This window comes from Microcoleus sp. Pol7_B2, assembly GCF_036701035.1.
In the GTDB taxonomy this organism is placed as follows: Bacteria; Cyanobacteriota; Cyanobacteriia; order Cyanobacteriales; family Microcoleaceae; genus Microcoleus.
The window spans coordinates 1-57,671 of the sequence record NZ_JAUBQB010000018.1 but is presented as its reverse complement, the minus strand read 5'-3'; the positions used below and the strand labels follow the sequence as shown (position 1 = coordinate 57,671).

Annotated in this window: 52 protein-coding genes, 1 tRNA gene and 1 pseudogene (1 of these 54 running past the window's edge); 25 read left to right on the top strand and 29 right to left on the bottom strand. The window is 45.9% G+C overall.

Going from position 1 to position 57,671, the window contains the following annotated elements:
- Positions 1 to 443, top strand: partial view of a choice-of-anchor L family PEP-CTERM protein gene (locus QUA57_RS09965; RefSeq protein ID WP_333041524.1) — the 3' portion only. 439 nt of this gene lie to the left of the window's left edge; 443 of the gene's 882 nt are visible here — the last part of the coding sequence; its start codon lies beyond the left edge, outside the window; its stop codon occupies positions 441 to 443.
- A 562-nt stretch (positions 444 to 1,005) separates the two neighbouring features.
- Here the strand turns inward: QUA57_RS09965 and QUA57_RS09960 are convergent.
- The 4 genes from QUA57_RS09960 to QUA57_RS09945 form a co-directional block, all read right to left on the bottom strand.
- Positions 1,006 to 2,223, bottom strand: coding sequence for a pentapeptide repeat-containing protein (locus tag QUA57_RS09960; RefSeq protein WP_333060573.1), 1,218 nt, complete (start codon positions 2,221 to 2,223; stop codon positions 1,006 to 1,008).
- A 108-nt stretch (positions 2,224 to 2,331) separates the two neighbouring features.
- Entirely contained in the window at positions 2,332 to 3,180 is an 849-nt protein-coding gene (locus tag QUA57_RS09955) for an alpha/beta hydrolase (protein WP_333060574.1), read from the bottom strand.
- Between the two features lie 194 nt (positions 3,181 to 3,374).
- The gene (locus QUA57_RS09950) at positions 3,375 to 4,100 is read right to left on the bottom strand and encodes a DUF3120 domain-containing protein (RefSeq protein ID WP_190662774.1); all 726 of its coding nucleotides are present in this window, start codon (positions 4,098 to 4,100) and stop codon (positions 3,375 to 3,377) included.
- A complete protein-coding gene (locus QUA57_RS09945) occupies positions 4,093 to 4,677 on the bottom strand; it encodes a hypothetical protein (RefSeq protein ID WP_333060575.1) in 585 nt (194 codons plus the stop codon). The genes QUA57_RS09950 and QUA57_RS09945 overlap by 8 nt, the downstream gene beginning before the upstream one ends.
- Positions 4,678 to 5,256: 579 nt before the next feature.
- Between QUA57_RS09945 and QUA57_RS09940 the strand changes: the two genes are divergently transcribed.
- From QUA57_RS09940 to QUA57_RS09925, 4 genes are all read left to right on the top strand, one after another.
- Positions 5,257 to 6,501 carry a ferrochelatase gene (locus tag QUA57_RS09940; RefSeq protein ID WP_333060576.1) on the top strand — a complete coding sequence of 415 codons (1,245 nt, stop codon included), beginning with the start codon at positions 5,257 to 5,259 and terminating at the stop codon, positions 6,499 to 6,501.
- A gap of 116 nt (positions 6,502 to 6,617) precedes the next feature.
- Positions 6,618 to 8,000: an AAA family ATPase gene (locus tag QUA57_RS09935; RefSeq protein ID WP_333060577.1), complete on the top strand. Its 1,383-nt coding sequence runs from the start codon at positions 6,618 to 6,620 to the stop codon at positions 7,998 to 8,000.
- A 9-nt stretch (positions 8,001 to 8,009) separates the two neighbouring features.
- A complete protein-coding gene (locus QUA57_RS09930; protein WP_333060578.1) occupies positions 8,010 to 8,570 on the top strand; it encodes a hypothetical protein in 561 nt (186 codons plus the stop codon).
- A 12-nt stretch (positions 8,571 to 8,582) separates the two neighbouring features.
- Positions 8,583 to 8,786: a hypothetical protein gene (locus QUA57_RS09925; RefSeq protein ID WP_333060579.1), complete on the top strand. Its 204-nt coding sequence runs from the start codon at positions 8,583 to 8,585 to the stop codon at positions 8,784 to 8,786.
- Here QUA57_RS09925 and QUA57_RS09920 read toward each other — a convergent pair.
- Positions 8,734 to 10,008, bottom strand: coding sequence for an aminotransferase class V-fold PLP-dependent enzyme (locus QUA57_RS09920; RefSeq protein WP_333060580.1), 1,275 nt, complete (start codon positions 10,006 to 10,008; stop codon positions 8,734 to 8,736). The genes QUA57_RS09925 and QUA57_RS09920 overlap by 53 nt on opposite strands.
- 95 nt (positions 10,009 to 10,103) lie before the next feature.
- On the opposite strand from QUA57_RS09920, the gene QUA57_RS09915 reads away from it, so the two are divergent.
- From QUA57_RS09915 to QUA57_RS09900, 4 genes are all read left to right on the top strand, one after another.
- Positions 10,104 to 11,864 carry a TM0106 family RecB-like putative nuclease gene (locus QUA57_RS09915; RefSeq protein WP_333060581.1) on the top strand — a complete coding sequence of 587 codons (1,761 nt, stop codon included), beginning with the start codon at positions 10,104 to 10,106 and terminating at the stop codon, positions 11,862 to 11,864.
- Between the two features lie 130 nt (positions 11,865 to 11,994).
- Positions 11,995 to 13,077 (top strand): esterase-like activity of phytase family protein, encoded by a 1,083-nt coding sequence (locus QUA57_RS09910; RefSeq protein ID WP_333060582.1) that lies wholly within the window; start codon positions 11,995 to 11,997, stop codon positions 13,075 to 13,077.
- 56 nt (positions 13,078 to 13,133) lie between these two features.
- Positions 13,134 to 13,207: transfer RNA gene (locus QUA57_RS09905), tRNA-Asp, on the top strand.
- 78 nt (positions 13,208 to 13,285) lie between these two features.
- Complete coding sequence (locus tag QUA57_RS09900; protein ID WP_333060583.1) at positions 13,286 to 13,948, top strand: Uma2 family endonuclease; 663 nt, start codon at positions 13,286 to 13,288, stop codon at positions 13,946 to 13,948.
- A gap of 58 nt (positions 13,949 to 14,006) precedes the next feature.
- On the opposite strand, the gene QUA57_RS09895 is transcribed toward QUA57_RS09900, so the two are convergent.
- The 3 genes from QUA57_RS09895 to QUA57_RS09885 form a co-directional block, all read right to left on the bottom strand.
- Positions 14,007 to 14,216, bottom strand: a complete 210-nt coding sequence (locus QUA57_RS09895; RefSeq protein ID WP_333060584.1) for a hypothetical protein — start codon at positions 14,214 to 14,216, stop codon at positions 14,007 to 14,009.
- Positions 14,217 to 14,313: 97 nt separating this feature from the next.
- Positions 14,314 to 14,811: a DUF393 domain-containing protein gene (locus tag QUA57_RS09890; protein WP_333060585.1), complete on the bottom strand. Its 498-nt coding sequence runs from the start codon at positions 14,809 to 14,811 to the stop codon at positions 14,314 to 14,316.
- A gap of 13 nt (positions 14,812 to 14,824) precedes the next feature.
- Positions 14,825 to 15,109, bottom strand: coding sequence for a hypothetical protein (locus QUA57_RS09885; protein ID WP_333060586.1), 285 nt, complete (start codon positions 15,107 to 15,109; stop codon positions 14,825 to 14,827).
- Between the two features lie 50 nt (positions 15,110 to 15,159).
- On the opposite strand from QUA57_RS09885, the pseudogene gltX reads away from it, so the two are divergent.
- A pseudogene (gltX, locus tag QUA57_RS09880) lies at positions 15,160 to 16,602 on the top strand (glutamate--tRNA ligase); the annotation flags it as partial.
- A 402-nt stretch (positions 16,603 to 17,004) separates the two neighbouring features.
- Positions 17,005 to 17,439 carry a CAAD domain-containing protein gene (locus tag QUA57_RS09875; RefSeq protein WP_333038016.1) on the top strand — a complete coding sequence of 145 codons (435 nt, stop codon included), beginning with the start codon at positions 17,005 to 17,007 and terminating at the stop codon, positions 17,437 to 17,439.
- A 99-nt stretch (positions 17,440 to 17,538) separates the two neighbouring features.
- Here the strand turns inward: QUA57_RS09875 and QUA57_RS09870 are convergent, their stop codons facing one another.
- The 3 genes from QUA57_RS09870 to QUA57_RS09860 all read right to left on the bottom strand — a co-directional run bounded on the left by QUA57_RS09870 (position 17,539) and on the right by QUA57_RS09860 (position 24,303).
- Complete coding sequence (locus QUA57_RS09870; protein ID WP_333060587.1) at positions 17,539 to 21,195, bottom strand: CHAT domain-containing protein; 3,657 nt, start codon at positions 21,193 to 21,195, stop codon at positions 17,539 to 17,541.
- Positions 21,196 to 21,235: 40 nt separating this feature from the next.
- Complete coding sequence (locus QUA57_RS09865) at positions 21,236 to 22,459, bottom strand: transposase (protein ID WP_333060588.1); 1,224 nt, start codon at positions 22,457 to 22,459, stop codon at positions 21,236 to 21,238.
- A gap of 572 nt (positions 22,460 to 23,031) precedes the next feature.
- Positions 23,032 to 24,303 (bottom strand): aspartate aminotransferase family protein, encoded by a 1,272-nt coding sequence (locus QUA57_RS09860; protein WP_333060589.1) that lies wholly within the window; start codon positions 24,301 to 24,303, stop codon positions 23,032 to 23,034.
- A 128-nt stretch (positions 24,304 to 24,431) separates the two neighbouring features.
- Here QUA57_RS09860 and QUA57_RS09855 point away from each other — a divergent pair, with 128 nt between their 5' ends.
- Positions 24,432 to 25,709 (top strand): ribulose bisphosphate carboxylase small subunit, encoded by a 1,278-nt coding sequence (locus QUA57_RS09855; RefSeq protein ID WP_333060590.1) that lies wholly within the window; start codon positions 24,432 to 24,434, stop codon positions 25,707 to 25,709.
- Between the two features lie 277 nt (positions 25,710 to 25,986).
- Here the strand turns inward: QUA57_RS09855 and rbsK are convergent, their stop codons facing one another.
- A complete protein-coding gene (gene rbsK, locus QUA57_RS09850; protein WP_333060591.1) occupies positions 25,987 to 26,907 on the bottom strand; it encodes a ribokinase in 921 nt (306 codons plus the stop codon).
- 243 nt (positions 26,908 to 27,150) lie between these two features.
- Here rbsK and nblR point away from each other — a divergent pair, with 243 nt between their 5' ends.
- The 4 genes from nblR to QUA57_RS09830 all read left to right on the top strand — a co-directional run bounded on the left by nblR (position 27,151) and on the right by QUA57_RS09830 (position 29,510).
- The gene (gene nblR / locus QUA57_RS09845) at positions 27,151 to 27,846 is read left to right on the top strand and encodes a response regulator transcription factor NblR (protein WP_333037968.1); all 696 of its coding nucleotides are present in this window, start codon (positions 27,151 to 27,153) and stop codon (positions 27,844 to 27,846) included.
- A gap of 112 nt (positions 27,847 to 27,958) precedes the next feature.
- Positions 27,959 to 28,474, top strand: a complete 516-nt coding sequence (locus tag QUA57_RS09840; RefSeq protein WP_333060592.1) for a DUF192 domain-containing protein — start codon at positions 27,959 to 27,961, stop codon at positions 28,472 to 28,474.
- 493 nt (positions 28,475 to 28,967) lie between these two features.
- Entirely contained in the window at positions 28,968 to 29,099 is a 132-nt protein-coding gene (locus QUA57_RS09835; RefSeq protein ID WP_333060593.1) for a hypothetical protein, read from the top strand.
- A gap of 195 nt (positions 29,100 to 29,294) precedes the next feature.
- Positions 29,295 to 29,510 (top strand): DUF2949 domain-containing protein, encoded by a 216-nt coding sequence (locus QUA57_RS09830; RefSeq protein ID WP_190737853.1) that lies wholly within the window; start codon positions 29,295 to 29,297, stop codon positions 29,508 to 29,510.
- 59 nt (positions 29,511 to 29,569) lie between these two features.
- Here QUA57_RS09830 and QUA57_RS09825 read toward each other — a convergent pair whose 3' ends face one another.
- From QUA57_RS09825 to QUA57_RS09800, 6 genes are all read right to left on the bottom strand, one after another.
- A complete protein-coding gene (locus QUA57_RS09825) occupies positions 29,570 to 30,727 on the bottom strand; it encodes a pyridoxal-phosphate-dependent aminotransferase family protein (RefSeq protein WP_190737851.1) in 1,158 nt (385 codons plus the stop codon).
- Between the two features lie 78 nt (positions 30,728 to 30,805).
- Positions 30,806 to 31,051: a DUF5340 domain-containing protein gene (locus QUA57_RS09820; RefSeq protein WP_041623669.1), complete on the bottom strand. Its 246-nt coding sequence runs from the start codon at positions 31,049 to 31,051 to the stop codon at positions 30,806 to 30,808.
- A gap of 350 nt (positions 31,052 to 31,401) precedes the next feature.
- The gene (trpC, locus tag QUA57_RS09815) at positions 31,402 to 32,301 is read right to left on the bottom strand and encodes an indole-3-glycerol phosphate synthase TrpC (protein ID WP_333060628.1); all 900 of its coding nucleotides are present in this window, start codon (positions 32,299 to 32,301) and stop codon (positions 31,402 to 31,404) included.
- Between the two features lie 58 nt (positions 32,302 to 32,359).
- Positions 32,360 to 32,764 (bottom strand): transcriptional regulator, encoded by a 405-nt coding sequence (locus QUA57_RS09810; protein WP_333060594.1) that lies wholly within the window; start codon positions 32,762 to 32,764, stop codon positions 32,360 to 32,362.
- A complete protein-coding gene (locus QUA57_RS09805; protein WP_333060595.1) occupies positions 32,748 to 33,047 on the bottom strand; it encodes a type II toxin-antitoxin system HigB family toxin in 300 nt (99 codons plus the stop codon). Before QUA57_RS09805 ends, QUA57_RS09810 begins: the two co-directional genes overlap by 17 nt.
- A 76-nt stretch (positions 33,048 to 33,123) precedes the next feature.
- Positions 33,124 to 34,560, bottom strand: coding sequence for an NB-ARC domain-containing protein (locus tag QUA57_RS09800; RefSeq protein WP_333060596.1), 1,437 nt, complete (start codon positions 34,558 to 34,560; stop codon positions 33,124 to 33,126).
- 152 nt (positions 34,561 to 34,712) lie between these two features.
- On the opposite strand from QUA57_RS09800, the gene QUA57_RS09795 reads away from it, so the two are divergent.
- Together QUA57_RS09795 and QUA57_RS09790 are read left to right on the top strand one after the other, a co-directional pair.
- Entirely contained in the window at positions 34,713 to 35,117 is a 405-nt protein-coding gene (locus tag QUA57_RS09795) for a hypothetical protein (protein ID WP_333060597.1), read from the top strand.
- A 353-nt stretch (positions 35,118 to 35,470) separates the two neighbouring features.
- Positions 35,471 to 35,923, top strand: coding sequence for a nucleotidyltransferase domain-containing protein (locus QUA57_RS09790; RefSeq protein WP_333060598.1), 453 nt, complete (start codon positions 35,471 to 35,473; stop codon positions 35,921 to 35,923).
- 91 nt (positions 35,924 to 36,014) lie between these two features.
- Here the strand turns inward: QUA57_RS09790 and lpdA are convergent, their stop codons facing one another.
- The gene (lpdA, locus tag QUA57_RS09785) at positions 36,015 to 37,451 is read right to left on the bottom strand and encodes a dihydrolipoyl dehydrogenase (RefSeq protein ID WP_333060599.1); all 1,437 of its coding nucleotides are present in this window, start codon (positions 37,449 to 37,451) and stop codon (positions 36,015 to 36,017) included.
- Between the two features lie 264 nt (positions 37,452 to 37,715).
- Here lpdA and QUA57_RS09780 point away from each other — a divergent pair, with 264 nt between their 5' ends.
- Positions 37,716 to 37,901 (top strand): hypothetical protein, encoded by a 186-nt coding sequence (locus tag QUA57_RS09780; protein ID WP_333251070.1) that lies wholly within the window; start codon positions 37,716 to 37,718, stop codon positions 37,899 to 37,901.
- Entirely contained in the window at positions 37,891 to 38,166 is a 276-nt protein-coding gene (locus QUA57_RS09775; protein WP_333060603.1) for a hypothetical protein, read from the top strand. The genes QUA57_RS09780 and QUA57_RS09775 overlap by 11 nt, the downstream gene beginning before the upstream one ends.
- A 249-nt stretch (positions 38,167 to 38,415) precedes the next feature.
- On the opposite strand, the gene QUA57_RS09770 is transcribed toward QUA57_RS09775, so the two are convergent.
- The 5 genes from QUA57_RS09770 to QUA57_RS09750 all read right to left on the bottom strand — a co-directional run bounded on the left by QUA57_RS09770 (position 38,416) and on the right by QUA57_RS09750 (position 45,467).
- The gene (locus QUA57_RS09770; protein WP_333060604.1) at positions 38,416 to 40,692 is read right to left on the bottom strand and encodes a lipopolysaccharide biosynthesis; all 2,277 of its coding nucleotides are present in this window, start codon (positions 40,690 to 40,692) and stop codon (positions 38,416 to 38,418) included.
- A 184-nt stretch (positions 40,693 to 40,876) separates the two neighbouring features.
- Positions 40,877 to 42,454 carry a polysaccharide biosynthesis/export family protein gene (locus QUA57_RS09765; RefSeq protein WP_333060605.1) on the bottom strand — a complete coding sequence of 526 codons (1,578 nt, stop codon included), beginning with the start codon at positions 42,452 to 42,454 and terminating at the stop codon, positions 40,877 to 40,879.
- A 129-nt stretch (positions 42,455 to 42,583) separates the two neighbouring features.
- The gene (locus QUA57_RS09760; protein ID WP_333060606.1) at positions 42,584 to 43,303 is read right to left on the bottom strand and encodes a cyanoexosortase B system-associated protein; all 720 of its coding nucleotides are present in this window, start codon (positions 43,301 to 43,303) and stop codon (positions 42,584 to 42,586) included.
- Complete coding sequence (crtB, locus tag QUA57_RS09755) at positions 43,303 to 44,178, bottom strand: cyanoexosortase B (RefSeq protein ID WP_333060629.1); 876 nt, start codon at positions 44,176 to 44,178, stop codon at positions 43,303 to 43,305. Before crtB ends, QUA57_RS09760 begins: the two co-directional genes overlap by 1 nt.
- Positions 44,179 to 44,327: 149 nt before the next feature.
- Positions 44,328 to 45,467 (bottom strand): DegT/DnrJ/EryC1/StrS family aminotransferase, encoded by a 1,140-nt coding sequence (locus QUA57_RS09750; RefSeq protein ID WP_333060607.1) that lies wholly within the window; start codon positions 45,465 to 45,467, stop codon positions 44,328 to 44,330.
- A gap of 205 nt (positions 45,468 to 45,672) precedes the next feature.
- Here QUA57_RS09750 and QUA57_RS09745 point away from each other — a divergent pair, with 205 nt between their 5' ends.
- The 3 genes from QUA57_RS09745 to QUA57_RS09735 all read left to right on the top strand — a co-directional run bounded on the left by QUA57_RS09745 (position 45,673) and on the right by QUA57_RS09735 (position 48,344).
- Positions 45,673 to 46,710: an NADP(H)-dependent aldo-keto reductase gene (locus QUA57_RS09745; protein ID WP_333060609.1), complete on the top strand. Its 1,038-nt coding sequence runs from the start codon at positions 45,673 to 45,675 to the stop codon at positions 46,708 to 46,710.
- Positions 46,711 to 46,881: 171 nt separating this feature from the next.
- Positions 46,882 to 47,409, top strand: coding sequence for a hypothetical protein (locus tag QUA57_RS09740; protein WP_333060611.1), 528 nt, complete (start codon positions 46,882 to 46,884; stop codon positions 47,407 to 47,409).
- A 587-nt stretch (positions 47,410 to 47,996) separates the two neighbouring features.
- The gene (locus tag QUA57_RS09735) at positions 47,997 to 48,344 is read left to right on the top strand and encodes a hypothetical protein (protein WP_333060613.1); all 348 of its coding nucleotides are present in this window, start codon (positions 47,997 to 47,999) and stop codon (positions 48,342 to 48,344) included.
- A 70-nt stretch (positions 48,345 to 48,414) separates the two neighbouring features.
- On the opposite strand, the gene QUA57_RS09730 is transcribed toward QUA57_RS09735, so the two are convergent.
- Together QUA57_RS09730 and uvrB are read right to left on the bottom strand one after the other, a co-directional pair.
- The gene (locus QUA57_RS09730) at positions 48,415 to 48,813 is read right to left on the bottom strand and encodes a DUF2281 domain-containing protein (protein ID WP_333060615.1); all 399 of its coding nucleotides are present in this window, start codon (positions 48,811 to 48,813) and stop codon (positions 48,415 to 48,417) included.
- A 68-nt stretch (positions 48,814 to 48,881) separates the two neighbouring features.
- Positions 48,882 to 50,894, bottom strand: coding sequence for an excinuclease ABC subunit UvrB (gene uvrB, locus QUA57_RS09725; RefSeq protein WP_333060617.1), 2,013 nt, complete (start codon positions 50,892 to 50,894; stop codon positions 48,882 to 48,884).
- Between the two features lie 184 nt (positions 50,895 to 51,078).
- On the opposite strand from uvrB, the gene QUA57_RS09720 reads away from it, so the two are divergent.
- Positions 51,079 to 51,561, top strand: a complete 483-nt coding sequence (locus QUA57_RS09720) for a hypothetical protein (protein WP_333060619.1) — start codon at positions 51,079 to 51,081, stop codon at positions 51,559 to 51,561.
- 260 nt (positions 51,562 to 51,821) lie between these two features.
- Positions 51,822 to 52,550: a histidine phosphatase family protein gene (locus QUA57_RS09715; protein ID WP_333060621.1), complete on the top strand. Its 729-nt coding sequence runs from the start codon at positions 51,822 to 51,824 to the stop codon at positions 52,548 to 52,550.
- Positions 52,551 to 53,231: 681 nt separating this feature from the next.
- Here the strand turns inward: QUA57_RS09715 and urtA are convergent.
- From urtA to QUA57_RS09700, 3 genes are all read right to left on the bottom strand, one after another.
- Positions 53,232 to 56,162, bottom strand: a complete 2,931-nt coding sequence (urtA, locus tag QUA57_RS09710; protein WP_333060623.1) for an urea ABC transporter substrate-binding protein — start codon at positions 56,160 to 56,162, stop codon at positions 53,232 to 53,234.
- A gap of 628 nt (positions 56,163 to 56,790) precedes the next feature.
- Entirely contained in the window at positions 56,791 to 57,009 is a 219-nt protein-coding gene (locus tag QUA57_RS09705; RefSeq protein WP_333060624.1) for a hypothetical protein, read from the bottom strand.
- A gap of 219 nt (positions 57,010 to 57,228) precedes the next feature.
- Positions 57,229 to 57,417 (bottom strand): winged helix-turn-helix domain-containing protein, encoded by a 189-nt coding sequence (locus tag QUA57_RS09700; protein ID WP_333060625.1) that lies wholly within the window; start codon positions 57,415 to 57,417, stop codon positions 57,229 to 57,231.
- Between the last annotated feature and the right edge of the window lie 254 nt (positions 57,418 to 57,671).

Sequence of the window (57,671 nt, the reverse complement as noted above, 5' to 3'; positions counted from 1 at the left end):
CTGAGTTCGGCAATTCTGCATTTAATGACGATTTTGAACTGCTGCTGAACGGCACTAATTTGGCAAAATTGAGCGACGGAAAAACAGTTACTATTAATAATCTTGTTCCCGATCCATATAATCGCTCTACATATCACTCAGACTATATTGACAACCCAAGTTTGACAGGTATTGCTGCTAACATCGTTAAGCTCGACGGTTTTACTAAAATTTTAGGTTTTGAAGGTTTGCTCAAGCAAAATCAGACGAATGTTCTCAGCATTCGCATTAAAGATGTGGGCGATGGCAAGTTAGATTCTGCTGTATTTATTAAAGGCGGTTCTGTGGAGGCGGTTCAAGCTGAGCCGGTTCCCGAACCGATGACTGTGGGGGGTTTGATGGCGGGAGGCGCTATGCTGGCTGCTGGACGAAAGTTACGCAATCGCCGTGGCGGAAGTAATTAATAACGGAAGGAAGTTCGGCAACGGATTATGTAACGGATGTAACGGATAAAAGGAAGAAGGAAGAAGGAAGAAGGAAGAAGGGAAGAAGGAAGAAGGAAGAAGAAAGTTCGGCAACGGATTATGTAACGGATAAAAGGAAGAAGGAAGAAGGAAGAAGGGAAGAAGGGAGAAGGAAGAAGGAAAAAACAGAACAGGAACCATTTTGGCGGTTGCTGTAATATGAATCTCGATTAGCCGTGTTGGAGACAGAAACGGGGTTTGATGAACGAAAAGACCTTGTTGCAGTTCTTGAACCGGGTAAAAAAACTCGGTTTGTGCGATCGCGTAATATCATGTCAAGTAATTTAACCATTATGGGTACGCAGCGAGGAATGCAAGTCCTCATACAATTCTGACGACGAACGCCCTCACTACGAACCAATTTTATTGCGGTTGTTCTAGCGGACAGAATATAAGTTTTTATCCCAAATTCGCAAAGGGCGGATTTTTTTTGTATTTGGAGTTGCAGCAAATATTGCGGGTAAAACCCGCGTCTACAACCACACACTAAAAACTAAATAATTTAGCTATGAACAGTACCGTCCGGTAAAATTGTACCTGTTAATGTAGTCCGCGTAAGTTTGACCATAACTCGATCGCCGTAACCGATTTTCGCTCCTGTTAAATCAGCACCGCTCAAGTCAGCACCGCTCAAATCGGCTCCGATTAAGTTGCTTTCTCTCAAGTTGGCATTGATCAAACAAGCTCCTAACAAATTAGCCCTGAACAAGTTTGCTTGGTGCAAATTCGCGCCTGTGAGATTGACGTTGTGTAGAAAAGCATCACTTAAGTCGGCTTCACTCAGGTTTGCATTGCTCAAGTTTCTTCCTGAAAAATCCTTTTCTTTTAAGGAAGCTCCTTTGAAGTTGGAACCGCTTAAATCGGGAGCTTGTGGCCCAGCTTGGCGGTAAGACTGAGATGGCGGCGGCTGCGATTGGTAGCGGGACGCCTCGGAATACGGCCCTGCAGGGTTTCCCCCATAGCTTCCCGGATAATTTCCAGGATATTTTCCTGAAGAGGGTTCAGAAGAGTAGCGGGGTTCTTTAGGGTTGACCGGTGGTGGCTGGGTGTTTTGGTGCTGGGTGTTTGGATACTGAGTATTTCTGTACTGAGTGTTTTGGTACTGATTGTTTTGGTACTGAGTATTGGGTTGCTGATTGTTTTGGTACTGAGTATTGGGTTGCTGATTGTTTTGGTACTGAGTATTGGGTTGCTGGGTAGTTTGTTGCTGGGTAGTTTGTTGCTGGGTATTTTGTTGCTGAGTGTTTCTGTACTGAGTATTTTGTTGCTGGGTAGTTTGTTGCTGGGTATTTTGTTGCTGAGTGTTTTTGTACTGAGTATTTTGTTGCTGGGTATTTTGTTGCTGAGTGTTTCTGTACTGAGCGTTTTGTTGCTGGGTAGTTTGTTGCTGAGTGTTTCTGTACTGAGCGTTTTGTTGCTGGGTGTTTTGGTGCTGGGTGTATTTGTGCTGGGTGTTTTGGTACTGGGTGTGTTTGTGCTGAGTATGTTTTTGCTGAACGTTCTGATTCTGACCTCTTGGTTGAATCGATCGCAATTTTTCGCGAGCTTGATTAATTTCCTTAATCTTTTCTTCAGCTTTCTGTAGTAGTCTGGGATTGTCTTTGGGGATGCGATCGGGGTGCCAAATGAACGCTAAATCCTTGTAGGCTTGGCTAATTTCTTCTCTGGAAGCTCCCGGCAACAGTCCCAGCACTTTATAGTATTGGTCGAGGTCGTTCATTGTACCACCTTTCGCTTTAAGAAATTAGGAATTAAAAATTAAGATCGGAGCAAAAGCCGTTCTCAAAGCTTGCGTGTCCGATCGTACATTAGATGAACAATAACTCAGCTAAGCCGCTGCTGGCAAAAATTCTCGAATTCGCTGCAAGTATGTTGCGGCATCCTCCAGCATCGGAAAGTGAGCCGTATTCGGAATTATAACAAATTCTACTTTTTTGCTGAGAGAGGCTGCTTGCTCTCCCATGACGGCGGGGATAATTTGGTCGAATTCTCCGGCCACAAGCAGTGTGGGAACACTCAGCCGCGCAAATTCTTGGGGCATTTCCTCGGCGGCTCTTTTGCTGACGGCCGTCACCATTGTACCTATAGCAGCTTGCTCGTCTGCCATTAAAAAATCCTTGAGAAACGCCAGACTGACCTCTGTGGGCAGGGAACGGCGCAAAAACCGGGCCATAAATAGCCGATCGGCAAACGGGATGGATGCCAGCCAAGAGGGTCTAAATTTTACCACATAGCCACCGAATTTGTGAAAAGTTGTAAAAGATTTTTCGTCGTATTCAAAAATACCGCTGCAAGTGAGAATTGCTTTTTCTACTTTTTCGGGGTAAAGGTTGAGAAATAAAGTAGCAATTGAAGCCCCTGTGGAGTGAGCATTGAGAAAGACGCGGCTTAAATTCAAAGCTTCTAATAATTCAGCTAAGTCCCGGGCGTAGGTTTCGAGTTCGTAGCTGGACTCAGGAGGCTCTTTTGGCAAGGGCGATCGACCAAAACCTCTCATATCGTAGAGCAAACAATCAAAATCATCAGCAATAGCCCGGGCCGTGCTTTCCCAGTAGCGCGCTGAACCCGCCCAGCCGTGCAGAAATACCATCACTGGTTTCCCGCTAGGTTGAACCGTGTTATCTGCCGTTATCCACTCGTAATAATGTTCTACACCGCGAATTGAAATGAAAGACATGATATTGACTTGGGATTCTGAGATTTTAGATTTTAGATTTTAACTCATAATTGTTCACTAAATACCAAAATTCCCGACTTCTTAAAGAAGTCAGGAATCTCAAGACTACATCTATCAAAAAATTTGAGTTAATCTGCGTCAATCCGCCAACATCGGCGGTAAAAAATTACCAACATAGGAACCAATCATAAATCTTAAGCAGCAGAAGCAGCCAGCCAAAATAAACCATCTACCAAAAGCGTGCTTAACACAGCGCCGCTGAAAGCGCGCCAGTGCAGTTCTCGATCGCGCAAACTCAGCAAACCGACTGTTAGCAGCACAGCGATTAAAACTAGAGCACAGCCTATGCCCCAAGGAGTTTCAATTTGACCGATCGCACTTTGAAAAATCGGCATTGCTAATTCCGGTTCCGCGTGCATCACTTGGCGCCAGTAGGGCATCAAACCAGTTAAATAAAAATATAAATCAGTAATCGCAGTGCCCAAGAGCGAACCTAAATAAAAATAGCCGCCCACTTTTCCCCAAGATTTGCCCAAGCACCAAATAGCAAAAGGCAAGCCAATTGATTCTATAGGTAGATGTAAAATTGGTTCCCATCTAAACCAGCCCCAATAGATAGAACCTGCGAGCCAACATCCGGCAAATCCTAATAATAAATCTCCCCAAAGTTGGGTTTTGGGGCGAAAAATTAGAATTAAACTCAGAACGAACCAGGGGATAGTTGACAGCAAACTGATAGTTGGATATAAGCGCACTAAGGGTGCTTGCACGAAGACTGGAATTGAGACTAAAAATGCTGAGGCACTAAATATCAACCACTGTTTGATGGTGTTGGTTGTGCCTGAAGTGACAGAATTGTCGAGGCGGGCGATGGTGGCAATAGGTGCGATCGCAGAGGATACTAAATTAAGATTAAACAACTGATTGGACTCCGTATTGTTTCAATAGGTGGACTAAAAATTTTGCTGCGGTTGTGGGTGCGACAGTCTCGATGCCGGCGGCGGTTTGGCTGACGTGCCAGCCTTTTGCCGTTTGAGGAGCTCGCCATAAATCCAAATGTTCGATCGGCGGATCTGCATAAAAGCTTTCTCCACCGCCACCGAGAATTGCCGAACTCCAGTGCGTAAAGCGATCGTGGCTGATTCGGTGGATGGGAAAATTGCCCCCCAGGGGTACTCCCCAACCGTCTAAGGCAAAAAAAGCCCCGACTTTGCCGCCGAGTTGCTGCCACATCCAAGCCGCCCCGATCGCCCCGGCTACTCCTGCCGAAAAGCTGACAAATACTAGGCTTTCTCCTCCTAACTCTTCACTGCACAAAAAGTGGAATATGTCAAGAGCTGAAAAAGGCGGATATTTATGAGCGGGAAAAATCTTGACACGATCGACTATTTGCTGGTTTTGGCGATCGGCTGCCAGTCCCCAAAGCCCCGAAATTCCCGCCAGGAAACAGTCGGTTAGCTTTGGTTCGTGGACTCCGGGGCAAATTACCAGTCTCATAGTTCGTCAAGAAAGTTAATATACTTCGCAACATAACTTTATCATATGCCTACTATATCATATACTACCCCTGGGGATAGGGTGTTAAACTTATAATAGAGTCAAGTTTGAAGAGTATCCCCCCAAATTCAAAGCTGGGAACGCTCCAAACAGCTTTAATCTGAGGCAAGGTGAGGCAGTCTTAAGAAAACATAAAACTTATCCCCCCCTGCCCCATTCTCTGTCAAGCTTAGCAAAGCCTGATTCTAGTTTTAAGCAGTTCTGTATTTAGATTTAACCTTTTTGGCGGCGTCGAAGCCGACCCCACAAAAGCTTAAAGAAACAGCATTGTGAAAATTAGAGGCCTGCCAGCTTAGCTGCCCTACAAATTTCGGGTCAGGGTCAAAAAACCGACTTAGGACTGATGCTCATCAATCCGGTTTCTAGGATAAATAAGAGGTTTGACCGGGAAGTATGGGCCAAGAAACCGGGAATCAGCCCCGCGCACGTCAGTCGTGCGATCGCAAACAATGAAAAATCTCCGATTCACCCTTCATCCTGCCCGGATCTCTTAGAATAAATAAAATTGAGGAATACAAAGTGGTTGCTTCTCCAGAAAAAATTGAGTCCAAAACATCTGCAGCACCCGCAAGTAACGATCGGGTTGCTGTATTGCTGATGGGTTACGGCGAAGTCGAAAGCTACGACGATTTTGCCAACTACAACGAACAAGCTTTAAATTTGCTTACGGCAAAGTTTGCGCCAGTACCGCTTTGGATTTATCCGCCGCTGGCGAAGATTTTAGCAATCTTTGACTTGCACGAGTGGAGTCACCAACACGGTCAATTTGTTTCGCCGCACAATGCAATTTTTGAACAGCAGCGCGCCGGGATAGAAAAGAATTTACAGGAGAAATGGGGCGATAAAGTAAAAGTGTTCAAAGCTTTTAACTTTTGCGCGCCGTTTTTGCCGGAACAAGTAATCCCTCAAATTAAAGAAGAAGGATTTGACAAAATTCTGATTTATCCGCTGTTGGTTGTTGATTCTGTTTTCACCAGCGGCATTGCAGTCGAACAGGTGAATAAAGCTTTAGCACAAACCTTTGATGGTAAGGAACATTGGGTAAAAGGACAGCGCTACATTCCTTCTTTTTACGATGAACCTGCTTACATCGATTTGATGGCGCGTTTGGTTGAAGAGGAAATTAAGAACGATTTAGCTGTAGCGCATTTGCCTTCTCAGATTGGGATTGTGCTGATGAATCACGGTTGTCCGCACAAGGCGAAGGGCTTTACTTCGGGAATTGTGGAAAGTCAAGCTTTGTACGATCGCGTGCGGGAACGTTTGATGTATCGCTATCCTTTGATTTCGGTGGGCTGGCTGAATCACGACACGCCGCTGATTGAATGGACACAGCCGGATGCGACGTTGGCTGCGAAGAATTTGATTGATTTGGGTGCAACTGCGATCGTCTTTATGCCGATCGGATTTGCGACAGAAAATCACGAAACATTGTTAGATGTTGACCACATTATTGAGTCTTTGCAGAAACAGCGTCAAGGAGTTACTTACCGCAAATTACCTTGCGTAAATGACCATCCAGAGTTTCTGAAAATGGCGGCAGAGTGGGCAAATCCCCAGATTGAAGCGTTGTTGAGTGAGACTGCGGTTGCTGTTAATCCGAGTTTGGCTTCCACACACCGCGAGCACGCGCATTCTCACGGGGAACACGGCCATTCTCATGGCGATCACGGTCATTCTCACGGGCACGGGCATTCTCATGGGGAACACGGTCATTCTCATGGCGGGCACGGCCATTCTCACGGGCACGGGCACAGTCATTAATTAGTTGAGTTAAACAGTCGATCGCCCTTGGCTCTTTTAGAGAAGGGGCGATTTTTTTGCTTATTTATGGTACTGTAAAACTTAACAATGATAGCCACAATCTTGTTGGGGTAAAAATGGGAACCAGTATCAGTAAGTTAATAGAGCGCTGGAAATCTCTACCAAGTAACTACTCAGAAGCCGATCTGAAAGCACACTTAATTCCTCTGATATGGGAGGTTATAGGTCTTAAGTTCGAGCAGATAGCGACTGGAAGTTTAGGTTCTGGAACAGGATTAAAACCCGATTACTTAATATATGACGAATTAGACAAGCCACCTAGAATAGTTGTTGAGATTAAAAAGCGTAGTAGCTTATTTTATGACGCTCAAGAGCAAGGGTTTTCCGATTTTTGCCAGCAGCAAAAGTTGTATAAAGATGCGGTAGGCTATAATAGTACAGGTAACAATGGAATTAAGCAGTACCTCGACAATACAAAAGTACCGCTTGACTATCTAGCTGCTTACGGATGGGTATTTAATGGTGACTTCTTTCAAGTTTGGCGGCGAGTTGAAGGGCTGGTTTTCCCTTTAACTCCCGTGCTAAAAGTGACAGCAGCAATTTTTCCTAAGCTTTTGCGTCAATTAGAGTATTGCTTGACTCCTCAGCGGGCTTTGGTAACAGCCATTTGGAATCAGAAAGGAGGCGTAGCAAAGACAACTAATACCATCAATCTAGGCGCAGCACTCGCGACAGAAGGCAAGAAGGTTTTGCTGATTGACTTAGACCCGCAAACTGATTTAACCAGAGGGCTGAAAGCCAAAATTCTAGTTAAGAACTACTTGAAGGATTGCAGTGAGAAAATTCAATTTAAAGAGGACAAAATCGCCAAAGATATTTTGAGCAGTGCCATCCAACTCCGCAAATTCCCTACCACTGACAGCAAGCCTTTTTCCTTGTCAGTTTTGCCGGGAGAGACGGACGAGTTAAAAGATTTTCGAGATAGCACCAACTTTCCCGACTCGCTCAAAAGGTCATTCGTCAAGACAATTATTAACCTGCTGAGTGATGACTACGACTACATATTCATTGACGCTTCCCCTACAGCAGATATCTTGACATTGGCGATGCTAGCTTCTTGCGACACTGTTTTAATCCCTGTGGATTTTGACAAAAAATCACTGCATCATGCAGCAGTAGTTGACAAGGCCATTCCTAGATGGAGAAATGCTAGGGTTCAGAAGGGGGAATTGCCTGTTGCTCCCTGGAACCTTGGTTTAGTGTTCAGCAATTGTCCTGCTGAAAAGGGCAGCATCCTCCAGAATCACATCAACGATACAATCACACAACTAAACTTCACTGGAAAGCCATACAAAACTGAGTTAAAAAGTTACGCTCAGACTAAAGTTGCAGAATTTCAACAACGACCAGTAATTTGCTGGCACAAATCCCCCATTACCAAACTATACAAAAACCTCGCCCAAGAAGTATTTCTTAAGCACAATTTTATCGATAACTAGCAGGTAATTATGGCACCTTTTCAAGAAGAAGAGTTCTCGGCTGACATTCCACTAGGACAAGTTTTGCAATTACCATGTAAGTTTATTCAGGGTAAGTCAAATGTAGCTGCTAAACAGATCGAAGCCATAGCAGAGCAGTTGAGTAAAGCTGAAAAAAACATTTTGCCCATTATAGTTAAGCCCTTAGATGAAGACAACTACCAATCTGTTTTTAATACTCAGATATTAGATGGAGCCCGTTTAGCTAAAAAGGATTTCGTCTGGTGCATCATTGTTGATGAGTTAATGCTGGCACAGGTACAAATAGAAGCTGGGCTGGTGATTGCTCAGCCAACAGCAGCAACTAATATCCTTGTCGCTTCCGAGCAAGAAATCCAGGAAGCACTAGAGCGCATCAAAGCTCAACAGCCTAGTTTTGATAAGAAGATTGATTCCTTGAAAACTGCCAAGGCGATCGTTGAATACAGGAAGACAAAGAAACCTAAAAACTTAACTTTTTTGACTACTTTAAAATGTGGAATCGGCAAAGCAAAAATTCCCCTGGTATCCGATTTTTTAACCGTTAATTAATACGAATTTTCCATGAAACAGAATGACGATCGTGCTTTCCCTGAAATCACCTATGTGGGCGGCGCTAGCGGCGAACTCGTACCCGTTTTGCGCGCCACTCGGTTGCGGGTGCAAACAGTAGTAGTTGCAGCCCAGAAATGGGGTTTTTCGCACGCGCCGCACCCTACGCTATGGCGATCGCCTCAACCAACTTATCAATCTCCGCCTCAGTTGTAAAATAGTGAACACAAGCCCGCACACAATCAGGATTAAGAATAGTCCTTACCATAATTCCCTGTTTTTCCAACAAATCGACAAGCTTTTTGTGCGGCATCCCATTAGTTAATCGAAACGAAACCAAACCAGCTTCCGGCGCCGATTTCCGCAAACATTCCACATCGGGAAGTTCCGACAAACGCTCCCAGAGATACTTACTCAAACGGCAAATTTCCGCATACCTTTCCTCGATCGTACCCCATTCATGTTGCAGGGCGATCGCACTCCGCAAACCCCCATACAAAGGATAAGCCGAAGTCGCAATTTCATAGCGCTGCGATCCAGACTTCCACCCAAGGACTTTAGCATTAGCATCCGTCACAATTCCCCGCCAACCGATAAACACCGGATGCAAATCTGCCAAAGCTTCAGCACTCACATAAAGCCCCCCCAAACCTTCCGGGCCGCACCACCATTTGTGACCAGTAAAAGCATAAAAATCAACCCCAGATTCAATCAAATTTAAAGGCAAAACCCCCACAGATTGAGCGGCATCAACTAACACTCTAACTTTGTGATTTTTGGCAGCCAATTCCTCTTGTCCCCCCCCTTGAATCAGGGAAAAATTTTCTGATACATCCCCTTGAATCAGGGAAAACTCCTCTTGTCCCCCCCCTTGCCAAGGGGGGATTAGGGGGGGTTCATGACACACTTTCACAATCTCAGCCAGAGGCAAAACTTGGCCAGTATTCCACAAAATGTGACTGATAACCAACAAGCGAGTATTTGGCCGCAAACTATCAGCAATCACCGCCACCGGATCGCCTTCATTCAAAGTTGCCGCCAACGGACAAACCGAAACCTCAATGTTGAAACGGCGCTGAAGTTCCATTACACTAGCTACAATGCCGGGGTGTTCGCAATCAGAAAGCAGCAAATGGTCGCCTGCTTTCCAGTCAATGCCCCACAGCGCAATATTGCAGCCGACGGTGACATCTTCAGTCAGGGCGATCGTTTCAGGAGGGACAGCCAACTCAGATGCGATCGCACGTCGCGTCAGCATCGCCTCCTGAACCACCCAAGCCCCCACCTCCCCCGAAAACGGCCCTCCAAGCTGCACCCGTTTGTAAGCCTCATAAATCGCCTCTAAAGCAGGCTCAGGCAGCGGCCCTTGTCCGCCGTAGTTAAAATAAGCTTTATTGGCCAAAGCTGGGAATTGTTGCCGGTGATTGTCCTTTGTCATTTTTTTTGGGGAATTATTGATAGCGTTAATATTGAATAACTAATGCTGTGAATTTTATACCTTTGGCCTGATACTCTATGCCTTGCGAATACTAAATGTTAATAACTGACAAACTGCTACTTTCCTATCAGCGATGCCATCTCCGAGCATTTTTAGACACCTGCGGAGACTGGAAACAACTAGATCCCCCCAGCGACTTTTTGCTGAAACTGATGCGCGACAGCGCGGCATACCAGCAGCAAGCTTTGGAACACGAGACTTACCAACAACCATATTATCCTAGAGGGGATTGGGAAGCCGGCGCGGCCGCTACATTGAGTTTAATGCAGCAAGGGGTCGATCGCATTTACCGAGGAGTTCTGATCCAGGGCGAATTCGGCAAAACCAACGCCGCAACAACTTCTCTGGTAGGAATTGACGGTCAATATTTCCCAGAATTTGGCGAAATCCCCGAAACTCCCGTTGATCTTTCATCCTCCAATCTTCTCTCTTCAAACATTACCCTGATCGGCCGCCCCCATTTATTAATCAAACAGCCGGGACAATCAAAATTTGGCGATTGGAGTTATATTACTGCGGATATTTGGCTTAGCAAGCGACCAAAACAAGAGTATCAAATTATCGCAGCTTTTCACGCCCAAGTTTTAGCTTCCGTACAGGAAACAATGCCCGATACTGCGTGGCTGATGCTGCGAAAAAAAGGGCTGTGGGCGGTGAATCTCGACCAGCGAACTCCTCAGATGTTCGAGATTTTAGACAACTGCATTCAGATGATAGAAAATCGGGATAAACCAGAGGTGTTCATTTCCCGGCAAAAGTGCAATCTTTGCGGTTGGTATACTCTCTGTCACGCCGAAGCCGAATCTATTAAACATCTTTCGTTATTGCCGGGAGTTACTGCCAGCCGCTATGCTAGACTAAAAACTCTCGAAATTACTGATGTAGAAGCTCTCGCTAATGCTAGTTCCGAACTGCTTGCTGAGTATCCAGAATTCCCCGACAGAGTTGCCTTTGATGTAGTGCAGCAAGCTAAATCGCACTTGCTAAATCAACCGCTGTTGCGGGAAGAAGGAAGAGGGAAGAAGGAAGAAGGAAGAAGGGAAGACGAAGAGGAAGGAAGAGGGGAAGAGGCAGAAGTTAATCAATTTATAATAATACCAGAAATTGCCGAAAATACTTTAGCAACAGTTAATCTTGTTCTGGTAAACACTACAGAAAATAAACCTGCCATATCTTCTATACCTGCACCAATTCTCCGCAAGAAACCAATTCCCTATTCCCAATCTGTCTTTTTGCCGATCGCCCCAATCGAACTCTACTTTGATGTTGAAGCGGAACCCGAGTTAAACTTAGATTACCTCCACGGAGTCTTAGTTGTTGACCGATGCAACAATACGGAAAAATTCCACGGTTTTTTAGCAGAATCAGCAGCAGAGGAAGGTGCAATCTGGGAGCAATTTTTAGAATTAATGTGGACTTATCCCATTGCTCCGATTTTCCACTTTTGCGACTATGAAGTCAAGACTTTTAAGCGACTGGCTAAACTTTACAATACTCCAGCTTATTTGTGGAAACCCGTGCTGAAACGGTTTGTAGATATTCACAAACAAGTGACGCAGAAAGCAATTATGCCGGTGGAAAGTTACGCACTCAAACCAATTGCCCGCTGGCTGGGTTTTGACTGGCGAGATGCTAAGGCTAATGGTGCTCAGTGCGTCTGCTGGTACGACGATTGGCTTAAAACCGGCGATCGATCGCTCTTGGAGGCGATCGTCCGCTACAATGAGGACGACTGTCGTGCTACTTATGTGGTTAAAGATTGGTTGACCAATTTTTTGCTAAATCATGAGCCGTGATTTTCTGATTTAATGAACCGCTTTCGTCGCGGCGCGAAGGAAGAAAGGGAAGAGGAAGATAGGTAAGAATGTATTTATTGGTAAAATGCGAAGGCTAGCAAAAGCAACTATATTTATTGTCTGTTTTTTGATGGCAGCAACTGTTGCTATTTGGGTAAACCAATCAGCTCAATCTTTCGCTGTTACGAAAATAGATTTTATCGGCAGAGCAATATTTCCTACAGGTTCTCCGTTTCAGGGGACGGAAATTGGCGGAATTTCGGGCATTACTTATGATGCCGAGAAACAAGTTTATTATGCCATTTCTGATGACCGCAGCAGCAAAGCTCCGGCGCGCTTCTATACTCTCAACATTAACTTGCAATCTGGGAAACTGGAAAAAGAGCAAATTACTTTTACTGGTGTCACTACTTTATTAGATGAAAACGGCAAAGGTTTTCCTGAATTAAGTTTAGATCCGGAAGGGATAGCTTTTACTGGCAATAGCGTGTTTGTTTCTTCTGAGGGAGATGTCGATCGCCAAATAAATCCTTTTATCAAAGAGTTCTCCCTCGATGGTAAACTCCTGAAAACGCTGGCACTTCCTGACCTATTTTTGCCCGACGACAAAGGCACTAAAGGTATCCGCAACAATCTATCATTTGAAAGTTTAACTTTAACGCCCGATCGCAAATACCTATTCACCGCCACCGAAAATGCCTTGGTTCAAGATGGCGCCGTAGCTTCCCTGGAAACCGGGAGTCCGTGCCGGATTTTGCGCTACGATGCGGTGAGCGGCAATCCAGAAGCATCGTTTCTCTACATCACCGAACCGCTACCGGCTGGTGCGAATCCTGTGGGAAAATTAACTAGCAACGGTTTAGTGGATTTGTTGGCGATCGACGATAACCGCTTGCTGAGTTTAGAGCGTGCTTTCTCCCTGGAAACTGGCACAACTATCAAAATTTTTGAGATTTCTCTGGAAAAGGGCGATCGTATTGAAGGACTCGAAAGCCTCAAAAGCCGTCTCAGCGAGGTTTCTCCCGCTCAAAAACGCCTGCTGATGGATTTGGAAACGCTGAAAATTCCCCTAGACAACATTGAGGGGTTGACATTTGGCCCCGCTCTGGCGGATGCTAGCAGAGGTCTGATTTTGGTGAGCGACAACAACTTCAGTCCCCTGCAAGAGACTCAAATTTTGGGCTTCCAAATAAAAGTTCAAAAAACCTCTTGACAAAAGGTCAAGTGATAAGCATAATAGAAATTGTGCCTGAAAAAACGGCAAAACGAGGGACAGTAGTTCAATTGGTTAGAGCACCGCCCTGTCACGGCGGAAGTTGCGGGTTCGAGCCCCGTCTGTCCCGTTCTCTCGTAAATAGAAAGTTTAAAATACAAAGTTTAAGCTTTTGGTATTTTATTAATTGAGTAAGGAGGAGCGAAATATGACCGTTACGCTCATTAACCCCTCCCCAGAAAAAACTACACAGCGGGTGGTATTATCTAATATCAGTTGGCAGACTTACCAAACCTTATTAGCAGAAGCGGGAGACAAGAGATCCTCGCGTTTTTCGTATTCTCAAGAAGTATTAGAAATTATCATGCCATCAGATTTGCATGAAACTGTTAATTGTTTGTTGAAACAGTTTGTGACTACTTTAAGTGACGAATTAAAATTGAAACGCAAGGGATTTGGTTCGACGACTCTCAACCGTGAAGATTTAAAACAAGGTGCAGAACCAGATTCATGTTTTTATATCCAAAATGTCGATAGCATTCGTGGCCGAAAAATTCACCTGTCAATCGACCCGCCACCTGATTTAATCATCGAAGTCGATCTCACCAGTCCATCTACTAATCGCTTTACTATCTACAAAAACTTAGGAGTTCCTGAAATTTGGAGATATGTGGGAGAGACTGTACAATTTTTTCAACTTCAGAACGGAGAATATGCAAGCTGTGAATACAGTGGCGCTTTTCCGATTGTTTCTTCAGGAATAATCAATCAATTTTTGCAGATGGCCGAGACGGAGGATGATACTACTATAATTGAGGCTTTGCGAGTATGGGTGAGGCACCAGTTGCGATCGCCCGAAAATGAGCAATAATACTAAACTTAATTTAACTAATTCCTTTCTCCCACGGACGATCGACTCCCAGCAGCGCTCAAAGGTGTGGAATAATAAACGGTCGGGCTATCTGATAGGTCAGAACTAGAACGATGGGGACGAGAATAGGAATAGCAACTAGCAATCCCCATTTGCCAAACCTAAGTTTTTGACCGTCCGATTTTAACAGGAAAATCACAGCAGCAATTCCCATGAGTATCCAGAAACCACCGAAGCCCATGAAGACTGTATAGCCTGCATCTTGCATTTTTTTTGACCTTTAATAGTAGTCCATCTTTAAGCTTAGTTGCAGTCTGTTTCTGTTGACATCTTCTGATAGGCCGATCGCACTTACTAAATATGACTCATTTCGAGTTTGGCCGGCAGCGGCCCTGACTTTCGCACTCGATCCACTGAGTTCGATCGCTCATAATTGTTGCTAAATCCGGCCTTCCCGTCAGCTTCAGCCGCCAGTCAGCCCAAATTCCGTACAGCCAATTGGCGATCGCCCCGATCGCTGGTAACTTAGTCACAGCATAAACCCAGCCCATACCTAAAATCTCGTAGGTGCGGCGAAAAACCTCTACATTTTTAACCGTCGTACCGTCGGGTAACACCGCGTGAATCCGCCCCATCGCCGTTTCGTAGTCGATTCCGCCGTGGGCATCCGGGTTGTAGCCATCATCCGCGATATCCACAAACGACACTAAACCTCGCCCCGCGTCCTGTTTTTTCAAGAAATTAACCTCCCGCAGGCACAGAGGACATTCACCGTCGTACAGTAACTCAATTTGCCAAGCAGGCGCAACAGAGTCGGGTGAGGGCGCAACAGATTCGGAAAACTCAGTTTTAGCAGCAGACATAGGGAAATATATTTTAATGTCGTCGATCGCACACAAACATTTTACAAGGATAAATAGTTATCAGGTGCGCCTTGGGTACTCCTAAAGCAGTTATTTGTGGTGTGAAAAATAGTCCCAAAGGTGAATCCAGTCTTGACCACCCGCAAGCTATTATCATCAAGATGCCCTCTCCTGCCATGCCGGAGAGTTTCACCCGATCGCCCGATAGTCGAATATCAAGCAATTCGAGGCAAAGCACCTGCCAAGCACAACTGTTAATTCGGCAACAAAATATAATAAAATTTGAAGTCTTAAACATCAGCTATTCCCCCAACCCGTAAATCGCCCAATCTAAAAGCAAAAATCTACATGAATGTCAGAGTCCGTCTAGCGCCCAGTCCCACCGGAAACCTACACATCGGTACCGCCAGAACCGCCGTATTTAACTGGCTGTTTGCCCGCAACCAAGGCGGAAAATTCATCCTGCGGGTAGAAGACACAGACGTAGAACGTTCTAAAAGCGAATACACCGATAACATCCTCGAAGGACTCACCTGGCTGGGTATGGAGTGGGACGAAGGCCCGAGTTTTCAGTCACAGCGTCTGGAAATATACCGCCGAGCAGTCCAAACCCTTCTAGATAATGGACTCGCCTACCGCTGCTACACCACGTCGGAAGAACTCGACGAAATGCGGGAAGCACAAAAAGCCAACAAACAAGCCCCCCGCTACGACAACCGACACCGCAACTTGACAAGCAAAGAGCGCGCAGCTTTTGAAGGCGAAGGGCGACAAGCTGTGATTCGGTTTATCATCGACGACGATCGCACAATTTCTTGGAACGACATGGTGCGCGACACCGTAACCTGGAAAGGTAGCGACCTCGGCGGCGATATGGTAATTGCCCGTGCATCCAGCGGCGGCGTTATCGGCCAACCCCTCTACAACCTCGCAGTAGTTGTCGATGACATCGACATGGGCATCACCCACGTCATCCGCGGCGAAGATCACATCGGCAATACTCCCAAACAAATATTGCTCTACGAAGCTTTGGGCGCGACAATCCCAGAATTTGGCCACACGCCGCTGATTTTAAACTCCCAAGGGCAAAAGCTTTCTAAACGCGACGGCGTAACCTCGATTTCTGACTTCAAAGATATGGGCTACCTGCCCGAAGCTTTAGTCAATTACATGACTTTGCTCGGTTGGACTCCGCCGGATTCAACGCAGGAAATATTTACACTGTCTGAAGCAGCAGAATTATTTACATTCTATCGAGTCAACAAAGCCGGTGCAAAATTTGACTGGGATAAACTCAATTGGCTAAACAGTCAATACCTGCACAAAATGCCAGTGCCGCAATTGACAGATTTGCTGATACCTTATTGGTGGCAGAAAGGCGGTTATGAGTTTGACTTGGAGGCAGACCGTCCCTGGCTCGAACAAATAGCTGCTTTAATCGGCCCGAGTCTCGTTCGCTTAACCGATGCTGTGGATATGTGTAAGGTATTCTTCTCCACCACGGTGGAATACGAAGAAGAAGCACTCGCACAATTGCAGCAAACAGGGGCTGCACAGGCTTTACAAGCAGTTGTAGAAGCTATGGAAAGTCATTCGTCCCTGACATCAGCGGAAGCTCAGAAAATCACTAAAAAGCTCAGTAAAGAGAAAAATCTTAACAAAGGGCTAATTATGCGATCGCTCAGAGCCGCTCTGACAGGTGCAATGCACGGCCCCGACCTGATAGAATCTTGGGTAATCCTTCACCAGCGAGGAACGGCTAAAACCCGTTTGCTTGATGCCATTAGCAACTTGAATGGGCCTGCTGTTGGTGTCGCGGACGAAACTCCTACCCCAGAACAACCACACGCAGAAACAGTCGCCGAAAGTTCTGCTACAGAACAGTCAGCAGTGGAGGTTTCAAAAGTCGAAACACCGACTCTTGAAACAGTCGAAACCCCGGTTGTTGAACCATCAGCAGCAGAGGTTTCAGAAGTAGAAAAACTTGCGATCGAAACAGTCGAAACGCCGACTGTCGAACAAGCAGTGGAAGTTACAGCAGTCGAAATACCGACTTCAGAAACAGGCGAAGTGTCGGCTCTTGAACCAACCGACGGGGAGGTTGCAGCAGTCGAAATACCGGCTCTTGAAACAGTCGCAGCAGCAGTTGAAATACCTGCCGCCAACCAGCAAAAAACTATTGCGAGTGGAGAAATGACTTCATCAAACGAACCAGAAACAACCGTTATCATCACCGAAGTTCCTGCCGGAAATGAAGCAGACAGTTCAAGCGGTACAACAAAAGTCATAATTACCGAAGAACCGCCAAGTCAGACCCAGCAGATCAAAGAACAAATTATCTCAATTTTGTCTGAGTTTCCCGCTTACATTGGCAGCTTTTACGAGCAGTACAAAAGTCCCCTGACTGTTATCGGTGTAATTGTAGCCTCGATTGTCTCTTTGAAAGTGCTTTTGGGCGTAATAGACGAACTCAACGACATCCCCCTGCTAGCACCCACATTCGAGCTAATTGGTATCGGATATACCGGGTGGTTTATCTACCGCTATTTGCTGCGATCGTCCAACAGGCAACAATTAGGTCAAGAAATTCAAGCCTTGAAAGAACAAATTTTCGGCAAAAAATCCTAAACTTTTGCTGTAATTTGTTGAATTTTTACCCGAAACTGACAATTTTAAATAAGTTGTCAGTTTCGGGTTTTTAAATGACTAATCACTAATAACTAATCACTAAACCCCAGCCGCAGTAAAAGCCGCCCAATAATAAGGATTGGCAAAAGGATAGGGTTTGCGGTTGCGAATTTGCTGCAAAGAAGCCTCCGCAATCAGGCGAGAACTTTGAGAAAGCCGATCGAACATTTGCGAAATTTGAGGTTGAAAATCCGCCAGCAACACCTCCAATTCCTCGCTAGTCAAATCCCGCAGCCACCTTTGAGCGTCCGCCAGTGCCATCGCCACATCTCCCACCTGCAACCGAGAAAACCGTCCCAGATTTTCATAAAACTTGCTCGTCAGCAGCAGCGTAGAAACATCGTTCACCTTCCACAGACTGCTAACCACACTAGACGTGCCAGCATACAACAAACCCGCCGACAAACCCACAAAATCTCCTCCAGCACCGCTAACTCCGCCAGCGGCAATTTCGCAACCCGATAAAGTAACTAAAAAATATTGCCGAAAATCCAGATTAAAAATTTCCTCCAAACTCAGAGAATCATTCCTCAAAAACACTGCGGATTTCAGTGGCCAAGCCAAATTAAGCAAACTCAAACAAGCAAAATGAGCGCATTTTTTCTGCTGCAACTGCCCTCTTTGCTGGGGCAAACTCCCATTATTAGCAGACATTTCTTGGGAAAAAGCCTCTTTAATTGCAGGCTTATGGCGCATAACTTCTGTACTCGCAAAATACTGGGAAATATTGCCGATTTCAATGTTGCTGTAGAACGCATCTCTGGTGAAAGTTGGAATTGCCAAAAGCTGCTGCAAACCGGGTCTGTACCGACCAATAGCCGCTCCGTGTGCATTTTGTCTCAACAGCAATAGCTGACAGCTAGGAGCATAGCGAATTCCTCCGGCAAATCGATCGATCAAATAAGCAGCAGGCGCTGCAACGTCGCCAAAAGACGAACTTTGAGAAAAATCCGAAAGGCTGTAGGTTTCCACATCAAAACCGCTGCGATCGCTCCACCCAGACCTAAAAATTCCCCCACCGTCCTCAAACCCGTCTCTCCCCGCCAAAGGCAAAGCGTGGAGTGGCAAAGCGTGCAAAAATCGGTGCGGCACAAAAATCAGCCGATCGCAATTCTCCGGAATCAGCGCCACCACTCGATCGATTTCCAGCATCGTAGCCAAGCGTTTGAGGCGAGCCGGGAGATGATTGATCCAGCGACCTTTTTGTTCAGAATAAGCGGTGAGGTACTCCTGGCCCCAACTTTCGGCAGCCAAAGCATTTTCCGCCGAACACAGGTGAACGGCGGGATATTGTGCACTCTTTACCACCACAAAAGCAACCAGCAACTCCCCCAAACTCGCCCACGCCACAACAGCGCAATTGTCATCAGGCAACAATTGGCGAATTTGCTCGAAAGCGATCGGTTCAACTTTGTGAGCTAGGCTGAAGAAAGGATCGTTTGCCTGCACCTCCCGCGCAATCAACCTATCCAACTGCTTCCACAATTGATTTAAGTGCATGAAGTCCGAGTTCGGCAGCAGAGAACCGCTGTTCAAACCTTGGCTATCGGCCTCAGAAATCAAGGTCGTGTTCGGCTCAGGTTCTCCCTGTTCTTGGTGCCGCTGTTCCCCCGCTATTTCCAGTTGCAGGGACTCCAACTCGCTTCGCACCGCTGCAGGAATTTCGGCTTTCGGAGTCAAGTGGCATTTAACCAGCAGTTGTACCAAATTCCGATTTTTGTGGCGTTCGGCGTATTCCAGAGCCTTAGCGTAATATTCAGGTTGGCTGGCGCCGAGTTCCAAGCAAACTTGCACCAGGCATTTATAGAGTCCAGCCCAGGTGCGGGTTAATTTGACTTTTGCGGTAGTCGTCTGATCGCCAAAATCGACTGTATCAGCCCCAACTTCGCAACGCAAGAATTCAACAGTATCGACAGCAGCAGTAAAAACCCCGTAGGCGCGAAGCAAGTCGCCTCGAACTCGGTAAGCTTGACCCAAATAAAATAAAATTTCAGCCCAGCGGTGGGGATAGGTTTCGCGAGTGTAGACTTGACAGGCGCTGTGATAGCAGCCGATCGCGCTTTCCATGTGGGACAAGTCTTCGGCCTGCGTCAGTTGCGAATAAGCCCTGCCCAGATAAATTTGCAGCATTGCCCAGCGGTTGGGATATGCCTGCTTGGTGTAGACTTCGGCCGCATTTTGATAGCAGGCGATCGCGCTTTTGAGGTTGCGGTTTTTTTCCCCTTTCACGTGTTCGCAGAAAGCGCGACCGAGGTAGGCACAGAGCATTGCCCAGCGTTCGGGAGATTTTTGGCGGTTGCAAAACAGCAAAGCATTTTGATAGCAGACGATCGCCATTTCCATATTTTCGGCTTTTTCCCCTTTCACCCGCCGACTGTAGATCCTACCTAGGTAAGTTTGGATCGAAGCCCAGGCTTCGGGAAATTTGATGCGGGTGTAGACTTGTAAAGCATTTTGATAGCAGGCGATCGCCATTTCCAAATTTTCCACCGGATCGCCTTTGATGCGATCGACAAACACCCGGCCCAAATTCCTTTGAGTAGTCGCCCACTGCTGCGGAAAAGCTTCCCGAGTCCGCACCTGCAAAGCTCTCTGATAGCACGTAACCGCGTATTCGAGATTTTCAGCTCGGTTGCCCCGCAGCAACTCGCAGTAAGCATTTGCCAAATTATTTTGAGTTGTAGCCCAGCGCCGGGGAAACACCTTGCGGTTGTAGACTTGCAAAGCATTGTGGTAGCAAGCGACTGCCAGTTCCAGATTTTCAGCTCGGTTGCCCCGCAGCCGCCGGCTGTAAGCACGGCCGAGATTGTTTTGAGTGCTCGCCCACTCTTCCCCGAAAGTTTCGCGGGTGCGAACTCGCAGCGCGTTTTGATAGCAGGCGATCGCGTGTTCTAGATTGTCTGCCGGATCTCCCCTGAGACGCTCGCTGTAAGCGTTGCCTAGATTGTTTTGCAGCGTCGCCCACTGTTCCGGGTAATGTTCGGGCGTGCGTACTTGTAGGGCATTTTCAAAGCAAGCGATCGCCTGTTCGATATTTTGAGCCTTATCACCTTTGGGACGATCGCTATAAGCGTTGCCCAGATTGTTTTGCATCACCGCCCATTCTTGGGGAAAGTCTTTGCGGGTAAACACCTTGGCAACTGTTTCGTAACCGGCAATTTCGATTTCCAAGTTGTGAGCTTTGCTGCCGAGGGGAAACCGCCCAATTTTGTTGCTCAGATTGCCGATTAACGCTGCAATGCGCCTAGTCTCCGATTCTTTGGCAGCAGGGATCACCAAAGTGGCCCAGTGGCGCAGCAGTTGTGCGAAATTCTGGTCGAGTTTGTCTAAATTGTTTCTCAGCAGCGAGTACAGGTGCTGCGAATCAGGCCCGCGCGCGACTGCCTGCAATACTTCTGCTAAAAAAGCCAGATAGGCTGCCCCGGTTGCGGGCAATTTATAACTCCCTTTTGCAGATTCTAAGGGTGCGATCGCCCTTTGGAAAAATTTTGCAGCTTTCAGCAAGCTTTCTCGCGTCAGTGCCACTTCTTCCAAATAAAGCGTTTGCACGAACCCAAAGTCGATCGACTTTGGGTTCGTCCTCAAAATCAAATCTATTCCTGAGTCCCCAGGATTTTCCAGCAGCGCTTGGAGCATATTAACATCAGTTTTGCGACGCTGTTCGTCCATCGTGCATTCCGCCAAACTATTAATCATAGGAGCGCTGCTTCCGTGCAACCAAGTGAACTACCCACCGCTAAATCGTAGTACCGAATATAGTAGGGGCTTCTGTACTCATAGGCGAGTGCCTTAGCTGAGACTTTCGTCTAACCTTTGGTCTTACCTCGCATCCTAAAGCCGAAATGGCTGAACCTTCTTGCGCCTTTAGTATTTTGATACCTTCTGCTTTCATATTTATCCCTGCTTTCTTCTCGCGAGCGCGATCGGTAGCACAGTGAGGACAAGTCCCTTCCCTCATATCTAAGGGCATCTCGGCCATTTGATGGAAACAATTAGAACAGAGTTTGGAAGTGGAAACCCCTGTATCAATCTCGACTAAGTTCCCCTCTTTGCGTTCCCACTTGTAGGCTAAGAAGTTGGTAAAACTTCCCAAAACCTCATCCGATCTTGCTTTCGCCAAATTTTGATTGCGAATCATGTCCCAGAAATGAAAGTTTTCTACTATGAGCGCGAGGCGAGCGCTGACCAACTTATAACTAAGTTTATGTAGAAAATATTGCCACAAATTCCTAAACCGCTCGCATACCTTTGCCACAGCTTTTCTATATTTGTGTTCAGAATTACTTTTATGCTGGTTTGTAAACTTTTGCTGCTGGCGCTTCAAGTTCTTCTCCTGCTTGGCAAAATGCTTGGCATTGTCATATATAGATACTTTTTCATTATCGGGGACAATAGCAAAGTATTTCACTCCTAAATCGCCAGCAATCCTACCTTCTTTTGTTGTCTGGTTCTCAGCCTTCTTGATTTCACTCAGTATAGATGCCAGATATTTTCCTGAATATTTCTTACTAATAATTGAATTGGGACTTTTACCCTCACTTAATCTATATCTCTTTATTTTTGTTTTAGTTTTTCTTCTATAACTGTAAATTATATTACACACAAAATTGACTTTTTTAGGATGCTGAACTAACAGTTTTTTAGCTTGAGATGGGAACTTATAAAACCCAGCCACTTCATCAAAAAAATTTTTGTATGCAGCCGTTAATTTGAGCGTATTAACTTGCCCAAATTGGCTGTAATACTGACCTAATCCTACACTTTCATCGGATTTTTTGATGACAGGTAAAAGTGTGTTGAGACCGGAGTAGGCAATTTTTTTTCCAGTTTTTTTATATACTTCAATTGATTGATTTTGACCATAATTAGACCACCAACGCGCACCCCCAAAAGTTGAAGCTACTTGTATTTGTTGATTTTGGGTAGGATAGAAACGAACTTGGATAGCCTTGTGTAGCAATCAACATCACCTCCTTGATTCTTCTATTCTCTCACAATATACAGTTGATGAGCAAAGCATTACAAAAAAATTTTGTGACGAGGATTACATATTTTCTCTCTTGAAAGAGCTCCCCAAAATTACTTGAGGATGCAATCGTCGTCGCCCGCCCTTCCCACTATAACGGTACTCAGTTGAGTTGGAAGGGCGCGAAATAGTTAAATCACGATTCACACCCAACAGACACTCACATAGCGAAACTAGCACCTGCAATGGCTAATAGTATAATTTTGCGCGCTGCTCTTTAGTAAAATCGCAGTTCAAAACACCGTCAGTCTTTCGGGGCGGGTTTCACAGACAGTTCTAAATTTGACAAACCCGCCCTGACAGACTTGCAGCGGGGCGGGTTTACTTTATACCCCGATCGGACTTAGGCCAAAAAACCGGGCTTCTGGGAAACTATTGGGTTTGGTAACGAGGAATCTCGAAAGAAACCCGGTTTCTGAGGAAGAGTGTGTCCTCGACTAAGTGAGTTATCTAGGATATTGCGCGAGTTTCAGCGCTACAGCTAACAAAAATCAACTCAGTAGATTTTACTGTACCGCTTGAGAGCGCAAGGCTGACTCCACTGCCAGCAGAGCTCGATCGACTTCAGCGGCAGTGACAATCAGCGGCGGGACAAATCTCAGCACTTTCGGCCCTGCAGGAACCAACAGAACTCCTGCGGCGATCGCAGATTTGACGATATCGCCCGATGTCAGTTCGATGTCAGCTTGCAATTCCATCCCGACAATCAAACCCCAGCCGCGCACTTCGGCAATTAAATGCGGATATTCGGCCGCCAACTTGTTGAGCCCTGCTTTCAACTGTTCCCCGCGCTGCTGCACGTTTTCTAGAAGGTTTTCCCGTTCCAAAGTTTGGCAAACGCACAAAGCTACAGCGCAAGCAAAAGGATTGCCGCCGAAAGTGCTGGCGTGACTTCCCGGTTCAAATACATCGCAGAAAGATTTGCACAGCATAGCGCCGATCGGGATACCGCCGCCCAATCCTTTGGCAGACGTAAAGATATCCGGTTCAATGCCGAGGTTTTCGTAGCCCCAGTATTTGCCGCTGCGTCCCATCCCGACTTGCACTTCGTCGAGAATGAGCAAAATGCCTTTTTCGTCGCAAATTTCGCGAATTCGCTGGAAGTAGGCGATATCTCCGGGGCGAACTCCGCCTTCGCCTTGCAGCGCTTCCAGCATAATTGCTGCTACTTGGCGTTCGTCTTTGTCGAGTTGCTCGATCGCACTTTCGATCGCACTAATATCGTTGTAGGGCACGTAGTGAAATCCGGCAACCAAAGGGCTAAAACCCTTCTGATATTTAGGCTGTCCCGTTGCCGTAATTGTCGCCAAAGTCCGTCCGTGGAAACTCGCAACGGCGGTAATGATTGTCGGATTCGAGATATTTAATTTTTCGTGGGCGTACTTGCGGGCGAGTTTAATTGCCGCTTCATTAGCTTCCGCGCCGGAGTTGCAAAAGAAGGCTCTGTCAGCGCAAGAATGGTCTACAAGCCACTTTGCCAGCTCGCCCTGTACGGGGATGTAATAAAGATTAGAAACGTGGTGCAGGGTCTGAATTTGCTGAGTTACCGCTGCAATCATTGCCGGGTGGGCGTGTCCCAGAGTGCAGGTAGCAATACCAGCCACAAAATCGAGATATTCGCGGCCCTCGGTATCCCAAACGCGGCAGCCCAGGCCCCGTTCTAGGGCGATCGCAAAACGCCCGTAAGTTGTCATTACATAGCTGTCGAAGCTCTCAGAACTGAAGGGACTGGCTTCGGCTTGCACGTTTGGTTCTTTTAGTAAGGTTTCTGGACTCACGAATCGCTCCTTAACACATAATATTCAGACCTCGATTGTACGGTAAAAATCCAGGTTAGCGGTGCAGGCTGTTAGTTTTGTCATAAAATCATAACAGCAACCTCAATTACTCCCTCACAAATCTACTGATGAGTTATTACATTTCTCCTAACTTTCTCGATAAAGTTGCGGTGCACGTCACTAAAAACTTTTTAAATTTGCCCGGAGTAAGAGTTCCCCTAATTTTGGGAATTCACGGCCGCAAAGGAGAAGGCAAAACTTTTCAAACCGAACTGGTTTTTCGGCGGATGGGCTTTGAACCGGTGATGATATCTGGTGGGGAATTAGAAAGCCCGGATGCAGGAGATCCGGCGCGTTTAATTCGCTTGCGCTACCGGGAAGCGGCGGAGCAAATTCGGGTGCGGGGCGAGATGTGCGCCATCTTTATTAATGATTTGGATGCCGGTGCTGGCAGGTTCGATTCTACTACTCAATATACTGTCAATACTCAGATGGTCAATGCGACTCTGATGAATATTGCTGATAATCCAACTAACGTGCAGTTACCGGGAAGTTATGACAGTACGCCACTGCACCGAGTGCCGATTATTGTCACGGGAAATGATTTTTCTACCCTGTACGCGCCGCTGATTCGCGACGGGCGGATGGAGAAGTTTTATTGGGAACCCAGCCGGGATGATAAAATTGGCATTGTTGGGGGAATTTTTGAGTCTGACAAGTTGTCAAAAGCCGATATTGTGGGGTTAGTCGATCATTTTCCCGATCAGTCGATCGACTTTTTTAGTGCTTTGCGATCGCGCATTTACGACGAACAAATCCGCGAATTCATTCACCAAGTAGGAATTGAGCGAGTTTCCAAGCGTTTGGTAAACACTTTGGAAGCAGCGCCAGATTTCCAGAACCCGAATTTCAGCCTCGCTCATTTATTAGAAATGGGCAATTTGATGGTGGGTCAACAAAAGCGGATTCAGGAAATGCGCTTAGTAGATGAATACAACCAATCGCGCCTGTTCAACGTTCAAGGAACCCCCAAGGCTGCGGCGGCTGGGCCAACGCAAAGTGAATTAAACGACCCGTCATCCAAATATTATAAGGCTTACGTCGAGCCAAGTTCTGAAGGTGGTAACGGTCATGCGGCGCGGCTGAGTTCCGAGGTATTGGAACAAGTAAAACAGTTATTAGCAAGAGGCTGCAAAATTGGCATGGAATATGCAGATAATCGCCGATTTAAGACTGGTTCTTGGCAAAGTTGCGCGACGATTAACAATGCACAGGAAAAAGATGTGGTTGCATCTTTAGAAACTTGTTTGGCGGAACACGGCGGCGAATACGTGCGGCTGATTGGTATCGATCCAAAAGTTAAGCGGCGGGTAGTTGAAACAATTATTCAGCGGCCAGAAAAGTAGACAAGTAGGGTGCTATGCGGCGCACCTTACAAGTTCCAGTAATGCGCGTTTGGAAAGTTAACGTAGGGTGCTCTTCGGCGCACCTTACCAAAGAAGAATTCATAATTCAGAACCCAGAATCAAGAATGGGCTCTGTGGGACAGGATGGAGAATCGAGGTTTAAAGCCTCCGATTTTAATATGAGACAATAAAAAAATATTTCCTTACCGACACCCCTGACTTCATGCCTGGGGAATTGATAATTTAGAATTCTGTCTTCTGACTCCTTCTCATAAATTTAAATTAAATTCTGCAAAAATTTATCAAAAATTGCCCGATCGGGCATAGCACCTTGAGCACCCACTTTAGTTGTGCACAAAGCGCCCGCTGCTGCGCCCCACCGCACCGCCTCTGACAAGGACAGACCGGCATCTAATGCAGAGGCCAACCCGCCGTTAAAAGCATCGCCAGCAGCCACAGTGTCGATCGCCTCCACAGCAAAAGCCGGTACAAAAAAGGTTTCATCCGCAGTAACAGCAACAGCCCCGCGATCGCCCAATTTGACAATAACATTCTTGACACCGCGCTCCTGCAACTGTTTGGCAGCTACAATCGCTGTTTCCGTGTCATTCACCCGAAAACCGACTAACTGACTGGCTTCCACTTCATTCGGCGTGATAATGTCAATTAGCGGATAAAGTTCGATCGGCAAATCCGCCCTAGCCGGTGCTGGATCGAGAATAACTCGCACCCCCGCTTGACGAGCAGCTTTCGCAGCTTTTTGGACAATTTCCAGGGGAATTTCTAACTGTAACAGCAAGGATGTAGCTGGTGTTAACAGTTTTTGGAGACGTTCTATATCTGCTTCACCGACATTATTGTTCGCGCCCGGAATCACAATAATATTATTTTGACCTGTCTCGTCTACGGCGATAATTGCCACTCCTGAATGAGTGTTTTGGTCTATTAATACATTGTCTGTATTTACACCATAAGATTGTAAACTTGTCAATAATTCTTCAGCAAATTTATCGTTACCGACGCGACCGATGATGTGGGTGGAAGTGCCGAGACGGGCGGCCGCGACGGCTTGATTTGCTCCTTTGCCGCCGCCTGCCGTGAAAAAATTGCTACCGATGATAGTTTCCCCTGGCTGCGGCAACCGGGGAGTTTTTGCTGCTAGGTCGATGTTGATACTGCCGAATACGATGATGGTCATAAATTATTCAATTTGGTAATTGGTAAGCTGTAGCGCATTTAATTTGTAAGCTACTTTTTACTTAAACTCTTGTGGGGCGGGCAGGATAGCCCGGGGCAAGCAAGCTTCAATTTAAATGCCAAATAGCTTAATTGGTAATTAATAATTCTCCCATTCTCCCACTTTCCCCCTCTCCCTCTCTCCCCCTCTCCCTGTCTTCCTTAAGACGTGCTAGAACAGTTATGGTCTTCATCGGTCAATTCAATGGCTGCAATTACTCTCGATCGCAATCCCTGTGTCCTGCTAGTTGAAACAGACGAAGTTCTCGCCGGACACTTGAGTCTAGATTTAAAATCCTCCGGCTATGAACCGGTAGTAGCTTCTAACACCGCCACCGGCCAAAATTTAGCCCGTGAATTGCAGCCTGCTTTGATTGTAATTGACCGGATACTTGGCGCTGAGTCGGGGCTATCACTGTGTTCTTACCTCAGAAGTATTGGCAATCGGGTGCCGGTGCTGCTACTTGTCGGTCGTGATACAGTTGACGATCGCGTAGCTTGTCTGGAAGCTGGGGCGGATGATTATTTTCTCAAACCTTACCGCACTGAGGAGTTTTTGCAGTTGGTGCGCTTGTATTTGCAGCCGGATAACAGCAGCAACGAACAATTGAGGTTTGGCGATTTAGTTTTGGATTTGGCCTCTAGGCGGGCCCTGCGGAACGGACGGGCGATCGACCTGACGATGAAGGAATTTGAACTGCTAAAGTATTTGATGGAACATCCCCGCGAGGTTTTGACTCGGGAACAAATTCTGGAAAATGTTTGGGGTTACGACTTTTTGGGCGAGTCGAATGTGATTGAGGTTTACATCCGCTATCTGCGCCTCAAGATTGAAGATGAGGGCGAAAAGCGCTTGATTCAGACGGTGCGCGGTGTTGGCTATGTGATGCGGGAAGCTTGAAGCAGTCAGTTGACTGTTGACTGTTGGCTGTTGGCTAGTTCCAATGTCCAATATCCAATGTCCAATAGTCAATTAGCAATCTAAAATCTAAAATCTAAAATCTAAAATCAATATGAATTATTTAGCTACTTTGCTCGGTATTGGAGTAAGTATATTTTTGCTGGGATGTTCGCCGAATTTACCTGTCGCCAATGCTGGTGCTACTGGTATTGTGGCGGATCGGTCTCCGACTGCGACAACATCGGGTCAAATGCTGCCTGTTTCTGCTAGAGCTCGGATAGGCGATCGCCCAATCGAACTCGAAGTGGCGAAAACACCGGAACAGCAAGCTATGGGTTTAATGTACAGAACTTCTTTGCCGGATGACAGAGGAATGCTGTTTGAGTTTAAAGCGGCGCGGCGGGTCAATTTTTGGATGAAAAATTGCAAGATTTCTCTGGATATGATTTTTGTCCGGGATGGGGTGGTTGAGGCGATCGAAGTTTCTGCACCTCCTTGTACTGCCGAGCCTTGTCCTACCTACGGGCCCGATACTGCTGTCGATCGAGTGATTGAACTCCGGGGCGGGCGGGCTGCTGAACTCGGTGTCAAAGTGGGCGATCGTCTTGCAATCGAGTTTTTTCAGTAAAACTTCGGACTGTTTCAGTAAAAGCTGCAGACAGACACAATCCCCCGCTTTCCATCGCCCAGAGAGCCCCCTACCTTCGGAATACCGGAGAAAATTTAGAAACTTTACAAAAATTGATTAAATCTATTAGAATATTAATGTAACATTCAGTACAAACACCGAAAGATTTGCTACGATGTCGATCTCAGCCAGTCAGGACTTGAGCTTGTTTCCGGAAGCTGTAGATTGTTGGTCGCAGGTATGAGACGAGTCAGCGACTCGTTACCAATCCTGAGAGACGATACTCAGCCTCAAGGTATAGCAACACGAAAAGAAATTCTCTGGAAGTTCTGGCGAGCGAGGTAAATCTACTAAACCTATCTAAAGTAATATGCTACGAGCCAAGTTAATTGGCGGTAATTGGCAAACTTAACTTCTGGTAGCAGTTTTGGGTTTGATCGAAATATCTAACTAATTTTGCCGAAGTAGATTTGCGGATTCTGCATTTCGGCAGATGAAGTTAAACTCTGAACCTGGTTTAGTAGTTTTAGGTAGCAGAATAAATTCTGATTCGCGCTGCAAAGATGCCGAGGTATTCAGTTTAAGTTCGATCGCGATCGCAAGTCGATCGGGCCGACATCAGTAAAATTGCAAAACCTTTCACTTTTTGGGAAAGGTTAGCTTTACAGTCGCACTCAGCATTACGTTTGGCAGTTCAACCGCTAATACTGTTTTAACAGCTATCGACGGTTATAAGACAAATTTAAAACTGGCTTATTACTCATCAAAAACATCAGGTTCACATCAGAAAATGGTGTCCTATACTTAGAGGTGAAATCACATGGCACCCGCTACATACACTCGATTAATTCGATTTTTACAAGAAGATTTGGCAATTTCTCCCGCGTCAATTGCTGTCGCCGAACGTGTCGGCGGTGACAAACAGCGGCAGCCTGATAAAGACCCGAATTCCTTGCCGATGGTTCTGTGGCAATACGGTTTAGTCACTCTCGACCAGTTGGATAAAATCTTTGATTGGTTATCCCAAGCATATTAAAAGGATTTTAGATTTTAGATATAAATAATCAAAAATCCAAAATCCTTTAATAACTGGGATTAAGATTCAGCCAAAAGCTTCGCAGCAGCGGCAACGCCGGCACCAGGAGTGTAGCCTTCATGACCCAATTCTCGCAACACCACTTCTAAAGAGGAAATTGCTGCTAGAATATCGCGATCGGACACAAAGCCCAAATGACCGATTCGGAAGATTTTACCTTTCAAATGGTCTTGTCCGTCGGCGAGAGCAATGTCAAATCTCTTTCGCATCAAAGTCCGCACTTTTTGAGCATCTACGGATTCTGGTGGCATAACCGAAGTAATCGCAGGACTCGCGGCTTCGTCAGCGGCAAACAACGGCAAACCTAAAGCTTTGACAGCAGCGCGAGTAGTTTTCATTAAGCGTTGGTGTCGCGCGAAAACATTTTCCAACCCTTCTGTTTTCATCATCTGCAGCGATGCTTGCAGGGCAAAAAACATATTGACAGGGGGAGTAAAAGGAGTGGTATTTTTTGCAGCGTCTTTGCTGTATTTACCCAAATCCAAATAATAGCGCGGCAGTTTCGCAGTTTTATAAGCTTCCCAAGCTTTGGGACTGACGGCCACAAAACCCAAACCTGGAGGAATCATGTAAGCTTTCTGAGAACCCGAAGCAATGACATCGATTCCCCAAGCGTCCATCGGAATATTGACAGCGCCTAAGCTAGTGACAGCATCGACCATAATTAAAGCTTCACCGTGGGCTTTAACGTGGCGGTTGATGGTTTCGAGGTCGTTGAGGACGCCGGTGGAGGTTTCCGAGTGGGTGATGATGACAGCTTTGATTTGCTTCTCTGTATCTGCTTCGAGTTTTTCGCGGAAGTGTTCGGGGTCTAAAGGTTGGCCCCACTCGGCTTTAATAATTTCGGCGTTTAAACCGTAAGCTTCGGCGACTTCGGCCCAACGTTCGCCAAATTTGCCGTTAGTGCCAACTAAAACTCGATCGCCCGCACTCAAAAAATTAATTATCCCAGCTTCCATCGCGCCGGTACCGGAAACGGTTAAACTCAGCACGTCACTTTTAGTTTGGTGCAGCCATTTCAAATTTTCGGTACATTCTGCAAAAATCCCGTCAAATTCCTTGCTGCGGTGGCCCATCGGGTGTTTTGCCATCGCTAACAAGGCCGCTTCAGGTACCGGCGTCGGGCCGGGAATCATCAGCATTAATTTGTTGTCCATGATATTGTCCTAAGTTTTTCTGTGGGAGTTATATAGAATAAATCAAATACGATACGTCACGTCGCTACTCTAACTTTTTTAACTTTTAACTCCCTTGTGGTTAATTTCATTTAGAGACCAGCGGTGTTCTACCGCTAAGTTCGATCGCTCGCAGCTTTGTTCTAATTGCTTTTGAATGGCAAGGGCTTTACGCAGTGTAATAATAAGTTGGTGCACTTGTTGCTGCTGCGGCGATTGTGGACTGACAGCAAACATCGTTTTGCGTTCTAACAATTGAAGTAGCAATTCATAATGAATGTACGAAGGAAGGGGGATTGGCTCCATGAAAGCTAATATACCTCAGCGAACCGATACCCCATTGCAATTGCATGAGGCATCACAGGTGAACATTAGATGCCCGATTTTTTATTTGTTTTCTAACCGTACAATAACCCCCTGCTTTGCCGATCGAATATTCGGGGCTGGGTGCGTTGGACACGCTAAATCTTGCGATCGACCCGCTTACAGAATAGATTTAATTGCTGTCTGGCAAAATATTTCTATGCAATATAGCTTTGAGTGCTATTTTTTTTTACAGTAGCGCTTGAGTCGATGCAGGCTAGAAATTCTCATTATTTACCTACTTAATCATTTTTTATCAGAATTAAGGGTGGTTTGTCAAGCGGTCTCGCCTTTCACAGGCTGGGAGGGCGATCGGCAAGCGAGGCTAAAGCTGCACCCGGATCCGGCTGTTTGACTAGGGATTCGCCGATGAGGACGGCTTGGGCGCCGGCACTGGCAACTTGAGTTAAGTCGTCGGGAGTGTGGATTCCTGACTCGCTGACGATGAGGATGCCTTTTGCTTGGATTTCGGTTTGTCGATCGGCTAATAGTTGAGCGGTAGTTTCTAGGCTGACGGAAAAGTCTGCTAGGTTGCGGTTGTTGATACCGATCAGGTTGACGCCTTCTAGCGTTAATACTCGATCGAGTTCTTCGAGAGTGTGAACTTCTATCAAAGCTGTCATGCCCAAAGTCTTGACAATTTTTACAAAGTATTGTAAGTCTTTATCTGACAGAATGGCTGCGATTAACAATACAGCATCCGCGCCGTGAATCCGGGCGAGATAGATTTGGTAGGGATAGATGATAAATTCTTTGCAAAGTAAGGGTAAATCGACGGCGGCACGGATTTTAGCGAGGTTGTCGAAGCTGCCTTGAAAGAACTTTTCATCGGTGAGTACGGAGATGCAACTGGCGCCGTTTTGTTGGTAAGCTAGGGCGATCGCCACTGGATCGAAATCTTCGCGAATTACGCCTTTGCTGGGGGAAGCTTTTTTAACTTCGGCGATGATAGCGGGTGTGGTTTGGCCGTTTTTAAGGGCGGCAAGAAAGTCGCGGGTTGGCGGTGCAAAGGGGAGTTTTTTGTGAAGATCGGATAACGGGGTGCGATCGCGCTTTTGGGCAACTTCAGCTTCTTTTTGCCAGACGATTTCTTCGAGGATGTGCTGGGGTTCGGCGTCGGGTACGGCGATTTGGTAGCTGAGGTAGAGGACGGAGACGGATGTGCTGGGGGGACGGCGACGGATTTGAAGCATGATAGGGGGATAAAGGGCGATCGTAACAAGTTTCAACGTATTATATAATGGTTTACGATTAATCAAACAGAAACAAACCCGGATTTACATGAAAAAAATTTCCCAAAGCCTCAGCTTGTTTTTTGCTAATTTCTAGCTGACCGTTAACGATTTCAGTTACCGTCTCAACTGTGCCAATAATTTCTACTAAATCTGCTAGTTCTAAACTTCTAGCATCCATCAAATGCAGAAGTCTTGAGTGGGGAGTTGAAGCATTCAGTTGATAGTGACTTTCTTCAAAATCCTCAATTAGTTTGACTAAAAGTTCTAACAGAGTATCTTCTTCGGGAGTTAGATTTTTCCTAGATAGCAAGTTTTCAACTATTTCTAAAAAAGTATCGTTTTCATCTTCATTTTTGATGATTCGAGGTTGATATTGAGATAGCAGGCTGCTGTACCTGTCGGAGTCAAAAGTAAGGGTCATTTTTCCAGTTGCCTTTGTCATATTCTGAATGAGTCAAAATGTACTTGATATAAACAATCTGCTTTTGATAGTTAAGACTTACGATTAAGCGATATTTATTTCCTTTGATATTGAAAATTGTAAAATTTCCAACTGCTTCAGCTTGAGGATAAATAGTTTGAACTTCAATAAGTTTAGTCCAGTTGGCTTGACTAGCAATCTTGTACCAATCATCGAGGGCTTCGCAGGAATCAGCATGATTTTGGCAGTAGTCTCTTAATTTTTTGCGACTGATAACGTGCATTGAGCGATCGTTCAGATGTTTTGCAGATACCTAATTCTATCAAATTTAAGTGCGAACGGCTAAAACCCCAATTTTACTAAAAGGGTGATCGGGCTTCTTTTTCTATGTTTTGGCGGGGATAGTTAGTTTTGACATACTCTTTTAGTACGGGCCCAAGGCTGAAAAATGTACGTTCGCCCTCCGGGATTTTTTCAATTAATGAACGCCGTGCCAAGGATTGCATAATTTTCAACAATTGCGATCGAGATAATTGCAGATTATCTGGCACTTTTGAGATTGAAACTGGCGCGGTTTCACTCGCTAGCCATGACATTACCTGTTTTTCTGACTCGGATAAGCGATTAAATGGCTGATGGAGTAAAGATTCTAAATCACCTAAAAATAGTGTATCATCCGACAAGATTTCAGAGCTGTTGCCGTTAAATAAATCTTGAATCATTGTCGCAACTATTTTTAACCACAAGGGATTACCTCTGTACTGTTCAATTAATTCTGACCAGTTTTCATCTTCTGCTAAACCTTTTTCTCTGAGAATTTCCCCCGCGCCCGCACCTAAACCATTCAGTTGTAATGAACGAACGGGTTGATTTTTGCCTTCTAATGCGGCAATTTCTCTGGGTTGTTCCGAAGTGAGTAGGAGTAAACAACTATTGTGAGATAATTCTCCTACTTGCCGGAATAACGTGCCGTAATCTTCATATCCTGGTTGGTAATTACCTGCGAGTTGTCCGCTGCTGTTCACCATTTGTACGTCATCAAGTATCAGCAGACAGCGGTATTTTTGTAAGTAGTTTAGTAGGGGCAATCCCCCTGTGGTTGCTTTTTCCTCTGGGGCGGGCACGGGGACACCGCCCATACAGAAGCATTGAATTATATTTGTTTGAAGTATTGACAGGGGTGGAGATGTGGCGAGACTTCGCCAGATGATGAAATCAAATTCATGTTTGATTTGTTCTACTAGGTGTACGGCGAGTGCTGTTTTGCCAATGCCGACTATGCCTAGTATGGCGAGTAAGCGGGTGTTTTCGTGTAGAATCCACTGTTTGAGGGTGGTGCTCTCGGATGTGCGATCGTAGAAAATACCAGACTTAGGCATTTCAGCTAAGAATTGACGGGATTTTGGTTCAGTGTTGCCTTTGTTTACAAGTTCTTCATCGGTTGGTGAATTGGGGACTTTTGGGGACTGTGAATTATTTTCACAGACGTTGACGTTACCAATGTGTACAAAATCTTTATAGAAGTTCCCGGCACTTGAGAATTTTAATCGCTCGAATGTGACTCTAAAATTTGATTTATTGACTTCTTCACCTAATAATTCTGATAGTAGCTTCCATAATTCAGATGCAATATCTTTGACGTGGCCTTCACTACAGTGAGATTCATCTGCTATTATTGAGTATTTCTGACATTGTAAAGTACCCCGCAGTATCATCTCTTGCAGATTGTCTAAGTGTTTTCCCGTATTAACAAAAACTAGGTCGTCGGCAATTTTTATGACTTCTTGAACGTTCATAGGTTGCGTTGTTATTAGAGTTTAACTGATTGTATCCTACTTTTTCCTACTTTTTTTGATTTGAGTCGGTTGTTGAAGTCCCGACTTTTTCCGACTGGCAAAAAAGAAGTTTTTGCAGATGATGTTTACATAAAGATTTCCACTCAACAGTTATGAAAGGTATGAAACCCATTTCCGGTGTTTTTTTCGTTCTAGGTTTAACTATTTCGCTCCTTACTTCTAACCTGCCCACAAAAGCCCAAAGCAATCAAAATACTGGAAATACTGGTAAGTCTGGTTATATTGCTCAGAATGATGATGTAGAGGTTTTTCGCAATCCAACGGAAGGAGATAATATTCCAGTTGATGTAACAGTAAAAGGTGCTAGTGGGACAAATAGGACAGCACGTCAGCAAGGCGCCAATGCTTTTTGCAAGGCAAATCAATATACCCAAGCCCTAACTTTTGATTACGCACGTGATAGTACCGTCGGCACTATGCAGTGGAATCCAAAAAGTGAGCAATGGGAATTTTGTGAAAGATGTACAATGTACCTGACGAAAGTAACTTGTAAGTAAGCCGATTATTAAGCTAGCTAAGCTACAACTAAGTACCGTTCTTAAATCAATAGTCCGGACATTTTTTAGGTCGTAGTCTGAAACCCTTCATTTTCTATTGGCAGCTTGATTGCCAATTCCCAGGAGTGAAATAAGAAAAAACGTAAACTGCTCGTGGCGATCGCCCTTCTATTATTGAGGTGCGATCACTCTTTTTTGGAGTATCACTAATTCTGTTTCTCCAACACCATAGGGAATTTTTACCGCTTTGACAACCATTTATAAGACAAACTATAGTGAGTAGGAGAAAATCGGAGTGGGATATTTGGTATAACGAAATAATCCCGATCGCCCTCCAATCATTTACAACAAATATGAGCATTAACGATAAACTTAAGAACATACTGACGCAATTACGATCGCACTTCGAGCAACTGTACGGCGATCGCCTCACCCAAATGGTACTCTACGGTTCCCAAGCCAGAGGCGATGCACGCCCAGACTCTGACATTGATATTTTAGTCGTCCTCAAAGGGCAAGTAAACCCAGGCGAAGAAATTAAAAGAACCAGCCACATTCGAGCCGATTTGTCGCTCCAAAATGATGAAGTCCTTAGCTGTCTGTTTATGGACGAACAGCGATTTACGCACTATAACGGGCCTTTATTGCGGAACATTCGCAAAGAGGGAATTTCATTTCTCAATAAGCCTTTTACGGGCGGGCAGGATGCCCACCCCACAAAAAAACTTACTCTTTGTGGAACAGGCATCTTGCCTGTTCTGGAGAATGCTAAAAGATGCAATTGCGAGCACTTTCATCACCTTTAACTTGCTCTACCACCGCCGTAAAACAGTATGCCGAAATCCCCGACTTATTCAACAAGTCGGGGATATAAAACAAGAAAACAGCCCCTACAAATTAATGACTACCCGCTCCAGCCGCCCGTTTAAACGCCTCATCCAACACTTCCGAAAGGGTCGGGTGAGTGTGAACTCGGAATGCTAAAGTGTTCACAGAATCGCGCTGGGCGATCGCATTTGCCGCCTCCTGAATCAAATCCGAAGCGTGCAAACCGAAAATGTGAACTCCCAACAATTCCCCAGTATCTTTCCGGTAAATCACCTTAGCCATACCGTCAGTTTCACCCTCCGCAATAGCCTTAGAATTTCCCTTAAAATAACTCTTGACAGAACCGACCTCAAACCCTTCAGTTTTTCCTAACTCCTTTGCCGCAGGTTCCGTCATCCCCACATAGCTAATTTCCGGGTGAGTAAACGCCGCCGCCGGGATACTCAAATAGTCAACTTCGCGGGCACGGCCACAAATATTTTCCACCGCAGCAATTCCCTGAGCAGACGCAGAATGCGCTAACATCATCTTGCCATTAACATCGCCGATCGCCCACAAGTTTTGCACCGGTTCTCCCGCCGCCAAAACCTGCATCTTATCGTTCACTGGGATATAACCGCGCATCGTTTCCACGCCAACAGTTTCTAACCCCAAATTCTTACTGACAGGAACTCTGCCAGTTGCTACCAAACAAGCATCTACTTCCAAAACTTCGACAATTTCCTTAGTCTTGAAATCAGCTAATTCAATAATCACCGGCGAACCAGGAGTAATCTTCTTAGCCAAAACACCCACTTTTGTTTCAATATCGCGGGGTGCAATTAACACCCGTTCTGCTAACTTAGCAATATCTGGATCGAAAGTCGGCATCAACTGATCTAGAGCCTCAATCATCGTGATTTCACAGCCCAGTGCGGTGTAAATATCGGAAAACTCCAAACCGATATAACCGCTACCAATAATTGCAATCCATTTCGGTAGCGATTCCAACCTGACAGCATCGTCGCTGGTAAATACAGTTTTGCCGTCAAGTTCTATCCCGGGGGGGACGAAGGGAACCGAACCGGGAGCGAGAATAATATCCTTGGCGGTAATAGTTTTCTCGCCTTTATCGGTTTCGACGGTAATTTTTTGAGCACTGGCAATTTTGCCCCAACCTTGGATGACATCGACGTTCAAACGTTTGAGGCTGTTGGTCAAGTCGCCGCGAAGTTTGCTAACAATAGTGTTAGCGTGATTGGCGATCGCCCCGCGATCGAAATCCACATTTCCCAACTGAATTCCCAAAGTCTTCAGGTGGTGAGCATTCCGCAACTCTCGCACTCGCCCCGAAGCCGCCAATAGCGCCTTCGAGGGAATGCAGCCGCGGTTGACGCAAGTCCCCCCCATGTCCCCTGCTTCGATAATTGCCACTTTCAGCCCGCAGCTAACCGCGTGTATGGCCGCGCCGTGTCCGCCCACGCCAGCGCCGATAATTGCTAAATCGTAATCAAATCCCTGAGTCACCTTAAAATCTCCTAATGCCTTTGAAATCTTAGGACTCAAGCAAAAAACACCGTCTCTCCGTCCTTTCGAGGTGGCGCGTTGCCATCGCAACCTTTGAACAGCGGTAATAGTTGCATAAGTCCTGTCTCCTTATTCTCGACTAGACTAGGGTTAATTAGACAACGAAAGAGCCGTAACTGAGATTTTTTCAGGGTCAATGATTTTGAGCTGGGTCTGCACCAAGTCTCAAATCACTCAGTAGGCGGGTGTAGAGTTAAATATAGTTTGAAGGCTGACAATGGCCGCTGCAAGTTTTATATGGGGCAGCAAGTTCAGCAGCAGGCATTCCACCGTCCGGTTAAATTGTGTGCGCTTGCTTGTTTTAGTCGGGTTTTCATGTCTGCACGCGCCGGGGGCGGGCAGAGTTTGTTGGCAACTTTTACAGTCTATGGAGTAGCTTATGACGGATGACGACCAGAAAGATTTACGCCGGGCCTCGGCTCAATCATTTTTTGAGTCCCTGGATGAATTGTTCGATTCTATAGAATCGAACAGCACTCAAGCGGCACAACCTAAATCTCCACCGCCTCAGGCCAAGTCTTCGAGTCAGTCTTCGAGTTTGCCGAAGAAGACTAGACCTGCGAAAATTAATTTGTCGGATTTTGAAGATGCGATCGCCGATTTGGAACAGTTTATCCAGAGCAAACACCAGAAACGCCCGGAATCCAATCAATAGTGCGATGACACATTTTCAAGTAATGACGGTTGACGGTTGACGGTTGACGGTTGACAAGCGAAAAATTTTAGACCGAAGTTCCAGCTCCCAGATTCATCTGTGGAGTCAATTTTTAAATCTCAAATCTCAAATTTCAAATCTCAAATCGACTGGCTGTTAACGGTGCTTTCGGCTTAAGCTGCTTAGGTTGCACCTACAAAATATTCACATTTGGTTGAGGATTGCTTTACAAGAATCAAGCCACATAAATTATCTCAATTTACTATTAATAGCCTTGTTTTTAGGCTTTGACGGCTGCGGTAATTGCCTCGATCGCACTTCTATCGCGCGATCGCCGATCGCAGTCACAGGGAACTCCAATTCATCAAGATCATTGCGGAACTTGACCGGAATATCAGCACCGTTAATAATCGCTCCCAACAGCCGCGGCCCGGATTTATGCGACTCGTCATCCTCAGATTCCAGCAACTGATCCGCAGCCTCAGACAACATACTAGACAAAGTGTAACCAGGCCGCGCCACCAAAATCATACCGTCCGTGTACGGTTCCAGCGTCAGCGCGTCGTTGCACTCGCTCAATGCTGGAGAATCCACCACGACAAAATCAAAGCGGTTGCGAACATCCTCAAACAATCTCCGCATTTCGCTTGATTCTAGTACGGCCGAGGCTTGCCGCAAAAAGCCGGGACTCGGCACAACGTATAGATTCTCTACCTCTGGAACCAAAAGGACGCACTCGCTAATATTGCCGTAATAGTGCAAAGGTTCCACTGTCGCCAGAGGATCAGCAGCAATTTTCAAAGATTCAACGTTAGAAGGCGATCGCAAATCTGCTTCAATTAGCAAAGTCCGTTTACCCGATCGAGCCGATGCAATTGCCAAATTGTAAGCACTAAAACTTTTCCCCTCCAAAGGCGCCGCCGAAGTCAACAACACCACCTTCACCGGTTTGTCCCCAATCCGGCGCAAATTAGTACGCAACCGCTCGTAAAATTCCAAATAGGGAGAATTTGCCTCCAGGGCCAGAGGCATTTCATCGCCGTAGGAATCAAACACCGTCACTTCAGGCAAAACTCCCAGTATCGGCACCTCTTTTTCCACCAAAGCCGCCCGCACTTCTTCCCAACTGTAAAACTTGCCGTTGAGCATCCCCAACAAAAATATCAACCCCCCGCCCAGCAGCAATCCCACAAATCCTCCCACCGCCAGCATCACGGGCAAACCTCTCTTGTTTGACTCAACGTCATCAGTTTGCGGCAATTGGGCGATTCTCAAACTCCCCGTTGTCTCAGCTACTGCCGCCTCAGCATCTACCAAAGCCGACTGCATCTTGTCGTAGAGAGCTTTTTTGAACGCCACTTGCTGGGCCAAACGGGCTTGTTCTAACTGCTTGTTGGGGATTGTCGCGTGTTCCCGACGCAATAGCTGTTCAGTTTTCTCGATTCCTTGGAGTTGCTGTTGCGCCGCATCCCGCTGCGTTTGCAAAGCAATCAAAGTTTGAGCTAACTGCTGTCTGGCCGGATCTAAAGAAGAGTCTACCCGAATTCGAGCGGCACTTCTGAGGGGAGCCGCCACCCCGTTACCGCCGAGTACCTCAGATTGCCGCTGCTGCAACTGCTGCTCAAAAGCTTGTTTTTGTTTGAGCAATTCTACAATTTTCGGGTGTTCCTCCTGCAAGTCGCTGCGGAGAATTTTGAGCTGAGATTCGATCGAAAACAATTGCACTCGCAGTTGGGCAATAATTGGATCGGCAGAGAGTGCTTGAGCGACGTAAGCTTGCTCCACATTCAATCCCAAGCGCTCCTGCAAACTGTTAATTTGAGCTTCCATGCCTCCCAACTGCACGCGGAGTTGTCGCTGCTGCTGTTGGCTGCTGGTAATCGCTTGCGGCAAAGCACCGCTCTGAGCTGCTAAAATCGAAGTCCCTTCTCGTTTTTCGTAGGCTTCAAGTTTTGCTTCCGTCTCTCTAAGTTCCTGAGTTACTTTCGGCAAACGCTGGTTAATTTGGGTGATCGTTGCTCGCAGTCTAGAAGTATTAATACTTTTGCTGTGTTCCACCATTTCGTACATCAGCGTCTTTACTACCGCTTCTGCTTTTTTGCGATCGCCATTTTTGTACAATACTTGAATCAAAGCGCTGGGGTCATTATTCTTACTTGGCATCTTTATCTGCACATCTTTTCCCAGCTTTTTAGCCAAAGCTTGTATTTTTTCTTTCGCTTCTTCTTTGTTTAATTTTTCTTCGGGTTTGATGAGTTTTTCGGCTGCTGGTTCAACCACTCTTGTATCCAGCAGCATATCTTTAGTTATTTCTTGTCCTTCCTGTTGAATTTTAGTAGTAGTCGATGAAAAAATCACGCTCGGTCTGTCGTAGGCCAGCGTACCTATTGCAACGTAAACTGGCGCAGGCTTTGGCTGCACAGCCACTACTCCCGACACGCCAACAGTCACTGCGAGAGTAGCCAGTCCCACCCACTTGTATTGGTCGAAAGCAATTAAATAACGTTTAACAACGGATAAAGTCATGACGATTTTAGATTTTAGATTTTAGATTTTAACTTTTAGATTTGAGATTGCTAATTGTTAACGATAACTAATGATTGCTGACAAATGATACCCATTTCCAAACAAGCTGCAACTGTAGGTAAATTGTAAACGCATATCGCATAAGTCATTCCCCATCGACAAATGAAAATTGAAAATAGTATGACTACCTATCATTACGTGACGGGCCGAACAAATCTGTCACCCCATTTCTCAACTGCTCAAAGAACAGAATAAATCCCAAAGTATCCCGGAATGGTCGAGTAAAAGTATTGAGTACATAACCAATGCGCTCTACCAGATTCCTACCAATAACAATCACATCATTATCTTCGAGCATCGGGTTCTGAGAAACATTGCCCTCCAAAGCAGCTTTGGCATCTATCGAACGGTTGATTGCTCTACCTTGCTTTTCGTCGAACCGAATCAGGGCTATTTTCCGCAAGTTAGCAAGATTAACAGGCAAGTTGTTGAGAGCATCCAAAAACCTGCTGCCATTTTCTACGTAGAACGAGGTCAAACCACCACTAGCGTAACTCAAAACTCGAACGTAGATCCTGGGCTTAATCAGAGTAGACCGCGAAACAAGAGCTTTGTCGTAGTCTAGGTTTTTGGTACTAGCGTCCAATTCCGGGATCACAATCACATCTCCCGATGCCAAAGGAAAATCGAACAAATCGTTAGCGTTTGCTAGGGGAGTGTAGAGGTCGATTGGTTCCTCCACCGATGAGCCGTCCGTCAGCGTCCGCCGCACTCGTACCGCCCGCAAATCGGCTTTTCCCGTGACTCCCCCCGCAATCACCAAAGCAGCCGAAATTCGACCAGAACCCGCCGGAAGCGTGTAAAAACCCGGTTTGCCGACTTCTCCGGTGACAGTGATTTGGACGGGGACAGCAGCAGCAGCGAGGCTGTACCTGGATGCTAAATCTTGATCGGATTTGCGATCGGGCGTAACCTGTTTATACGGTACGACGATCGCATCTCCATCTTCCAAACGCAAATCCGGCGGAGCAATACCAGCTTGCAACGGTGTCAAAATATCAACAACTTGCTCTGCGACAGCACCTCCCGGCAGAGTCCGCCGCACCCGCACCGCCCGCAGTTCGGCCGTAGGAGTAGTCCCAGCCGCCGCCGCCAGAGCAGCCGGAAGCTGGGGGGTTTGCAGCGGATAAAAACCCGGTCTTGCCACTTCCCCCGTCACCGTCACCACTACCGGGCGCTGAACCAGCAAAGCAGCCGAGACTTGAGGATTTTTGATAAATTGGCCAAAGCGCTCCCGGAGGCGCTGCTGTGATTCTTCGACGGTAAGACCGCGCACATTTACTGTTCCGATTAGCGGCAGTACAATTACCCCTTCAGGGCTGATTGCACCCGTAAAACCTAGCTCTGGGAAGCGCTGAACTTGAACAGAAATCTGGTCTCCCGGGCCCAGGCGGTAGGGCCGATTCCGAAAAGCTGGGTTAATATCCCGGTTGAAATTGGCAGGCGGCGGTGGCGGTAAACGCAATGGCGGTGGCGCCACGAGTCGCTCGTCTCTTGGAACAACAGATTGAGCTAAAGCGGTTTCCGAAAAAATTTTGCTATTAAAACCCCAGAATACAGCAGCAAAAGATAGAGTCCAAGCAGTTGAATACAGACCTGCCAAGGAAAAAGCGAGGCGATTTTTAATAGTGGATTTTTCCCGCATTTTCAGAGGATTTAAAAAAGTAATATTTTGAATAATGACCTGATTTGTAAGTTTCATCTAAATAGAGTAGCGCGAAAAAACAATAATATCTTTTCAGGGCGGGTTGAACTCGGATCTTTACTAGGAAGCAGTTGATTGTGGCAAAACCCGCCCACTCCCTAGGCCGATTTATTTGCACCTACCTGCTTACTGAAACCGAAAAGTTTCTGTAATTAATTTAGCCTGGATACTTTCGGCAAGAGATTCCAGCAATGGTTGAGCTATCTTAATCTCGCCCTGCGGTTGAATGGGAAGGATGATACTGACAGCAACCCAAGAGGCGCGGCGGTTCGACAGTCTAGCAATGCTGTCTTCCCAAAACCAGCGGCTGGTTGTTGGAGAACCCCCGTTAGGCCAAGCGTACCACTGCACGACAGCAAAAGTTTGTTGGGGAGTCCAGCTTCGGAAAAACCTCGCCTCGACATTAGGCGGTGGCTGGCCGGGTATTGGTGCTAATTTAACTGTAAACCTCAAAGTGCGATGAGAATCGGTTTGCCATCGGTGAAATCCATCGATATCTAGCCATTCTACTTGGGGCTGGTTTTTGGGGTAATTTTGAGGCAACAGCAATAAAATGGCAATTGTTTTATCCTTTTTAATTTCTTCAACTAACCATCTGTGAGCGCCAATTTGGACGTTATTCTGAACGCCTATAACCTGCCATCCAGGAATTTTTATCCCGTTTTGGCGCAAACTTCTTAATTGCTTGAGGTTGGCAAGGGTTGGCGGGTTTGTCCAAGGCCACCTTCCCGTCGCGTAGCCGGGAATTGCTACTGCCCCAACTAATACCAGCAAAAACACCAGTATCATAATTTTAGATAATTGATACCGCCGCAGTAGTTTCTGTGCTGAAATCATCTGTTTCATTAATTGCCAGACTGACTTGGGAAATACTTTTCCATCCCGTTGAGGACAAGTACCAATAATCCTAGTATACAAGCAGAATACAAATCTCCGCCCCATCCGGCGTGTAGCCAAGTAAAAAGCGCCTCTCTGTCAGTTCCGTGAAAGTAAGTTAGCAAAGTATTACGAAAAATGTTGGAAGTGATGCTAATAAGGGATGTAATCACTAAAAACAAAAGGCTTTTTTTGCGAGAGTTCCAAACTCCCGTCCAATCCAGCAGAATTAAGCTGACATAAAGACTGGTAAACAGCATTTTCAAGCCTGCACAGTGCGGGGCAACTTCTACAATGCGCTCGTTTACGTACAGATAAATTTCTTCCACTCTCACCTTGATACCAATCTTAATTAATATCCAGCCTGATGCTTCAGCAATGAATTGCTGTAAGGGCAAGGCGTAGGGTTCTATGAGGTAAGGAATGTGGTTCGGCGAGGCCAGAAATACGAATAAAAGCGGCATCGCCTGCAATTTCAAGCCGGGAATTCCTTTTAAAGATAAGCAAATGCTGGCCAGCATTACGGGGAGGGATAAATTTACTAAATCGCTCAAGCGACTCAGATAAAAAAGCGTGGCTAGTACCAGCAAAAAGCCTCCCAAAGGATGCGGTGAGTTGGGCAAGCTGCGCCAGGACTTTCGGTTCATCCAAGCAATATAAGCTGCGTAGGGCAAACCAATTAGTCCGTGGCTGAAATATTCGTGTTCGAGGCTGATGCTTTTGTTCAACCAGCCGTCGTACCAGTGTACTAGCAGGGGGGCGTACAGCAGCACTAGGAGCACCGTGATACCTTCCCCCAGGAGGTATCGCTTGAAAACAATGCGAATTCTGCGCTGGATGTGCATGGTTTGAGAAGTTTTAAGATTGCCGCGCTGGATTCGCAACGCTTTCGGGTTTTAAATTATGAGTTAAAGATTTGTTAATTCCCCACCAAAACGCTTTGAGAACCGCACCTTACTGCTTGAAACACCTGCCGCATAAATTTTATGAACAATTAGCAATTCAATGATAGTACGATCGCCCGAACAACTTGCTCGATCTGAGTATTGCTCAATCCGGGATACATTGGCAATGATAAAATTTGTTCGCACAGGGTTTCTGCGTGGGGGAAGTCGCCCCGATTGCCTAAGTTTTGGTAGGCGGGTTGCAGGTGACAAGGTACGGGATAGTGTATGCCTGTTTGAATGCCGTGTTGGGCGAGTTTTTCCTGAAGGGTGTTGCGGTCGATCGAGCTTTCCTCAGTAATTTTGATAACATAGAGGTGATAAATGTGACCGCTGCTGCTGTGGTTGGCGATCGGTACAATGCCTTTGTGTTTCAATGGTGCTAGTAGAGTATTGTAGTGTTGAGCAGCGTCGGTGCGATCGCGATTCCATTTTTCTAAGTAAGGTAATTTAATATTGAGCACGGCCGCTTGCAAATTGTCGAGGCGGCTGTTGGTACCTATGTCTGTGTGCAAATATTTACTGGGTGCTCCGTAATTGCGGAGAGTTCGCATTTTTTCTGCGAGTTGTGCATCGTTAGTAATTAACATCCCGCCGTCGCCAAAAGAACCTAGGTTTTTGCTGGGATAAAAACTGAAGGCTGCTGCTTTGCCAATGGAACCCGCGCGGTATCCTTCTCTTTGGGCTAAGTGTGCTTGGGCGGCATCTTCAAATATGATTAAATCGTGGCGCTTCGCAAAATCTAAAAGCTGCCGGGGCGACACCATTTGACCGTAAAGGTGTACGGGGATAATTGCTTTAGTTTTCGAGGTAACTGCTGTTTCGGCTGCTGTGAGGTCAATCAGGGCGGTTTCCGGGTCGCAATCTACAAGAATAGGTATAGCTTTGGCTTGGAGGACGGCGATCGCAGTGGCGATAAAAGTGTTAGCGGGTATGATAATTTCGTCGCCCGGATTAATGCCGCAAGCTTGGAGTCCCAGAGCGATCGCATCTGTTCCACAAGCCACTCCTACGCCGTATTTTACTCCAGAAGCTGCTGCAAATGCTGTTTCAAATTCGGCGAGTGCTTGGCCTAAAATAAATTCTCCTTCCTGGATGATTTTTCCAATAACTTCTGCTATTTGGAGTTGGATTGGTTGGTGTTGCAGGGAGAGATTTACAAACGGAACTTTTGGCGGGCGGTTACTCATAAACTATCGGGGAGTACTTATTTATATTAACATTTAATGGCGAATAGCTTTTAAAATATTTTAACCGCAGAGGACGCAGAGTAAAAGAGGGAAAAGGGAGATATTTTACGGAATAGCTGCGCTTCACGTACTTTTTTTTTAGCGTTAAACTAAAGGAAAATTTTTCGGTAATATAGAAGCAGAGAATTTTGCAGCAATCGCAATCATGGAATACAAAAAACTCGGCGACAGCGACTTATCAGTATCTGAAATCTGTTTGGGTACGATGACTTACGGCCAGCAGAACACCGTTGAGGAAGCGGCCCAACAGCTCGATTTTGCGATCGATAGAGGTGTCAACTTTATCGATACGGCAGAAATGTATCCCGTCCCTGGAAAGGCGGAAACTCAGGGAAAAACAGAGGAATATATCGGCGAATGGTTGGCGAAACAGCAGCGGGATAAAGTCATTATAGCTACTAAAGTAGCGGGCAGAAGCACTCGATTGAAGTGGATTCGGGAAGGGAAAAATCAGATCGATCGCCCAAATGTCGAAAAAGCCCTGAATGACAGCCTGAAGCGCTTGCAAACTGACTACATTGACCTGTATCAGATCCACTGGCCCGATCGCTACGTGCCGCTATTTGGCGCGCCGGATTACGACATCGCCCAAGAACACGAAACAGTACCGATTTTGGAACAGTTAGAGGTATTTGCTGATTTAATTAAAGCTGGCAAAATCCGCTATTTGGGTTTGAGTAACGAGACGCCTTGGGGAGTTTGCGAGTTCTGCACTTTGGCTGAAAAACACGGTTTGCCGAAAGTTGTTTCGATTCAAAATGCTTTCAGTTTGAGCAATCGGACGTTTCACCTAAATTTAGCAGAAACTTGCCGCTTTAAGAATGTGGGATTGATGGCTTACAGTCCTTTGGGGTTTGGGTTGTTAACGGGTAAATACTTGAAGGGAATTCCCGAAAATTCAAGGTTGGCTTTATTCGCGGGATTCGGCCAGCGTTACGATAAAACTAATCTGAATGATGCGGTGAAAGCGTATGTTGAGATTGCGGGGAAACATGGGATAAGTCCGGCGCAGATGGCTTTGGCGTATGTGCGATCGCGCTGGTTTGTTACGAGCACAATTATCGGTGCAACAAGTCTCGAACAGTTGGAGGAAAATATCGGTAGTTTGGAGGTGAATTTGGAGCGGGAGATTATAGCGGAAATCGATGCGGTGCACGCTAAGTATCCGAATCCGACACCGTAAGATATCTCGGCGGTTGAAACCGCTTCTATACACACAAAGTCCGCCTGCGTGGACTAAGAGATAGAGGGGAAATTTAACCCCGATTTAATATTAGTAGGTTGGACCGAGGTAACTAACCCTACGTTTCACTTCGCCCAACTTACCACTTTTTTACAATTAGGAGGAGCGCGTATGAATAACAGTCAAAAATTTAATTTTAAATTAGGAGAACATTTTTTAGAAAATTACGCAGATCCTCCCGAAGATCCATTGGGAGAACTTACTCCTTTTGAAATGGCTATCCGGCGTTTTTGTTTTGAGTACGATCATAAAGTTTTACTAGAAATAGGTGAGGAGAGAATACAGGTATTTTTAGATCCTGATATCTGTATGATTTTGGACGATAATCTGCCCGAACAAATTAGGAAACTGTCACAATGTAAGCCAATAGAAATAGATTTTGCTGAAAGTTGTACGCTAACTATCAAGTTAGTACCCATAGACGCTCGCATTAGCTGTACTTTGAGCAAGTTTGGAACTTCCTGCGGCGAAAAGCATTTTGAGTTCGATCGCACTCAAGTATTAGATGTGCTGAGAGGTTTTCTTGAGGAAGTGATGCAGCTAGCTGTAGATAAGGGTTACATCACGTTGGAAGAGAAGGAGGAGTTTATTAGTCCGGCTTTTCCTAGCAGTACGGATGCTGTGCTATTGAGTAAGTAGTTGGTTTGGATGGTGTGTTGGGCGATCGACATTTTTTTATATTTCTGAAACCCTTGCCCTATCTGCCCGCAATCAATTCACTCAGGTTTCAATTCTTAATAGAGATTTAGGTTAATTGTGGCATCCATTTTACCCATAGCCCGGTATACCGCGCTATTCAAGCCTATTAGATTAAAGCGGCATCGGATGTCGGCAAATTGAGGTTGAGTTGGCATCCACTTTACCCATAACGCGGTAGACTGCGTTATTCAAGCGTATTAGATTAAAGCGACATCGGAGGCAGACAATCGGATGTTTAAATCTCCGTAATAAAGAAAACAAACGGTCTTATTGCTCGCTTGACAATTCAACGTGCGAATGTTAAATTCTTAAAATACAAGCTCAAACAAAACTTCCTCACATTCCCAAGTGTAAGAAAGACAACGCTTGAATGTCTTGTAGTTTTTGCAATAGCAAATCATATCTGATACGGAAAAGGCCCGCCTGAAGTAACGATTCAGACAGAGGCCTTGCTTTAGCTAGCAAACTCACGGTGGTTTGACATCTCAACTTCAGACCACCACAAGTTAACGTAACTTTTGAAATATATGTCCCATAATTATACTCCACAATGCGAGTCGTTGTACACGAACCTTCGGCGGGCTAAGAAAACCCTCTGTGTTTTGGCGGAGTCGCACCGCGCTTTAGCGAAGTCGAACCGCGCTTTGGCGGAGTGGAACCGCAGTCTGCTTGAGGAAAACGAAGCAAAGGATAAAACTATCAAAGCTAAGGATAAAACTATCCAATCCTTTGAGCAAAAAGTCCTTGAACAGCAACAAGAAATAGATGACTTGAGGCGCGAACGTGATTGGCAGCCAAATGACTGGGATAACGATGGTTCATCAAATGCAGATTGTCACGATCGCGAATCAGCCCAAAGGTTAGGAATCTGGTAAAAAGTACGATCGCCCTTCCCATCCAAAAAATAGGATAATGGTAAAGGGCGATCGCACTTCACCTAAATGCTTAATACGATCGCACTTTTTGCTGTTTTTCCTGCAAAAACTCCGCAAAATTGCAGACTTCAGCCACTAACTCGTCAGATAAATTATCCAAAACAGACTGTAAACGCTCTCGAACTCCCATCATTTCGCTGGCAGATTTTACTAATTGTAACTGATGCGGATAAACTGTTTCAACACCCATCGTTTCCATAAATGCGCCCGGTTCATCCTCAGTTGCAGGCACAAAATCCCCGCCAACTTCTGCTTTCACCCATCCGCCAAATAATTCTACTAAATAAGCTTCACCATTCTTGAAAACCTCAACAATTGCCCCGGCTGTTTGTGGCGGTGCAATCTCCCCATCAGCGAGGGCGAATGCTTCGGTTAAATTAACTGCATCGAATAATTGAAATTTGCTCATTTATGTCTCGCCTAATTCTTGTGGAGCAGGCATCTTGCCTGCTCAAGACTCTGCTTTTCCTCAGAAGTCTAATGTCCCAATAACTTATCCCGCAAATGCTTAATCCGATCGCGCAATTTACCCGCCTCCTCAAACTCCAACTTCTTAGCCGCCGCCTTCATCTGCCCTTCCAACCGCCCGATTAACTGAGGAATCTCATCCAAAGATAACTCGTTTACCTGTTCGTAAACCTCCTCCAACTGCTGAGAATTCAGCTTGCGCGACACATCCAAAAATGCCAAAATCGCATTACTCGATCGCTTTTTCGCGATCGGCTGCGGCGTAATCCCGTGCATCTTATTGTACGCTAGCTGAATCCCCCGGCGTCGATCGGTTTCATCGATCGCCTTAACCATACTATCCGTCAAATTATCCGCGTACAAAATAGCCTGTCCCTGAACGTGCCGCGCCGCCCTTCCAATCGTTTGAATCAACGAACGTCCCGATCGCAAAAACCCCTCTTTATCCGCATCCAAAATTACCACCAGCGAAACTTCGGGCAAATCCAAACCTTCCCGCAGCAAGTTAACACCAATCAATACATCAAACTTACCATCCTGCAAATCTTGGATAATTTCGATGCGTTGAATCGACTGAATTTCCGAGTGCAAATACCGGACTTTAATAGCCCTCTCCTGCAAATATTCGGTTAAATCTTCCGCCATCCGCTTCGTTAAAGTCGTCACCAAAACTCGCTCGTCCCGACTTACTCTCTCCTTGATTTCCCCCAACAAATCATCAATTTGTCCTTCCGTCGGACGCACGAAAATTGTCGGATCTATTACTCCGGTAGGGCGAATTACTTGCTCTGCAACTCGGCCTTCCGATATTTCCATTTCCCAATCCCCAGGCGTAGCAGAAACAAAGATGCACTGATTCTCTTTTGCCCAGAATTCCTCTGCTTTTAAAGGGCGGTTATCGGCCGCGCTGGGCAAGCGGAAACCGTGTTCTATCAATACTTTTTTGCGCGCTTGGTCGCCGTTGTACATTCCCCGAATTTGCGGCACGGTGACGTGAGATTCATCTATCACCAACATCCAATCTTTCGGGAAATAATCAATCAAACATTCTGGCGGTTCCCCCGCATTTCTCCCTGCTAAATGCCGCGAATAATTCTCGACTCCGTTGCAGTAACCTACCTCGCGCAGCATTTCCAAATCGTAGCGCGTGCGCTGTTCCAACCGCTGAGCTTCTAATAGTTTCCCCTGTTTTTCAAATTCTGCCAGTCGGTCTTCTAATTCGAGTTCTATTCCTTGGCAAGCAGCCTCTAATTTATCTTCTGCCGTGACAAAGTGGCGCGCTGGATAAATATTTAAAGCCGTTGAACTTTGCAGGATTTTACCTGTTACGGGGTCAACGTAGCGAATGGCATCAATTTCATCGCCGAAGAATTCAACGCGAATAATTCTATCTTCGTAAGCGGGGCCGATTTCCAAAACATCGCCTTTGACGCGAAATTTGCCTCTGCCTAAATCTATGTCGTTGCGGCTGTATTGGACGTTAACTAAATCGCGCAAAACTTGCCGCTGGTTGACTTCCATTCCTACTCGCAAAGGAATAGCCGCTTTCAGGTATTCTGCGGGCATTCCCAAACCGTAGATGCAGCTAATTGAAGCAACTACAATTACGTCGCGGCGTTCAAAGAGCGATCGCGTGGCTGAGTGCCGCAACATATCGATCTCGTCGTTAATTGCTGCCGTTTTCTCAATGAAAGTATCGGTGACGGCGATGTATGCTTCAGGTTGGTAGTAGTCGTAATAACTCACAAAGTATTCGACTGCATTGTTCGGGAAAAAATTTCGCAGTTCGTTGCACAGTTGAGCTGCCAGGGTTTTGTTGTGTGCTAAGACTAAGGTGGGTCTGCCGACTTTTTCAATCACCGAGGCAATGGAGAAGGTTTTACCCGTACCTGTGGCGCCGAGTAAGGTTTGAAATCGATCCCCGGCTTCGATGCCTTTGACAAGTTGCTCGATCGCTAGCGGTTGGTCGCCTGTGGGCTGGAAGGGCGCTTGCAATTGAAAAGATGCTGCCGCAGTTACCATAGGAAAATGTAGCTATTACCCATAAATCTTAACAAAAATGCAGAGATTCTGCAATTTGGTTAAAAAAATAGTTAGACTTTGTAATATTATTTTAATCATCGGCCGAAATAGAAAGCAGAAAGCCAAGAAAAGCAGTTGTCCGCACCCAGCAATCAACACCCAAAAATAAGCGAGGAAAAGAATTATGGATACGAGGAGCACAGGTACAGGCAAAGGCAAAGCACTCGCCCGCCGCGGCAAAGGAGGTTCCAAAAGCCAACCGACAGAACCCACGGATACCAAAGCAACAGGAATTCAACTTTATCAGCCCCAACACCTGCATGACAACCGCCCCGTCGGCCCGGACGATTTTACCATCAGCGAGACCGTCTCGATTTCGGGGAACCGCCCGATCGGCACTAGCACCCTGCACATCAGCGAAACCTACGGCATTGTAGCCAATCGCCCAGTCGAATCTAGCGACTTTGAAGTGGTTGCCACACTCGGCAATCGCCCGATCGGCTCCAGCGCCATGCAAGTCAGCGAAATGTTCAGTATGTCCGGTGCCCGCCCTATAGCAATCAGCACTCTTCACATTGATGAAGTTTACTCGACAATGGGAGGAAATCGACCAATTGCCTCAAACGAAATTGACGATAGCTCAACATTAATGGGCTTCTTAGATTAATTAGCCATTGGTCATTAGTTATTAGTTTTTCGCTGTTAACTAATGACTAATCAAACTTTTTTAGACAACTTCTTGAGTAACGCGATCGAGCAATTGAATCGTCTAAAGTGATTTATTTAACCATGCCAATTTTAACAATCGGCGGTGCTGGTTAATGATAAGAACGACTCAATCTGAAAAAAATGAAACAAGCGCGTCAGAACATCTTCGGAATTTCCAACTTATTTATTTTCATACCGTGATTTAGCAACACCCTAGAAGTGATTTTTACCCTAAATGAGAGGGAATATCCAACCGTGTCCATTTGGATTATTCGTCATGGTCAAAGTCAATCCAATGCAGGGTTGGCAACTATTGGACCGCATGAAAATGCCTTAAGTGAATTGGGCGATCGACAATCAAGATGTATTCCAACCGCCGTTAAACAATCTCCCGACTTGATTGTGACTTCACCTTATCTCAGAACACAACTCACTGCTCAACCATTGATTGAAAAATTTCCACATACACCCGTTGAGGTTTGGCAAGTTCAGGAATTTACCTATCTGGGTCTACAGTTCGATCAACCAACCACAATCCTGGATCGCAAACCTCTGAGCAAAGCTTACTGGGATCGCTGCGACCCTGAATATGTCGATGGAACCAACGCCGAATCTTTGGTTCAACTGATGGAACGAGTCCGAACTTTCATAAACCAGTTACAACAACAATCCGGTTTTGTAGTTGTCTTTTCACATGGATTTTTTATCAAAGCAATGCTGTGGCAGATGTTGGGTAACCCAAAGTTAATTGATGCCGTTGCGATGAATCGGCTTTTGGGATTTTCGCGAGGATTTCCAGTACCGAATGCGTCAATTTTGCAGATGGAATTTGATTCAGGTGGGATACCTCATTGGAGTTCCTTCATTACCAATCATCTGCCACCGGAGCTAGAATCGGTAGCACCTGATGCAACTGTGGCCAGTGATGCAGGCGATCAACCCTCGTAACCTACCTTCACTGGAACAATGCCCCAACTAACGCCTGAGTGGCGTTGCTGATTTATGGTATGAACGACTCAATCTGCAAAAAATGAAACAAGCGCGTCAGAACATCTTCGGAATTTCCAACTTATCTATTTTCATACCGTGACTCAGGAACGCCTAACAATCCTTTCGCCATTGTTAAATAGCTCAACTGGGTCATGAAAAGCACGAGCCAAAAAGCGCTACCAATCTCTATTCCTAATGTAGTCACAGGTTAGCCAAAGAACTTGAGCTCGCTGGCAAAGCGAACTACTCAATCCACAAAATCTCACTTTTTAGTTACAACAAGAGTGTCCGATCCGTTGGCAGGAGAGCGATTAAATATTAAAATATTTTTGGTAAGTGGTAACAGTTCTAGCAGAAGACCTTCGGCAGAAAAATATCCCAGCAATAATTTCAACAATTAATAACGTCCTCAGCGTCTTCGCGGTTGCTATAACTCTTAAGAATTCACAACATTTAACAGTTGATATTTCACATTTGAGAGTTCAAGGGCTAATGACTACTGATATCGTTTGCGGTTGCATCGGTATTGTTTAAATGTCTAAACAGTCAGTTGTTCCGGAAGCATAATTTTCCTCAACAGCCAACAGTTAAAAGTCAACAATATCTTGCTCGTGCAAGCAGAATAGATATGACTAATAACTACTTCCCCAGACCCTGATATTTGCTCAATAAAGCAGCAAAGCGCTTGTAATCCACAGGCTTCCTCACATACTCCGCCGCTCCCAATTCCAAACCCTGATTTTGGTCGTCCAAAAAAGTTATCATAATCACTGGAATATCAACCAAATCTCGATCGGCTTTCAACGCCGACAGTACCGCCCAGCCGTCCATACTTGGCATCATCACGTCCAGAATAATCGCGTCCGGCAGCAAATCCTTAGCCAACATCAGCCCCCCTTGACCGCTAGCCGACGATCGCACCCGAAATCCCTGTTTCGACAAGCAGCGGGTCATCAAATCCCGCGCGTCCGGATCGTCGTCAATCACTAGGACAGTAGCAGCATTGGGCAGCTCCAGCGCTTGCGATCGCACTGCTTTTTGCTTCGCTTCAGTCGATTCTGCACTCGTTTCTAAATCGTCGTCGGAAGACTTCGGCTGCATTTCTGCGGTTTCTCGATCGTCCTGCGCTTCTTTCGGGCTTGTAACCGCAATCGGCAACCGGATCGTAAAACTCGAACCGCAGCCAAACTCGCTATCAACCGTAATGTCCCCGCCCATCATCTGGCAAAACTTCCGGCTAATTGTCAGCCCCAAACCGGTGCCGCCGTATTTGCGGGTAGTAGAATCGTCGGCTTGAGCGAAAGCTGCGAACAGCCTCGACACCTGATCCTCAGTCATGCCGATGCCGGTATCGGTTACTTGAAAGACGATCGCAGGCTGTTGACACCGAGAAAAAGCTGCCGAGAGTTCTTGGGAATTGTCGAGCGGCAAAACCTCCCCTTCTTCTTTCCAAACATTAATCGTAATTTTGCCTCGATCGGTAAACTTAGCAGCATTGGTCACCAAATTCAACAGCGCTTGCCGCAGCTTTGACAAATCGGAGTATATCGTGCCAATATTGCGATCGCAATTGACCATCAAAGTATTGCCATTTTTCCCTAGCTGGGGTTGAACAGTAGTGACAACCTCCTCGATCAAATTCCACACCTCAAAAGTCTCCAAAAAAAGAGTCACCTTTCCTGCTTCAATTTTAGAAATATCCAGGATGTCACTAATAATGGTGAGCAACTGCTTGCCTGCCATATTAATGCTTGCCAAATCCATCACAAACTCTTCTTCGCCGAGTTCCAGAGCCTCTTCTTGCAGCAGCTCGCTGTACCCAATAATCGCATTCAAGGGCGTCCGCAACTCGTGAGTCATATTTGCCAAAAAAGTGCTTTTCGCCCGGTTAGCAGCTTCGGCAGCGTTCTTAGCGACTTCTAATTCGCGCGATCGTTCCTCTAGCTGCCGCTGCCGCACTTCCAAACCGTTAAGCAAACTGCTAATTTGCTGAGCCATTGTATTGAGAGTAGAAGATAGCACCCCGATCGCGTCATTAGAAACCACAGGCGATCGAGCCGTCAAATCACCGCTGGCCATCTGTTCGGCCGTTTCCCGCAGCAAGCCGAGATTCCGAATAATTGCCGACACCGACACAAAAGCCACTATCCCGGCGATCAAACTCAAACCCAAAGCCCCCATCAGCCAGTGCTGAGTGCGGCTCGCCACCCAGAGAGTTTGCTGCACCAGCACCGCCATTGCTGCTTCAGGAACCCCCGCCGCCGGATCTGAGGCAGCCTCTATTGTCAGCAAATAGTTCTTCATCTCCACAGAACCCATCCACCCGACTCCTACCGCCATCCAAGTTATCAGTACCAAGATGACAAACAGCCCGCTCAAAGACGCGCGAGTTCCGAGAGAAATCCCCCTCGTAGCAAGTGCAGCCGCCCAAGGATAGCCCTTGAGAAAAGGATCTGGCTGCACCGGTGCGCCGGAATTCCAAATTTCCTCAATTTGACCGTCCAACCTCACCTTACCAATCCGTACTGTTTTCCAGGTATGCTGCGTTTGGGCATCTATTTTTACCTTGCCCGATGGCGCTGCAAACTCAATATTTTTAGCAGCAGCCCTGACTTTAACCACATCTGTTGAACCAGCTTTTTCTACTGCTTGCTTCCACAGGTAAACGCCCAAATAAGCCGCTTCGATGGGGTCATCGGTGACTCGATTTTCCCCGTATCGGGCTTTATAAGCCTTGACAAATTTACGATTTTCCGGTGTATCCACCGTTTGAAAATAGTTCCACACCACCAAATGTCCGGCAATATTGGACGGCCCGATCGCCCGCACTTCTTCTTCTGCTACGCTGACCGACATCACTGGCAAATCATCGGGTTTCACGCCAGCTTCCCGCAACTTTTGGAAAAAAGCCACATTGCTGTCCCCGTTGAGAGTGTTGAGAATAGCATCTGGTTTCACTGCTAAGATATGTGCGATCGCCTCGCCCACTTCCCTCGATCCCAGCGGCAGATACACTTCCCCCGCTAACTCTCCCCCCTGTGCAGCCAGTTGAGCTTTCACAATCCGATTTGCCGTGCGGGGAAAGAGATAGTCCGAACCCAACAGGAAAATTTTCCGCTTCCCCTGTGCCAGCAAGTAATTCACCCCAGGCACAATCTGTTGGTTTGGGGCAGCACCAGTGTAGACAATATTCGGACACTGTTCTAGCCCTTCATATTGCAACGGATAGAACAGCAACCCTTTGCCCTGGTCGAAAGCCGGCTGTACAGCTTTGCGGCTCGCCGAAGTCCAACAGCCAAATACCACCGCCACCTGAGCTTCTAAGAGCAATTGCTTAGCTTTTTGAGCAAAAGTTTGCAAATCGCTGGCTCCATCTTCTATAACCGCTTCCAAGGGGCGTCCGAGCACCCCTCCTGCCACATTAATTTCCTCAACAGCCAACAGCGTCGCATCTTTAACAGAAATTTCGCTGATGGACATCGTGCCCGTCAGCGAATGCAACACACCTATTTTGATCGGCTCACGAGTCGGGCCGGCTGCTGCGAGGGGTTTACTGCTCCTTGATCCCATAGGGTTTTAGATAATTTTTACCAAAAAATGGGGTTTAAAGCCCCGCACTTAAGTGCGGCTTTTATCTAGGACTTTCCTTAATAAAAAGTGCTGAGGTTTGATATAATCATACCATGATAGTAAGAAAAGCCAAGCTAAAAAATGGAACGAGAGACCAATACTGTGCACTTGATGAAGCCATCCGAACAGGCGAGTTCATTATAAACAAAGCTGTCAGATTTTGGATGGACAACGCAGATGTTAGTAAGGCCATCTTGTACGTACTCGGCAAAGATATTGCCTGCATAGCGCTTTCGCGAAAAAGCTCTAGTCAGCCGCCCGTCAAGGCAGTGCCGAATGCGCTTGGGCTTCTCTATCTAGCTTCTATAGCCGCTGTAAAAAAGGCGAGAAAAGGAAGGGTTATCCTAAATTCAAAAAGCACTGTTGCTCTGTAGAGTACAAGGTGTCAGGCTGGAAACTAAGCTGTTGCACATTTAAAGTGTGATACGAGCATTACCCTTGTTTTTGATTTTTCGCTACCATTTAATTATTAATTGTCCTTATTTTAAGAGGATCTGCCATAAATAATCTAGCTCTTCAATTGATGTAAATAGCCTATGGGCAATACATTCTTTGGTCTAAGGCAATACTAATTCAATTTAGTTATAGTCTCGGCTGTATTTTGGAATGAATTATAAACAAAAATCACGCATTTCTGTTTCATTTTTTTTAGGTAGTCTTCTTTCTTATGAAAACTAGCATTATCAAAAAAACTCACTATTTTTGCTTTGTTTTTAGCCACTTGTGAGGCTGGATTACCTGTTTCTACCCATTCATTAATTAGCTCTTTATGAAAAATTTTTAGCACTTAATAAAAATTAGGTGAATTACCTTTATTGATAAACTATACCCACATTTTTTTATCTGAATACCTCACTCCTCTCATTACATTAACTATTCCCTTTCTTCTGTCTCCTCTGACATTTTTTCGGATGCCTTTTTTACACCTGTTCTTTCTTCGGGTGACTCTTAAACTAAATCCACTCTCCTACCCCAACCCGACCTGTAATCGTTCTGTAGTTAATTTTTATATTTTAAAATATTCCGCTATTTTTATTTTAAACGCTTTTATTTCGGGATTTCTCTGGGACTCTAGGCTATACTTTCCCCAAATGTAAACATACTTTTTTTTCTTTAATATCCTCCGAACTTGTCCTCCACTTAATTTTATTCCTGTGGATTCCTCTAAGTATGTTGCTAGTCTCTGCGAGAGCATCTCATATTTGTAATAACACTTCTTCTGGCTCCTTCCTTCTTCCTCTTTCCTCGCAGCAAGAGAGCCTCAAAACTCCAATTTCTAGCTGGGCTGCTTTCATTGAGATGCTCCCGTCTCTGCGCTGTCCATCTGACAAAATCATCTCCTAATTCTTGAGGGTCTCTTTCTATGGTTGTTAATACAGCACTTCCGGGTGTTATGAGGTACAATAAGAATAGATTAAAAAAAATACACCAATGAAAGCATATTCAGTA

Bases quoted from the DNA above. Each gene is read 5' to 3' on its own strand.
- QUA57_RS09960 (WP_333060573.1), bottom strand. From the start codon at position 2,223: ATGAACGACCTCGACCAATACTATAAAGTGCTGGGACTGTTGCCGGGA.
- QUA57_RS09955 (WP_333060574.1), bottom strand. From the start codon at position 3,180: ATGTCTTTCATTTCAATTCGCGGTGTAGAACATTATTACGAGTGGATA.
- QUA57_RS09945 (WP_333060575.1), bottom strand. From the start codon at position 4,677: ATGAGACTGGTAATTTGCCCCGGAGTCCACGAACCAAAGCTAACCGAC.
- QUA57_RS09935 (WP_333060577.1), top strand. From the start codon at position 6,618: ATGGGAACCAGTATCAGTAAGTTAATAGAGCGCTGGAAATCTCTACCA.
- QUA57_RS09930 (WP_333060578.1), top strand. From the start codon at position 8,010: ATGGCACCTTTTCAAGAAGAAGAGTTCTCGGCTGACATTCCACTAGGA.
- QUA57_RS09925 (WP_333060579.1), top strand. From the start codon at position 8,583: ATGAAACAGAATGACGATCGTGCTTTCCCTGAAATCACCTATGTGGGC.
- QUA57_RS09920 (WP_333060580.1), bottom strand. From the start codon at position 10,008: ATGACAAAGGACAATCACCGGCAACAATTCCCAGCTTTGGCCAATAAA.
- QUA57_RS09915 (WP_333060581.1), top strand. From the start codon at position 10,104: ATGTTAATAACTGACAAACTGCTACTTTCCTATCAGCGATGCCATCTC.
- QUA57_RS09910 (WP_333060582.1), top strand. From the start codon at position 11,995: ATGGCAGCAACTGTTGCTATTTGGGTAAACCAATCAGCTCAATCTTTC.
- QUA57_RS09900 (WP_333060583.1), top strand. From the start codon at position 13,286: ATGACCGTTACGCTCATTAACCCCTCCCCAGAAAAAACTACACAGCGG.
- QUA57_RS09895 (WP_333060584.1), bottom strand. From the start codon at position 14,216: ATGCAAGATGCAGGCTATACAGTCTTCATGGGCTTCGGTGGTTTCTGG.
- QUA57_RS09890 (WP_333060585.1), bottom strand. From the start codon at position 14,811: ATGTCTGCTGCTAAAACTGAGTTTTCCGAATCTGTTGCGCCCTCACCC.
- QUA57_RS09885 (WP_333060586.1), bottom strand. From the start codon at position 15,109: ATGTTTAAGACTTCAAATTTTATTATATTTTGTTGCCGAATTAACAGT.
- QUA57_RS09875 (WP_333038016.1), top strand. From the start codon at position 17,005: ATGACTTCATCAAACGAACCAGAAACAACCGTTATCATCACCGAAGTT.
- QUA57_RS09870 (WP_333060587.1), bottom strand. From the start codon at position 21,195: ATGATTAATAGTTTGGCGGAATGCACGATGGACGAACAGCGTCGCAAA.
- QUA57_RS09855 (WP_333060590.1), top strand. From the start codon at position 24,432: ATGAGTTATTACATTTCTCCTAACTTTCTCGATAAAGTTGCGGTGCAC.
- rbsK (WP_333060591.1), bottom strand. From the start codon at position 26,907: ATGACCATCATCGTATTCGGCAGTATCAACATCGACCTAGCAGCAAAA.
- nblR (WP_333037968.1), top strand. From the start codon at position 27,151: ATGGCTGCAATTACTCTCGATCGCAATCCCTGTGTCCTGCTAGTTGAA.
- QUA57_RS09840 (WP_333060592.1), top strand. From the start codon at position 27,959: ATGAATTATTTAGCTACTTTGCTCGGTATTGGAGTAAGTATATTTTTG.
- QUA57_RS09835 (WP_333060593.1), top strand. From the start codon at position 28,968: ATGAAGTTAAACTCTGAACCTGGTTTAGTAGTTTTAGGTAGCAGAATA.
- QUA57_RS09830 (WP_190737853.1), top strand. From the start codon at position 29,295: ATGGCACCCGCTACATACACTCGATTAATTCGATTTTTACAAGAAGAT.
- QUA57_RS09825 (WP_190737851.1), bottom strand. From the start codon at position 30,727: ATGGACAACAAATTAATGCTGATGATTCCCGGCCCGACGCCGGTACCT.
- QUA57_RS09820 (WP_041623669.1), bottom strand. From the start codon at position 31,051: ATGGAGCCAATCCCCCTTCCTTCGTACATTCATTATGAATTGCTACTT.
- trpC (WP_333060628.1), bottom strand. From the start codon at position 32,301: ATGCTTCAAATCCGTCGCCGTCCCCCCAGCACATCCGTCTCCGTCCTC.
- QUA57_RS09810 (WP_333060594.1), bottom strand. From the start codon at position 32,764: ATGACCCTTACTTTTGACTCCGACAGGTACAGCAGCCTGCTATCTCAA.
- QUA57_RS09805 (WP_333060595.1), bottom strand. From the start codon at position 33,047: ATGCACGTTATCAGTCGCAAAAAATTAAGAGACTACTGCCAAAATCAT.
- QUA57_RS09800 (WP_333060596.1), bottom strand. From the start codon at position 34,560: ATGAACGTTCAAGAAGTCATAAAAATTGCCGACGACCTAGTTTTTGTT.
- QUA57_RS09795 (WP_333060597.1), top strand. From the start codon at position 34,713: ATGAAAGGTATGAAACCCATTTCCGGTGTTTTTTTCGTTCTAGGTTTA.
- QUA57_RS09790 (WP_333060598.1), top strand. From the start codon at position 35,471: ATGAGCATTAACGATAAACTTAAGAACATACTGACGCAATTACGATCG.
- QUA57_RS09775 (WP_333060603.1), top strand. From the start codon at position 37,891: ATGACGGATGACGACCAGAAAGATTTACGCCGGGCCTCGGCTCAATCA.
- QUA57_RS09770 (WP_333060604.1), bottom strand. From the start codon at position 40,692: ATGACTTTATCCGTTGTTAAACGTTATTTAATTGCTTTCGACCAATAC.
- QUA57_RS09765 (WP_333060605.1), bottom strand. From the start codon at position 42,454: ATGAAACTTACAAATCAGGTCATTATTCAAAATATTACTTTTTTAAAT.
- QUA57_RS09760 (WP_333060606.1), bottom strand. From the start codon at position 43,303: ATGAAACAGATGATTTCAGCACAGAAACTACTGCGGCGGTATCAATTA.
- crtB (WP_333060629.1), bottom strand. From the start codon at position 44,178: ATGCACATCCAGCGCAGAATTCGCATTGTTTTCAAGCGATACCTCCTG.
- QUA57_RS09750 (WP_333060607.1), bottom strand. From the start codon at position 45,467: ATGAGTAACCGCCCGCCAAAAGTTCCGTTTGTAAATCTCTCCCTGCAA.
- QUA57_RS09745 (WP_333060609.1), top strand. From the start codon at position 45,673: ATGGAATACAAAAAACTCGGCGACAGCGACTTATCAGTATCTGAAATC.
- QUA57_RS09740 (WP_333060611.1), top strand. From the start codon at position 46,882: ATGAATAACAGTCAAAAATTTAATTTTAAATTAGGAGAACATTTTTTA.
- QUA57_RS09735 (WP_333060613.1), top strand. From the start codon at position 47,997: ATGTCCCATAATTATACTCCACAATGCGAGTCGTTGTACACGAACCTT.
- QUA57_RS09730 (WP_333060615.1), bottom strand. From the start codon at position 48,813: ATGAGCAAATTTCAATTATTCGATGCAGTTAATTTAACCGAAGCATTC.
- uvrB (WP_333060617.1), bottom strand. From the start codon at position 50,894: ATGGTAACTGCGGCAGCATCTTTTCAATTGCAAGCGCCCTTCCAGCCC.
- QUA57_RS09720 (WP_333060619.1), top strand. From the start codon at position 51,079: ATGGATACGAGGAGCACAGGTACAGGCAAAGGCAAAGCACTCGCCCGC.
- urtA (WP_333060623.1), bottom strand. From the start codon at position 56,162: ATGGGATCAAGGAGCAGTAAACCCCTCGCAGCAGCCGGCCCGACTCGT.
- QUA57_RS09700 (WP_333060625.1), bottom strand. From the start codon at position 57,417: ATGCTCTCGCAGAGACTAGCAACATACTTAGAGGAATCCACAGGAATA.